The organism is Shewanella sp. 433, assembly GCF_059338565.1.
In genome coordinates, this window is sequence record NZ_CM181703.1 from 57,672 (window position 1) to 115,342 (window position 57,671).

A 57,671-nucleotide genomic window follows, 5' to 3' on the forward strand; every position below is an offset into this window, starting at 1 on the left:
GTGCCATTTAACGCCTCGTTAAGCGGATAAAAATGGTTGGCTAAAATCGCGAAGCGATGGCCAACTGTTTTTATTCCGTTTAAACGACTTGTTATACATATGTTTAACTACCAAGATTGAATCATAATTAATGATAGAGTTACGCCTAGGTTCTCATAGTAATCACCCTCATCAATTCGCCAATCAGGCGACAGGCTTTTTATAGCGATGTTACAAAGTAAATCATTGCCTTCATAACCTTGTGCGTTCTTACTTATAATAACTTTATAATCTTCAATATTAGGTATCGATGTGAACTTGGAGTCAGCGCGCTCAATATACTTATTTTCAAATACTGGGTCATAAACAATGCTATCTAGAATCTCTCCGAATTTATCGCTTATACATCTTATTTGTTCAAAGTAATGGTGGAAGTTACTATTTGAAGCAGACATAAGTAAGGCCCATGACATATGGTGAGCGAATGAATATTCTTTATCTTTAGGTATTTTCCCAAGAATTTCGATTTCTAGCTCCAATATATATTTCTGAGCATTTTGATTACCATTAAAAAGCATGAATGCGAGAGCTAAATAATAAGGCAAATGATCATCGATAAATGTTTCATAATCTTGGTCTAAGCCTGGCAAATAATCAATGGCCTTAAAAGTATCAAATTGGTTTTGATACTTATCCAATAACGAGACAAAACACTTGTCAGAGTGTTTTTCATTAGATTCGTGGTATAGCATGCCTAGATTAATTAACCCTGAAAGTATGCTTGTCCTATACCCATCATAATTTAAATTCTCCAAATAATTCTGAACGAATGCTCTATCAATAAATTTTAAATAGCTTCCCAGAAATTCAGCAGTTCTGCATGCAACATTAGAATATATTTGACCTAAAGTAGCTTTTTGATTGTCATGCAAAATACTTTCTATCTTTGGGAACAATTTATCAAAATCAACCTTTTTTTTAATTTCTGTGCTGGTGAGTAATAATTTAATCATACTCTCCAAGTCAAAACTTTCTCTAATTCGCCTATGCTGTGAAATTATTTTGATAATCAGATCTTCTAACTCATTATTGTTAGTTCGAAAGATAGCGTAATTATGCTTGCCAAACATTCCCATTAAATCGTTATATTTTTCTGAATTTCGCGCACCTTCAATAATAATATGGAAAAAGAAAAGAGGTTTTTCAAATATAGAACTATCTTTTCCAAAGACTTTTGTTGGGTTATTTGCTATTGCATTATTTGAGGTGCTCTCTATCTCAAAAATAAACAATGGAAAAGTAGAAGACTCTTCATTAAACCATGCTATATCAATATCTTGGCTACCAAATTTATGGCTCATTGGATGTTCATCAATCACATAGTAACCTAAGCAGACTCCAAGCTTTTTAATGAAATCAATTAATTCAAGACTTGATGTAGTCGAATGTATTCCCATATAGATTCTCTCGGTAGAAATTAGAATATGTATAACAGCTTATTGAATAGCAGCTCAATAAACTGCCTAAAATTTAACTTACAGCAACTATGCCACGCTAATACATTGAAATAAAGCGACAAAGTTAACATCAGTTTCAATAAATTTGAATGAGTCGCACGCATAACTTAACAAGTTGATGTAGAGGTCTCTACAACAAATTATTAAATCACAACAATTCAACTAATTATAAAATTGCAGGCAGTTTATCGAGCATAAAAAACAGGTTTTTTGCTCTGTTTTCTAGCGCGCATCGAACGTGGCGAACGTTTGTTAGCTTTTGAACTAGCGGCTCACACCAAGTGAAGCTAAATCGAAGAGACAGAATAACCCGGTGTAGATACGGCTGAGGGTATCGAAAACAGGGACGTTTTCGTTAAGCGGCCAAGGACGGCGAAAAGCGCCCCGAAGCAGTATCTGCACATTAGCCTGCTGCAAGCAATTAACTCACATTGAAGGTTCAACCTTCACCACTTCCAATAAATAAAAATGCAGCCAGCCGCTACTCAAGCAAATGTCATTGTTCTTCATGCCAAGGCCAACAAACTTTGGGGCAAAAACACGTTAGTTTTTGATTTGCTATTCGCTCCAATTGAAGCCAAATCGAAGAGGCGTTAGAGATCGGTGTAAGCGCGGTTTTGGCCTTCGAAATCATGGCCGAAAATGTTCCAGACATTTTTCGGCATTCCCTCCGTCCTTGGAGGTCAGATGATTTCGCAGAGCCCACACGGACGTGTTCACAACGATATCCCTATCTAAAAGCCAGTTCGACAATCCCTGTCTCTCATTCGTTAGCATGAAGCGACGCTTCACTCACCGAGCCAAAAGAGCGCTTGCACATTCCCCGCCGGACAGGCGATTAATAACAGTGAAGGTACACCTTCAAACACACCCAACAAATAAGATTCAGCCCAACGCTACTCAGCTAAATAAAAAATGCCAAACCTTCATTCCAAGGCCACGGCTATTCATGCCCCCAAGGCGCTGGCGGCAACGCTACCGGCTTGCTCAAATCAAACTCCACCTTAAAATCGCGATTTGCTCGAGTTAAGCGATACATAAAACGGGTATCGGTGATCCCCATGTGCCACACATTGGTGACCGACTGGCTAAGGCCATTTTGCTTGAAATTATCGATAGAAAATTGATCAACCGGAAATGATTGCAGCTGGGCACTGCCACTGTCGATGGTGTCGCCACCATACATAGTGACCTTATCTTCACTGCCGTCTTGATGGCGGTGATCGTGCTTTAATCTAAGCCCGGTGTCGGTTTTGGTGATGACCCAAGTGCGTGAATGATCCTCGCCGACATGAAACGGCACTTTTAACTCATTATCACTACACTCACGCACATGCATGACTAAGGTTTTGCCGCTAAACGCCGAATCGGCGCTATTACCTGCAGTGACAACGCCCTCAAAGGCCTTGCCACAATGTGCGGCGATACGGTCAAAAAACGCAGCTTGCTCAGTGCTTACAGCGATAGCGGGGATCGCGAACATGGCCGTCATAATAAATAGAGGTAACTGTTTTTTCATTGTATTTCTGCTCTCCATTAAAGTAACAAAAAACAGTACCACATTCATATAAATTAAAACTGAATAAAAACTGCCCCGATATATCTGAGATCCTTATTCGGCAATCACGTATAATCTTGGGTCCAACATCATTTCTTAATCAATAAACCCCATCCTATTATGAGTAAATACACCGCGCCGACATTTTCGATTTCACTGCTGCACCCAAAATATTGGGGAGTACTGACACTCGTGGGCACTAGTTACCTTTGCAGTCTGCTGCCCTATTTCATCCAAATCCGTATGGGCAAAATGCTCGGACGTCTGGCTATTCGTTTTATGAAAAGTCGCCGCAAAACGATGGAGCGCAACTTAGCCCTTTGTTTTCCAGACATGAGTCCGGATAAGCGTGAACAGCTGGTTAAAGAGAATATCGACAACACGGGGTTAGCCCTGTTTGAAACGGGGATGGCGTGGTTTTGGTCTGATGCCAGAGTGGCAAAGCATGTGACTATTAAGGGAATGGAGCACATAGATAAACTGGCCGCCGAAGGTCGCGGTGTGCTGTTAGTCGCGGTGCACTCACTTAATCTTGAGCTCGGTGGCCGCGCATTCGGTCTACACATACCGGGCATGGGCGTATATCGACCGAATAACAATCCCTGTTTTGACTATTTTCAATATAAAGGCCGCTCTCGTGGCGGGCATGCGTTAATCCATAGAAAAAATATCAAGTGTATGCTGGAGTCATTAAAAAATGGCGAGCGTCTCTGGTATGCACCGGATCATGATTATGGCCGCCGCCGCTCAACCTTTGCCCCGCTGTTTGCCGTTGAAAAGGCCTGCACCACAACCGGCACCAGTATATTAGTCGATGGCTCCGACTGCGCCATTGTGCCGCTAGTAATGGTGCGCAATAACGACAAAGGGGATTACACCCTAACGGTAAAAGCGCCACTGATTAATCAGTTTCCCAAAAATGATCCCGAGGCCGGCGCTCATTTTATTAATAAAATTGTCGAAGCTTCGATCATGGAAGCCCCAGGGCAATATATGTGGCTTCACCGCCGCTTCAAGACTCGTCCAGAGGGTGAAGCCTCGCTATATTAATCCTTGTAGGTTAATCAAACCAAGCGGCGGTTTTTTCTGCCGCTTGGCTTTTGACATGGTCATCGACATACAGACTCACCATGGTCAGCGCGGCGGCAAGCGCACCTAAATCATCGGTAAAACCGACCAGAGGTGTTAGGTCGGGTATCGCATCTATGGGGGCGATAAAATAGGCTAGCGCACCAAAAATAATGGTCTTGGCCCATTTAGGGGTATCGGGACGCTGCGCGGCGTAGTAAAGCCATAGGGCTTTTTCTATCACGTCTCGACCCGCTTGCTTGGCAAACAGCTTCACCTTATGCCAAAAGCCTGCATCACTATAGGTGTCGCTGCCATCATTGGACCCGTGTTGACTCATGGAAAGCTCCTTAAAAAAATAGGGCAATATCGATGATATTCCCCTATTTTGATGCATTTGACTAGGTCTGTGACCTAACTAACGTTGATGCTTTGGCGTAGTACCCCAACCATTTTTAACCGGCCGCTTAGCCCCTTTGCCTGCGCCTTGCCCTGCAGGGGCCGATTGGCCTGAACCGCTTTTATGGGCCGAGGGTTTCCCCTTGGCTTTAGGTTTACCTGCGTTAGGCTTGCCCGCTTTATCCATACTCTTACGCTCATCAAACTGATCGGCCGAGAAGCGAGTCACGGCTTTTTTACCTGCTGGCGTCTTGCCCTTAGCAGGCTTAGCCCTAAAGCCTTGACGCTCTTGGCGGGTTTCTGCCGGCACTAAGCAATGGGCGCCGCTACCGATCAACTTCTCTTTGCCCATGGCAATTAAGGCTTCCCGGATCATCGGCCAGCCAGCAGGATCATGGTAACGCAGCAAGGCTTTATGCAGCTTACGCTGACGACCGCCCTTGGGTACTTGCACTGTTTCGCTGGTATGTTTCACATTTTTAAGCGAATTGAGCTCAGTATGATAAATGGTGGTGGCGTTCGCCATCGGCGACGGATAGAAGTTTTGCACTTGATCGAGCTTAAATTTTTGCCCTTTAAGCCACAACGCCAAGTTCACCATATCTTCATCTGTGGTGCCTGGATGCGCCGAAATAAAATAGGGGATCAAATACTGCTTCTTGCCCGCCTCGGCCGAATACTTATCAAACAACTCTTTAAACTTGTCGTAAGTGCCCATGCCGGGTTTCATCATCTTATTGAGCGGTCCCTCTTCGGTGTGCTCGGGGGCAATTTTGAGATAACCGCCCACATGATGACTGGCCAACTCTTTAACGTAGCGTGGATCTTCGGTGGCTAAGTCGTAACGCACACCCGAAGCAATAAGCACTTTTTTAATGCCCGGCACGTCACGTGCCGCGCGATACAGATCGATCGTCGCCTGATGGTCGGTGTCCAGATGACCACAGATGGCCGGGAACACACAGGACAAACGACGACAGGTCTTTTCGGCTTTTTCGCTCTTACAGCCTAAGCGATACATGTTCGCCGTCGGGCCACCCAAGTCAGAGATCACTCCAGTAAAACCGGGCACTTTCTGCTGGATATCTTTGATCTCTTTAATAATAGAATCTTGCGAGCGGCTCTGAATAATCCGCCCTTCATGCTCGGTAATCGAGCAGAACGAGCAGCCACCAAAGCAACCACGCATAATGTTAATCGAGGTCTTGATCATGTCATAGGCGGGGATCTTGGCATCGCCATAGACAGGATGCGGCACCCGTTGGTAGGGCAGATCAAATACGCCATCCATCTCGTCGGTGTTTAATGGCCATGCTGGCGGATTGACCCAAACAGCCCGTTCGGCGTGAGTCTGAAATAGCGCACGGGCACAACCGGGGTTTTGCTCTTGATGCAAGATGCGCGATGCATGGGCATAGAGAAACTTATCTTCGGCGACTTTTTCATAGCTGGGCAGCAACACATAGGTATTTTCCCATGGCTTAGGGCGCGGCGGTTGTACCGTAATAGGCTTAGGCGCATCGTTGTCGAACACCTTAACATCGCTCGGGCCAGAGAGGTTTTGACAGCCCACATCGTCGGCGCCGTAAGGATTGGGGATCGGGTCGATTTTATGCAGTTGATCCAGCTTACGCGAGTCCATGCCTTTCCAGCCCGGCAGCGGCTCCTTACGAATCACCGTGGTGCCGCGCACATCATGGATCTCACTGATAGACTCACCCGCTGCGAGGCGGTGCGACAGTTCAACCAGCGGACGTTCGGCGTTACCGTAGACTAAGATATCGGCCTTGGCATCGAGGATCACAGAGCGACGCACTTTATCTGACCAATAGTCATAATGGGCGATACGGCGTAAACTCGCTTCGATGCCACCAATCACCACAGGCACTTGCTTAAAGGCTTCTTTGCAGCGCTGGGTATAAACAGTGACGGCGCGATCGGGGCGCTTACCGCCAATATTACCCGCGGTATAGGCATCATCGTGACGCAGGCGACGCTCGGCAGTGTAACGGTTGATCATCGAGTCCATGTTGCCAGCGGTCACACCAAAATAGAGGTTAGGCTTGCCTAACTTCATGAAGTCATTTTTATTCGACCAATCTGGCTGCGAGATAATGCCAACGCGAAACCCTTGCGCCTCAAGCATACGGCCAATCACCGCCATACCAAAACTGGGGTGATCCACATAGGCATCGCCTGTGACAATAATAATGTCACATGAATCCCAGCCCAGTTTAGCCATCTCTTTGCGCGACATAGGCAAAAAAGGCGCCGCTGGTTCAGTACGGCCCAGATACTTGGGATGAGTAAATAACGTGGATTCAACCTGCATGAATAATACTGCCTAACTATCAAACCAATAAATAAGTGTAGTCACTCAGGGAGATGCCCCAATAGACCAAGCCATGTGCGCCAATTACCGCAGCGAGGTAACACTCGCGGCGCAACCTTAAAAAAGACGCGGAGTATAACAGCTACCCCCTCATTATTGCGACCAAAAAAGCAGCAATCCGGTAATATTACGCGCCAATAATAAAATAGCCAATATTAACCACAGACAGCGTAAGGATAAGGATCCAGGTTAATAATACCCCCCAAAATCGCCCCCAATGATAACCCCCTTGCCCCAAGGTTAATCCCAGCGCGTGCAACACTCTGGCTAGCAGCCAAATCAGCCCCAAAAGATGCACATATGCTTGCGGTAAACCGTTAAGCTCGGCCACCAGCAGCAACATCAGCGCCATAGGTGCATGCTCAATCAGGTTACCGTGCACTCGGTTGGCAAGGCGCAATGTGGGCTGACCGCCTGTGCCTAAGCCAACCTTTAAACGACGCCTTAGTTTTACGACTCGCAATGCAAAATAAACCGCCATTATGGCGGTTAACCCGATATATAAACTGGATACTATGACCGACATTGTCTCTCCTCGTGGTGAATCTTCACGCCAATCGTACAGCGCAGAGTAGTTAGCTTACGTCAGCAGGCCGCTTAATTGTAACTTTAAGGTTAATTCCCGCGGCGGCATCGACAGCGATAGGCAGTAAAAACTTACCAAGCCGTTAACCTTTTTAACCTAAGATGGGGTAAGATGCGCTCGATCTAGGGTCACCCATCGGTTTTATCATCATGGAACAAACAAGTGGATAGCGAAGAATTTATAGAAAAGCGCAAATTTATCATCAAGTTAGGTAAGTACCTGCATAAATTTGGCACCCCAGCTTATCGCTTAGAATCTCACCTTCAGAGCATCTCAAAGTTATTGGGTATTGAAGGCTATTTTCTCATCTCGCCCACCTCGATGACCTTTGTATTACAACATGATGCCGACCAAGAATATAACCATGTGGCTCGTGTCAGGCCCGGCGATCTCGATTTAGGCTCACTGGCACGAACCGACGAGTTGGTGGGTGAGCTGGTATCTGGCAAACGCACCTTACAAGAGGCCACCGACCGACTGGAAGAGATTGCTAACAAACCTAGCCCTTACGGCACCCTATTAACCTTATTGGCGTTTGGCTGTTCGGCGGGCGCCTTTGCTATGTTAATGGGCACCAGTTGGCATGACGTATTTTGGTCGGCGGCCCTGGGGCTCATGGTGTATGGCCTCGTTTACCGCGCCGAACGCTCGACACGTATTGCCGAAGCCCTAGAACCTCTGGCAGCCATTTTATGTGCCATCGTCGCCTGTGGCATCGCCTATTTTGACCCTTTTATTAATATCCCGGTGGTGATTCTGTCGGGCATCATTATCTTTGTCCCCGGGCTGGCGTTAACCCTGGGCTTGGCCGAATTGGCCGCGCGAGATTTAATCTCCGGCACCGCGCGTATCATGGACGCGTGCATGCTGCTGTTTAAGCTCTATTTTGGCGCCATATTTGGCATGGTGATTGGCTCGGCAATCTTTGGTGAAACCATCTATTTTGAACCCGATCCCTTGCCTCGCTGGGCCATTTGGTCAGCGGTACCCATCTTGTCGATGGCGCTGGTTATCATCTTTAAGGCGCGTTTAAAGGATGCCGCTTGGGGGGTGTTTGCCGGTATTATCGCCTTCTTTTCCGCCATGCTCGCGGGCATCTACTTGGGCGAGTCTATCGGCATCTTTTTTGGCGCCTTGGCGGTCGGGATCTATTCCAACTTATATGCCCGCTGGATGAAGGCTCCCGCTTCCATTGCACTACTGCAGGGGATCGTTATCTTGGTTCCCGGCAGTAAAACCTATATTGGTCTCAATACCCTCATATTGGGTGAAACCATGCTCAACCAATCCCATATTGGCTCACAAATTTTCTTAATTTTTATGTCGCTAATCGCCGGGCTGATATTTGCCAACGTGGCCGTACCACCGCGCGGAACCCTATAGCCTATGCACTATGCTGATACATTGCGCCGCATGTATCAGCATTTGCGTAAATAAAATCATTACCTTATTTCAATTCCCAGCTTGACTAATACTGACACTGGGTGTGTTATTAAAATGTATCTTTTTTGTGGTCACGAGATGCTTTAATCATCACATAACAATAAGGTGGGTCGCTCCATGCCATATGTCGCTCGCTGTATTGCGCTATTAAGTTACCTGCTGCTAGCCCCGCTGCATGCAGCTATCTCCCCTGAGCCGACATCTGCGCCATCGAATACTCAAGCAGGGTTAGCCAACACAGCACAAACCGGTCCCCAAACGGTAAAAACCCCCATCAACAATATTGTCGTGGTTAGCCACGCCATATTCGATGAGTCCGATCCAGATGCTTTTTTTATTCACCGTTGGGCCAATTATCTGCACATCAATACCCGCGAGTCGACCCTACTGAGTAAACTCAGCTTCAATGTGAATGACGAGGTGTCACAACAAGATATTGAAGAAGCACAGCGAATTTTAAGGTACGAGCCTTACATTCGCGACGCCAAGATAACGTTTGCGCAGCCCGACCCTGATGCGGCGCCAAGTGACCCAGGAAAAACCGTATTAGTGGAAACCTGGGATAACTGGTCACTGCTGCCCACATTTAGCGCCAGTAGAAGTGGTGGTGAAAGTAAATTTTCTATCGGTATTAAAGAAGATAACTTACTCGGTTACGGCATCCGCACTCGTTTGAAATACAAATCCAGCGCCGATCGCAGCGGCTACCAGCTGGCCTTTCAAGCCCCCATGGATGACTGGATAAGACGCGCCACTCTCTCGGCAAACTTTTACGATAACAGTGACGGTGAAGCGGCCATGGTTGACTTCACCAAGCCGTTTTATACTCTTGACGATACCGATATGTACTCAGGGCGTTATATCAATGATTTACGAACCGATACTCTGCGCCAAAATGGGGTTGATGTGGATCAGTTTGAGCATCAAATCAATTTCTATAATGCGCAATACGGTTGGCGCCTCAACAAGGTCAATGACTGGCGTTCACGTGTATTAGTGGGGATCACTCAAGATCAACACACCTTTAAGCATATCGATACCTTTGTTGACGGCCCGCTGCCACAAGACCGAGATTATCACTACCCTTGGATAGGCTATCACTATCTGCAAGATGATTTTAAAGTGCTCAACAATGTCTACCTGATTAACTATAACGAAGACATTAACCTTGGTTGGCAACACTATGTCAGCCTGGGTATCGAAACCCAAGACACTAATGACAGCTCCCCTGTGGGTTATCACATCAACTGGCGATCATCGAGGGGATATCAAAGCCAAGCACAATTGCTACTGATGAGTATCGATGGCGAAGGCGTGTTTGCCACCAGCCAACCCGACTACTTTAAGGTGAATACGACAGCGGAATACTTTTATAAGCTGTCACCTAAGTGGACCGCTTATGCCAAGATGCGCTTGAGCGCCTCACAAAACAACTACCTCGACCAAACTTTTGCTCTGGGTGACAACACAGGCGTACGGGGTTACCCCAATGATTACCAACACGGTGATAACCAGTGGTTAGTCACTGCCGAAATTCGTAACTACCCTAATATTAATCTGTATCAACTGGCCGAACTTGGTTGGGCGGTATTTAGTGATTATGGCCATGCCACAGGCGGAACCGACCAAGATAATGAAGAGTCCGGCCCCATAGGTAGCTTTGGCATTGGGGCACGCATTTACTCGTCGCGGTCCAGTTATGGCAGTGTGGCCCATATCGATTTATCAGTGCCCTTTACCAGTGGCGCCGAAGTCAACAGTTGGGAATGGCGCTTTCAAGTAAAACAGCATTTTTAACGGCTATGCAGCCCGAGGCGATAGACTTAGTAACGTCCTACAGTGGCCATACGATAAGCAGTAACGGTAAGCTTACCGCCACGACCAATAGCTCAAGCGGCAACCCCATCTTCCAATAATCACCGAAGCGAAATCCGCCAGGACCTAAGATTAAGGTATTATTTTGATGCCCTATCGGAGTCAAAAACGCGCACGAGGCGCCGATGGCCACCGACATTAAAAAGGTGTCTGGATTCACCCCGAGCTGAGTGGCGGTACTGATGGCAATGGGGCACATCACTGCAGCGGTGGCGGCGTTGTTCATAAAATCTGACAGACTCATGGTCACCACAAGGATCAACCCCAAGGCGACGATGGGATTTCCCTGCGCCACGTTATCGAGCAACGCCTTAGCCAGCAGATCGGCCGCACCTGTCGAGGCGGTAATGCTGGCAACAGGGATCAGCGCCCCAAGCAAGACAATAACCGACCAATCGACAGCATCATAGGCACTTTGCAGTGGCACTATGCTTAGTGCCATATACGCAAGCATCCCCATGGCAAATGAGATCGCAGTAGGGACAAGCCCGGTTGCGGCGCCAGTGACAGCCAACCCCATGATGATCAACGCCAGCATCACCCGCTTGGTTACTGGGATCCCAATCTCACGCTGTGCTAAGGGCATACAGCCTAAGTTGGCGGCAAAATCACTTATGGCCTCGAGATCGCCCTGCATCAGCAACACGTCTCCCGCTTCGATGCGCGTTAAGCGTAACCGTTTAATCGAACGCCGCCCCCGCCGCGAGATAGCCAATAAATTCACGCCATATCGCCCCCTGATCTGTAGTCCCTTTGCGGTGCGACCATTGATGGCAGAACGCGGCATCACGACCAACTCCTGCAACACAATATCATCAGATTCAGATTCTTTTTTTTTCTCACTTGGCGCGTCGTCATTGCTGTCAACATCGGCCGGATCAGACTGCTGCTCCTTATCGACCTTAGCTGGTATGCGATCTTCGACTAATTTAAATTCAAACTTAGACAACACCTGTGATAGTGACTCGGGCTCAGCCTCGATAATAAGAATATCGCCAGCACGTAAGATTCTCGACTGGCTCGGGGCCGAGACCCTAAACGCGTTGCGAACTAAGCCCACCACCTGCGCATCGGTCTCATCCATCTCTTGATCAATTTGACGTAAAGACTTGCCCAGTGACCGACTGCCCTCATCGACCCGCACCTCGACCAGATACGTCCCGGTATCGAAACTGCTGCCGGCCGCCTGTTTGCGTGATGGCACTAAACGCCAACCGAGCAGTGCCACAAACACTACCCCCACCAAAGCCACAGTCAAGCCGACTGGCGTAAAGTCAAACATGGCAAAACCTTGGGATCCCGTTTCGGCGCGAAACCCAGACACTATGATGTTAGGTGGCGTACCGACAAGGGTCGTCATTCCCCCCAAAATGGTGCCAAATGCCAGCGGCATTAACACCCGTCCCGGTGGTAGCGATAACTTATTTGCCACCTGTATGGCCACCGGCATCAGTAGCGCCATGGCGCCGACATTATTCATAAAGGCACTGAATAACCCCCCGATACTCATTAATACGGTGATCATCACAGTGGGGCTGTCGCTGGAGGGCAACATTTTTTGCATCATGGCATCCACCGCACCAGAAAGTTGCAGCCCTTTACTTAATACCAGCACACAAGCCACAGTGATCACCGCCGGATGACCAAAACCTAAAAATGCCTCGTCGGCCGGGAGCAACCCCAGTAAAACAGATCCGAGTAATGCCGCCATCGCCACCAGATCATGCCGCCAACGCCCCCAAATAAATAGGGTCACTGTGGCGGCAAGCACAATAAAAATCAGCATCTGAGCCTGGGTCATATACAGGGCCTGGATAATTCTTGAGGTAGCTCAATAACAGTTGATAATCCAGCTTTTAGCAAGATTTTTAATCGCTTAATCCACGCTTAACTGTGTGAACTCAGCATCCCCCCCTTTGGATATCGGTTAGCCTACGCATTTTTGGGTACCATGGCTCACACCCACTTCCTACTCGCGGGGTCGGCCAGCCAGATGATGTTCTACACATGAAAATCAACTCAATCTTTACTGGCAAGTGTTAAGAAAACCTTAAGATTTGCACACTAGATTGATAAGCATCACCTCATCTGGAATCGACTTTATGAAGCAATTGCTGCTACTGCTTAGCTTGGCCTGTTCAAGTTTATTCTCGCTGCCAACCTATGCTGCGCCTTCGTTGTCGCACCCGGTATTAACCTCACAAGGCGAGCAAACCACACTTAACCAATTTAAAGGCCAAGTCGTTTATGTCGACTTTTGGGCTTCTTGGTGCGGTCCGTGCCGCAAATCTTTTCCTTGGATGAACGCCATGCAAGCTAAATATCAGCAACAAGGACTCGCCATCGTCGCCATTAATTTGGATACCGAAAAAGCGTTAGCGGATAAATTTCTCAGTAAGTTACCGGCGCAATTTCATGTGCGTTTCGACCCCGAAGGCACCACAGCGCAAGCATTTAATCTTCAAGGTATGCCAAGCAGCTTTATCTTTAACAAACAAGGCGAGCTCGTTCAGAGCCACATGGGCTTTTTCGAAGAATATGCATCGCAGTATGAGCAAGAGCTCGTGACGCTATTAAAGGAGTAAGCAATGAAAAAAACAATTCTGACCTTAACCATTATCACCAGTCTATCGGCCTGTTCGAACCTAGGTGTAGAGCCGTGGGAAAAAGATCAACTGGCCCGCGCCGACATGGCGTTAGATGCTGAAAAGCTCGATTATGCCCTTGATGATCATATCTATTTCAGTAAAGAAGGTACCAGTGGTGGCCGCGCATTTGCGGGTGGAGGTTGCGGATGCAATTAACTAAACATCGCAATATTGCCAGTGCACTGGCGATGGCGAGCTGCTCCTTAGTTGGCCAGCAAGCGCAAGCAACTGAAACGAGCCTTGATGATTGGAAGGTCGATGCCGCCGTAATGTATTACGGCGAACAAGACAGAGTGCAAGCGGTCGAGGCGATAGGTAACGTACAAAAAGCCTTTGGCGACACCTCGCTACTCGACATGAAATTAGTCGTCGACAGCCTAACTGGCGCATCGGCCTCGGGGGCAGTGGCGCAAGACACCAGCCAAACATTCACTCGCCCCTCGGGCAATGGTGAATATGTGGTTGCCCCTGGCGAAACGCCCCTTGATGACACCTTTCATGACACTCGCGTACAGGCTAGCGTCAACTGGAGTGAAACCTTAACCCCCCAATGGAAGGTTAACGGCGGTATTTATGGCTCCAAAGAGTTCGATTATATGTCGATGGGTCTCAATGGCGGCGTAGAGCGCAGCTTCAATAAAGATAACACTACCTTAGCGTTATCTGGCTCCTATACCTATGATGTTATCGATCCCGTTGGCGGCAAACCGGTGGCATTTTCGGCAATGGTGCATCGTGGCGACTTTCAAAATGAAGATGATTATCGCGCGGCGTTCAATCGCACCCGTATCGAGGGCACCGAAGACAAGAGTACCGCCGATGTATTGCTAGGGGTGACTCAAGTGCTTAACCGTCGCTGGTTGCTCCAAGCCAACTACGGCTTATCAAGCGTCTCTGGCTACATGAATGATCCGTACAAAATATTAAGCCAAGTCGATAGCACAGGTACCACCCAAGACTACCTGTATGAAAACAGACCCGATTCACGCCTAAAGCATAGCTTTTACATGATGACGAAAGGCGCACTGGACTCAGGCGTGGTGGATTTCTCTTATCGTTACAGCACTGACGATTGGGACATTCAATCACACACCTTAGAAACCCACTATCGCTACTATTTCAGTGGTAATTTCTATGGTCAAATTCATTTGCGCTACTATCAACAACAGGCGGCTAACTTTTATCAACCGTTTCTGCTCACCTCAGACCCACTGCCTGAATATGCCAGCGCCGATTACCGTATTGGTGACATGACGGCTTATACCGTTGGCATTAAATTTGGTCAACGCTTAGCGGGCGGCCATGAAATAAGCTATCGATTGGAGTATTATCAACAAAACCCTGAAAATAATGGCACCGAGTTGATAGGCCAATTGAAAAACTATGATCAATTCCCTCAGGTAAAGGCGATCATGGCGCAATTTAGCTACTCATTTTAGCCAATCTCGTGCCCGCAGATGCGGGCCTTTAAGGACAGCTATGGCGCTCAGTAACTCACATGCCCCAATGACGCACACCGAAATGACGCTGCCCCCTTTAGCCCAAGGTGCAGAGCTGCATCCCCGCCCGTGGGGATTTTTGGGACAATTTCGCGCCATGGCCAGTCCTTGCGAATTACTTATCGCCACGTCAGATGTGACCACGGCCAGCCACATCCTTAACCTCGCTGCCCATGAAGCTAAGCGAATAGAAACCAAATACAGCCGATTTATCAGCCATAATCCTCTTTGGCAGCTTAATCATGGCGATGGCAACCCCATGCCCATCGACGCTGAAACCCATCGTTTGCTCAGCTTTGCGCAGCAGTGCTATAGCCTCAGTGATGGCCGTTTCGACATCAGCGCGGGCCCATTAATGCAGCTATGGCGCTTTGAAGACCTCCAACATGGGCGCATCCCCTCAGCCCAAGAGATCAACCACGCTAAATCCTTGGTCGACTTTTCGGCGCTGCACATCACCCCGACCAGCCTACAGATGCCCAAGGCCATGAGTTTAGATTTTGGCGGCATCGCCAAAGAGTATGCGGTCGATAATACCGCCAGGTTAATAGCCGAGCGCTGGCCAGCGCTTTCGGTACTGGTGAACTTTGGCGGTGATATCGCCTGCCCTGTGGCACGCACATCCCCCGAAAGTGCTTGGCAAGTGGGCATCGAAAACCCCAATGCGTTAGATAGCGCGAGCGCGTTATTACAGATCCGCCAAGGCGCTCTCGCCACCAGCGGCACAACAAGGCGTTACCTTGAAAAGGACCATAAGCGTTACGGCCACATTGTCGACCCGAGTAGTGGTTTTCCCGTAGAAAACGCACCGCTATCGGTCACCGTATTAGCACAAAATTGTGTGATGGCTGGCATGCTGTCGACCATGGCCATGTTAGAAGGCGCTAACGCCGAGGCCTTTTTGACGGCGCAAGGCGTCTATTTTCAAGTATATCGATAATTGACCCACAACTTGATATAAATAAACCGACCGCATCCATGTTGGGTCATCGCAATAGGATCAATATGCGTATACTGCTTGTGGAAGATAATGAGTTACTCGCCCAAGGGATCTGCCTTAGCCTCGGCAAAGTTGGCATGCAGATCGATCACCTTAGTAGCTATCAACAGGCGCTCAACTCGGTACACAACGAGACCTTCAGCGCCATAGTGCTCGACCTTGGCTTGCCCGATGGCAGCGGCAAAGACCTATTAAAACATTGGCGTAAGCAAGGGTTGTCCACCCCCACCATAGTGCTAACCGCCAATACCGATTTCGACACCAAATTGGCCTGTTTAGACATGGGCGCCGACGATTACCTTAGCAAACCCTTCGATGTGCGCGAGCTCGCCGCGCGGATCCGCGCCATTGTACGCCGTCATCATGGGCAAAATAACAACAGCTTAAGCGTTGGCGCCTTGCACATGAACTTAGATACCCGCGAGGTGCAGTTTCGTGAGCGCTTAATCTCACTCTCTCGGCGCGAGTACCAGCTGTTACATGAGTTGGCGCAATCGGCTGGCAGAGTGCTAACTCGCCACCAGCTTGAGCAGCTCACCTATGGCTGGGATGAGGTCGGTAGTAACTCTATCGAAGTGCACATTCATCACTTACGCAAAAAAACCACCAATGAATTGATCAAAACCGTACGCGGCATAGGCTATACCTTGGTTGAGACCGAATAATGTATTCACTACGTTTGATGCTAACCACGCTGATGCTGACAGGCATCGCCCTGTCGGTTGGCTTATCGAGCTGGATGAGCACCCGTGATGCTTCAGAGCAGATTGAAGAACTTTTCGATGCGCAAATGATGCAAACGGCTAAAATGTTGGAGCTGTTTTATCAACATGGCATCACAGCAAGTGATGCCCAAGCACTAACCGAGCAGGCGCAGCTATTTCACATTGAAAATAGTGATGTAGATACTTTTGCTGAACAGGCTGACGCCCTACAACTCTCCTATGAACACAAATTAGCGTTTCAAATATGGTCAGATAACGGTGAGCCATTAATTCTGTCTGACAACATTACCGCCCAGCCGATAACTGAGTTTGTCGCCGGTTATCATCAAAAAATCTTAACCGATGAACTGTGGCATGTGTTTAGCTATTATTCAAAAGATAACCACATCTGGATTGTCACCGCCCAGCAAGATGACGTGCGCCAAGAGCTGGTATCACAAATTATGCATAATGCCGTCAGCGCCCCCTTAATGATCGCACCCATTGTGCTGCTGGCTATGTTACTGCTCTCTTATTGGCTATTTAAACCGCTCAAGGCGTTCGAGCAACGGCTCAACCAACGTAGCCCTCATGATGTCACGCCTATCTCTATGCCCCTGCCGAGCGAACTTCTTCCGGTGCAGAAAGCGCTCAACTTATACATCAACCGCTTTGCCAACGCCTTAGCGCGAGAACGACGCTTCAGCGCTGATGCGGCGCATGAATTAAAAACGCCACTGTCGGTCATTAAGCTGCATCAAGATGGACTAGCAGAGCTTATCCCCCCGTCACAACAAGCTAAATTACATTTAGCCGCCATTAACAGCGGCGTCACCCGTCTCAGTCATACTGTAGAACAACTGTTATTACTCGCACGGGTCGATTCGATAGAGGAACTAACGTTAGGCCCTAGCCATGTACAAACTATGGTGGAGGAGGCATTAAATCAGCTTATGCCAGGGATCACCGATTTCGAATGGGAGATGGCGATCCCCAGTGATCTGTATGTGGCCGCCGACCATTTTTATATCGAATTAGTGCTTAAAAACCTACTAGAAAACGCCTGTAAATACAGCCCAAAAGAATCACTTATCCGCATTAGCGCGACAAGAAACGCCAACTACATCGATATTGATATTACAGATAACGGCCAAGGGATGACGCCAGAGCAAATTGCTAATGCCGTAGAGCGCTTCTATCGAGTCAATGAAAATGAAGGTTCGGGGGCGGGCTTAGGATTATCGATTTGCCATCATATTGTTGAGCTGCATCGCGGTAAACTCACCCTAACATCACGCCCCCAAGCGGGGCTCACGGTTACCGTCAGCTTACCTATCGCCTAGCGACTAAGGTTTAAGTTACAGGGTAAGGTTAAAGATTCAGGGTTGTACCCCATGATCACGCGCCACCGCTGACGACTACGAAGGTAATGTCGCGAACGCGTAATTATTTTTACCTTGCCTTTTAACCTGATACATCGCCTTATCGGCCATTTTCACCAAGGCATCGGCATTATCGCTATGTTGAGGATATAAGGCGATGCCAATACTGGCCGTGATCTTGACCTCGACATCATCATAAGTAAAAGACTGGGCTAATACATTGACAATGCGCTCGGCGACCAACTTAACCGAAACCTGACTCTCAACTTCTGTACATAAAATCAAAAACTCATCGCCGCCAATACGCGCAACGGTATCGATATCGCGAACGCTGCAGCTAAGACGCTGAGTCGCTTCGATTAATAACTGATCACCCGCATCATGGCCAAGCGAATCATTGATCGCCTTAAACCCATCTAAATCAACAAAAAGCACCGCTCCATTCTTGCTGTGCGCCGTGAGCAAGGCATCATTCAGGCTCTGCATAAAAAACGCTCTGGTGGGCAAGCCAGTTAAGGCATCATGATTGGCTAAGTGGTGGATACGTTTTTTAGCCTCTTTTAAATCGGTGATATCTTCCTTAACCGCGACAAAATGACTAATGTTACCGTTACGCTGCTTCACTGGCGCGATAGACGCTATCTCCCAAAAAAGCTCACCGTTTTTCTTACGATTATGAAATTCACCACGCCACGTATGTCCAGAAGAGATCGCCCGCCACAATCTTGAATATTCATTGGGATTCATTTCACCCGATTGTAAGACACGCGGATTTTGCCCTATCAGCTCATCTGGGCAATACCCAGTTTTCTCAATAAAGGCCGGATTAACATAGTTAATCGCCCCCGCATTATCAGTAATAATAATGGATGATGCCGACTGCTCAATCGCCAAGGACAAAATGCGTAATTTAGACTCTAATACCGAATAACTCAGTAAAACCAGCGAAATAGCAATACCACCAATAATAAACACACCACTTAATAACACACTGGAGGAAGTCAAACTCGGATCTAAAAATTCACTATAGGAGGTAGAAAAAAGCGCAATGACACCACGAATACCATGGGATAACCCAAATAAGCCAAACATAAACGCAACTGCATAACCTGCGGTGCGCCACGGTGCGTCCTTCTCAGCCAATAATGTCTTTACTATCATGGCGCATATCATAAAAAAGGCCGCGCTAAGCACTACGATTCTCATATTGAGATTGTTATCGATATAGTAGAAGTAACTAAACAGCAGCAATGTCAGCAGTGGAAAACCAACATCCAATAACTCTATGGAAGCACGACCCGTAAAAATACGCACACCACGATAAATAAGCAAAAAACCAATCACATAAAAAGTGTTAGCGATAACAATGGAGAGAAAATCTGGCAGGTTACCCCGCCCAAAAAGCAGCACACAACCTAAAGCAATACAAGACATGCCCGATGCCCAAAAGCCTGAACCATTACGCTGATGTTGCGCTCGCCACAACGAAATTAACGCCACGGCAGAGCCAAATGAAATAAGTGCAGTGACGACGAGTAAAGTACGATTATCTAATATTTGCATATAAACCGCGTAAGACCATTTGCATCGGTGAACTCCATTTCAACCCTTTCGAGCGTCGCATTAATGGCAAAATGAACGGTGACCTTATTTGTATTTTTACAATGTTTATATTTAGTAAGATTTAGCGGTGAGATGTTAACACAAAAAGGTCATTTGAACTGTGATATAAAACATATTCGGCTTTATTCTGCTGCGTTGAAAGAATGCAGTATTAATCGCCGCCTATGGATGAGAAAAATTCGCTTCGGATGTTTGGGCTTGAATAAGGGGGAGTTGAGATAATAGCCGGTGAAAAAACAATGAGTACTGGTGTTTTATCCTAATGAGACTGTATAAGCACAAAAGGCCTCACATTGCTGTGAGGCCTTTCGTATAAAGAGGGTGAGTTGGCCGATAAGCCGGGTCCTGTCGTGGACAGTTATTCATCTAGGCCTGCAATCGCTCACAGGCTCAAGCGACCTACCCGGTTCCAACGCGAGCCACGCCATACGGAACCCTATTTGGTCTTGCTTCGGGTAGAGTTTACCTTGCTACGGACTATTGCTAGCCGCACGGTGCGCTCTTACCGCACCCTTTCACCCTTACCAACTTGATAAATCAAGCTGGCGGTCTCCTCTCTGCTGCACTTGTCGTCGGTTCACACCGCCCAGGCGTTCCCTGGTACCCTGCTCTTTGAAGCCCGGACTTTCCTCCCCGTTCTTGCGAACGCAGCAACTGTCTGGCCAACTCGGCGCGGATTATAGCTTAATGACTCTTGGCATTCCACCTAATCTTCGTCACAGACAAGCTACACTGGATAATCGATTACAATCCGATCTCTAAGCCATATTTATATAGGGCATTTTTCTTCAATCCGTGGATCTGTGCAGCGATGGCAGCAGCCTTTTTTAACGGTAACTCTTCAATTAACAGTTTAAGCGTGTTGATAGCCACCGTTGGGATGCCTTCATCATCATTAATTCGATGACCATGGCACATCAGCACAATTTCACCTTTTTGCTGATTAGGATCTTGCTTTACCGTCTGCAAGATTTCAGCGGCCGAGCCTGAGAGGAAGGTTTCGAAGGTCTTAGTCACTTCTCGCGCCATCACCACATGGCGATCTTCGCCTAGCGCGGCCACGATAGATTCGAGACTGTGGACGATGCGGTGAGGCGATTCATAAAAAATCAGCGTACGTGGATCTTCAGCCAGTTCGGTTAACTTATCGAGGCGGCCCTTCTCTTTGGCCGGCAAGAAGCCTTCAAAAGAAAAGCGATCCGATGGTAACCCTGACGCACTCAGTGCGGTAATGGCAGCACAAGGCCCAGGTAGCGGAATAACGTTGTAACCTGCCTCTCGCACCTGAGAAACCAAGTGATATCCGGGGTCTGAAATCAAAGGCGTGCCCGCATCAGAGATTAACGCGACCGCTTCGCCATTGGACAGTTTTTGAATGATCCACTGGGCACGATCCCTTTCATTATGATCATGTAGCGCCGTTTTACGGGTTTCGATACCAAAATGGCTAAGTAATTTACCACTGTGACGCGTGTCTTCGCAGGCGATAAGTGACACCTGATTCAGCACCTCGATTGCACGAGTACTGATGTCTCCAAGGTTGCCTATGGGGGTTGGAACTATGTAAAGCGCGACCGACAGGTCCATATCTACCTCTGTAATGATTGTCACAAGACTTTCGTCAAGCTGAAGAGCAGGTTAAACTACAGCCAGCATCTTACCAGAGTGAAGTCCTGTGTTAAAAAGACTGAATACAACTAAATTTATCTTTATCGCGGTTTTATCAACGGTGTTATTTGGTTGTGCCACTTCGACACCGCCAGTTAAGGAGACCCAAAGCCAGGTCTCTTTGAGCAGCGCGCCACTCAATGCCTCACAGTATTTAGCCGATGCTGCAAAGGCATCATCTGCAGAGCAACGCGATAGACTCATGTTGCAAGCGGCCCACGCCTTTATTAATCAGGGCGATACCACTAATGCGGCGCAAACATTGGCGTCAATCAAAGCTAACTTAGTGCAAAAGCCAGAACTGTTAGCGCAACATAAATATTTAACCGCACGCGTGCTAGAGCTTACCTCGACTTATGATGATGCACTCGCCCAGCTCAATTATCCAAGCCAGTGGCGCTTAGCCGAATGGCAAATGGCTAACTATTACCAGCTTAAGGCGCGCCTCTACCAATTGATTAAACAGCCTATCGAACAAGCAAGACAATTGAGCCTGCTGAGCCTTTATCTTCCTAAGCCAGACTCATATCGGGTTAATGACGAGATTTGGCGGATTTTACAGCCGCTGCATGAACAAACCTTGTTGTCATTTAGCCAAGATACCAGCACCCCGGTTTTTACCGGTTGGTTACAGCTGGCGTATATTGCTAAGCATTATGCCATAGATCCGCAAGTGCTCGTGCAGCAATTATCGGCTTGGCAACATGATAATCCGCGCCACCCAGCAGCCATGAAGCTGCCAACGGATCTTGAGCGTGCGGTTAACGCTAAGCCATACAGACCCAAAAATATCGCGGTGTTATTACCGCTTAGCGGCTCAAGAGCCGCTATCGCTAACCCAATTAAGCAAGGTATTGTCTCGAGTTATCTGGCAAATCCTGACGATTCGGTTTCGGTGAACTTTTTCGACTCAGCTAAGGGGGCCGATATCGCCTACCAGCAGGCGGTGAATGCTGGCGCCGAATTTATTATAGGCCCACTACTACAATCGGAAGTTGCCACCATTCTTGAGGCGCAAAATGCGGCGCCACAGAACACACCATTGCCGCAACTGTTTCTGAATAAAGCCGACAACATAACCCCTAATGCCGATCAGTTTTTCTTCGCCTTGTCGCCAACCGACGAGGCTATCGATGCCGCGCAAAAGCTGTTTAAAGACGGGGTTGAAAGGCCGCTCCTATTAGCCAGCAATGATAATATCGGCCGCCGCATGGCCGATGCCTTTAACGAAAAGTGGCAAGCCCTGACTGAGGAAACTGCTGAGGTACACTTTTATAATAGTGGCGATGAAATGAAGGTGACAGTGCAAAAGTCACTGGGCGTGATTGACAGTAAAGAGCGCATTGCGCGCATTAAAGCCTTACTGGGTAATCAAATTGAGGCAGACTTTCGCTCTCGTCGCGATATTGATGCTATTTACATGATCTCCAGCAGCCAAGACCTGCCCTTACTTAAACCCTTTATCGACGTTAATTTCAGTGTGTTTGCTCAGCCAGTACCACTTTACAGCACTAGTCGAAGCCGCATCGAAGGAAACTCTCGTAGCGTCGCACAGGAGCTCAATAACCTCACCATTAGTGATATCCCTTGGCTATTAAAAGCCAATGCCGAAACGGCAGAGGTGGCTAAGCTGTGGCCCAACTGGAGCAACAGTCAAAAACGCCTCTATATTATGGGTTATGATGCGCTGCAATTGGTGAGTAAATTAGCCCAGATGCGAGCCTTACCGGGTTATCAATATTCTGGTGGCAGTGGACTGCTTTCGGCCGCGCCGGATGGTACTATTAACCGCCAGCTAAGCTGGGGACGTTATCAACGCGGAAATCTGCGACCACTATGACGCTGCCAGCCCATTTAAGCCGAGGCCGCTCAGCAGAAGATGCGGCGTTAGCTTATTTGCAGGCTCAAGGGCTGACATTCGTCGAACGCAATGTGCGGTACCCGTTTGGTGAAATTGACCTCATCATGAATGAGGGCCAAAAATGGATTTTTATTGAGGTAAAATACCGCCAATCTAAACAGTTTGGTGGTGCAATACACGCGATTAGCCGAGGCCAAATCGAGCGACTACGTCGAGCAGCAAATCATTATATGCAGCGCAATCATATTGATGCACAATGCCGCTTTGATGTCGTCGCCATAGATGCCAATGATATAAATTGGATCACCAATGCATTTTAGTGATCACTAAGCCTCATGCACACAAGTAAAGGCTTGTTGACAGAGTTATTGTTTTTTAAGGACCTACCCATGTTAGAACGTATTAAAGATAGTTTTACTCACTCAATCCAAACCAAAATCGATGCTGCTGAAGCATTGCCTGAGTCGATTGAGAAAGCAGCTGAAATGATGGTGCAATGCCTATTAGGTGGCAACAAAATTCTAGCTTGTGGTAATGGTGGTAGCGCTGGTGATGCACAGCATTTCTCGGCCGAGCTGCTTAACCGTTATGAGATTGAGCGTCCACCGTTACCGGCTATCGCGTTAACCACTGACACCTCAACCATTACGGCTATCGGTAACGATTACAGCTATGACGAGATCTTTTCTAAGCAAATCTTAGCCCTAGGTCAACCTGGCGATATTCTACTGGCGATTTCAACCAGTGGTAATTCGGGTAACGTCATCAAGGCGATGGAAGCGGCGCTGAGCCGTGATATGACTATCGTGGCCCTAACAGGTAAAGATGGCGGCGCGATGGCAGGCCTGATGGGCACTAACGATGTTGAAGTACGTGTGCCCTCGAATGTGACCGCGCGTATCCAAGAGGTGCATTTATTGGTGATCCATTGCCTCTGCGACAATATCGATCGCACGCTATTCCCGCAGGACGAGCAAGCATGAGAGCTTGGCTCCCATTAATTGCTATTGCTTTACTGCTTCAAGGCTGCGCCGGTGCTGTAATGGTCGGTGCGGTTGGTGGTGCCATGATGGTCAACGATGAGCGGAGTTTTTCGACGCAAATCGATGACACCAATGCGGACTTCCAAATATCGAGCGCCCTAGGCGCCCACGATGATATTAAAAACCAAACTAATATTACCGGTATCGCCATGAATGGTAATGTGCTGGTTATCGGCCAAGCACCTAACTCTATGTTGCGTGACAAGGCGATTAATATCATCCAAGGGCTCAACCTAGGGGGTAAGATCCATAATCAGATCCGCATAGGTAACCCCACCTCTTTTACCACGCGCAGTAATGACACTTGGATCACCACCAAAGTCAAAACGCGTATGCTCAATGACAACGCACTCGATATTACCCGTATTAAGGTGATCACCGAAAACGGCGAGGTGTTTTTGCTTGGCGTCGTCAGTCGCGAGCAAGCCGATCTCGCGGTAGACATAGCCCGCAATACTGCTGGCGTGCGTAAAGTGATCAAAGTGCTCGAGACGCCTAGTACCTAATTGGCGCCAGGCATAATGGCTACAGTGAAGACAACGCCAGCTTTCGCTTAGCCAGTGCCAACTTAATTTGTGGAAAAATCAGCGATGGCAATACAATTAATGCCGCGCCAAACCAGCTGAGCCCATCGAGCCATTCATCAAACCACAGCCAGCCAAAAAAGATAGCAAATAACAAGCCACTGTATTCGGCCACCGCAATATCGCCCGCCTGTGCTCGGCGATACGCCAATACACAAAACAGCTGATACGCCAGCAAAAAGCCGTTACTTAATATTGCCACCCCTAACATTTGCCAGCTAAAACCAATAAACCCTGTTAACGCGGCAATTAAGGCCACCAGCGGTAGGCTGAGTAAGTTATATAGCATCACGGTAAGGCTTGCCGCTTCGGTGCTAGGCAGTTTACGCAGCGCTAATTGATTACCTGCAAACATCATGGCAGAAAACAGCACAGCTAATCCTGCCATGTTGAGCTCACTCGGACGTAATATGATCACTATGCCAATAAAGCCCAGCACAGCCACCATCACTTGCGTGCGCGTTAATTGCTCATTAAGAAACAGCATCCCCATGACAATGATCATTAACGGCGCCGAGTAAAACAGCGAGCCTACTGTGGCTAATGGCAACGACAATAATCCAACAATTAGACACAAACCACCAAGTGCACCACTGTTAGCACGTAAAATATGTAACTTAATAAACCGTGATTTTGGCCGGCCGGCATAGCACCATAACGGCAACATCATCACAATAGCCGTCATTTGTCGCAGCAGCAAAAACATCACCGCATTACTCTCTTCGGGCAACCACTTAACCGAAACATCGTATAACGCACTAAATACATTGCCTAAAACCAGCAGTCCAAGCCCAATCAAAATGTTTCGCTGCATTGGCGCCATCTCAACGTCATCTAATAATCGCTGCATCATAAGCAGCAAAAAACTAAAGCAGAAGTGATGATTTCTTTTAATAGATGAATTAAATTCATACATTGACCCAATGAGATCGCAAGAGGCACTTCAATGAGGAAAATTCCGCCGCTAAGGGCATTGCAGGTTTTTGAAGCCGCCGCGCGTCAGCAACATTTCTCCCGTGCGGCCGATGAGCTGTGCATTACCCAAAGCGCGGTGTCACATCAAATTCGGCTACTTGAAGAACATTTTGCGCAACCCTTGTTTAAGCGCGAAGGGCGCGCATTAAAACTCACCGACAAAGGGCAACGGCTCTACCAAGAAGCGGCGCGAATTTTTAATGAATTGAGTGTGCTTAATCAACAGATGATTGGTGAGCAGCAACAGGCATTACGGTTAGCGGTATACAGCTCATTTGCGGTGAAATGGTTGATCCCACGCCTAAGTGAATTTAGGCGTCATCAACCCGAAATTCAGATCCGCCTCGACATGGTCACCGACGATCCTGTGCTGTCCCATAGTGAAGCCGATATGTTTATTACCGGGCAAAAACAGCAAAAAGGCTACTGGCAACAACTGCTTCATCGAGAGCGCCTTATCCCGGTTTGCAGCCCCGACTTTGTCAATCAAGGGCAGACGCTGGATCTACCTTGGTTGGCCCAGCAACCTTTACTGACCGTTGATGAGGGACCGCTGGGGCTCGATTGGCAGCGTTGGTTAGCCCATCATCAGCTTGCCGTTACTCGCCATACTAAGCAGCACCTTTTTAGCCATGTGTTACTCGCCATTGAAGCGGCGATTGCAGGCCAAGGCGTGGCCTTAGCATCGGATTTTATGGTGGCCGACGATATTGCTCGCCACCGTCTCATCGCGCTGCCCTTTCCCAGCATAGATACTGGATTTGAGTTCAACTTTTTATGCAAACAACGCCGCGTCAAAGAACCTGCCATCGCCAGTTTTATTAATTGGCTCCTGCTGCAGCAATAGAACGTTTTCATTGGTGGCAATGCAAAAAGCCAGCTTAGCTGGCTTTTTAACACAAAATATTGGCTATCGATTAGACGATAAGGCCAATCTTTTCGTATACCTGCTTCAGCGTAACCTCGGCACGCGCTCGTGCTTTTTCAGCCCCTTCTTGCATCACTTGATTAAGGAAGGTTTGATCGGCTCTAAATTCGTGAAAACGCGCTTGTAGTGGCTCCAACATATTCACTACAGCTTCACCTGTGGCCACTTTTAAATGACCATACATCTTACCTTCAAACTCGGCTTCCAGACTGGCAATCGACTGGCCAGTACAGCCCGACATTAAACTCAGCAAGTTAGACACGCCTGGCTTAGCATCGACATCAAAACGCACCACTGGTGGCTCTTCACTATCGGTCATCGCTTTTTTGACTTTCTTCATGATCGCTTTAGGATCTTCAAGTAAGCCGATAACATTATTACGATTATCGTCAGACTTAGACATCTTCTTCAACGGATCTTGCAGCGACATCACCTTAGCCCCCGTTGCCGGAATAAAGGGCTCTGGTACCACAAAAGTATCGCCATAGGCATTATTAAAGCGAGTCGCAATATCACGCGTTAACTCTAAGTGCTGTTTCTGATCTTGGCCAACAGGCACTTCGTTGGCTTGATACAGCAAAATGTCGGCCGCCATCAATACGGGATAATCGAACAAACCTACGTTGATATTATTGGCATGTTTTTGTGACTTATCTTTGAACTGGGTCATTCGATTTAGCTCACCCATTTGGGTGTAGCAGTTTAACGCCCAGCTTAATTGCGTATGCTGAGGAACCTGAGACTGTAAAAAGACGGTGCTCTTTTTAGGATCGATACCGCAGGCCAAATAGATGGCTAGCGTGTCTAGACAGGCTTCACGTAATTTAATCGGATCTTGTCTAACGGTGATCGCATGGAGATCGACAACGCAATAAATACAGTCATGACTGTCTTGCATACCCACCCACTGACGCAGAGCACCCATGTAGTTACCAATACTCAGCTCACCAGATGGTTGAGCACCACTAAACACGATAGGTTTTGCAGTCATTCGTTTATTGCTCCGTTGATTCAGCAGTTAAGTTAATTAATGCTGTTATTTCACTAAATTGTTCACATACGGCGCTTGGACCGCTGAGCCCGATATCTTCACCGTAGTTATACCCATAGGTCAAGCCGATTGAGGCAATACCCGCCGCTTTGGCCGCTAAAATGTCGTTTTTAGAGTCGCCCACCATTAAAAGCTGCTCTGGTGTTAACTGCCACTGGGTTAATAGGTGAGTTAACGGCATAGGATCGGGTTTCATTTTGGCTAACGAGTCACCGCCCAGCACTAGGCTAAAGAACTCGGCAATGTCGAAGGCCTCGAGTAAGGGCATGGTAAAACGATAAGGCTTATTCGTGACCACAGCCAAGCGATATCCGGCGGCATGCAGCTGCTGTAATACCGGCTTAACACCGTCATACAATTTACTGTGTTGCTGTAAATTGGCTTGATAATGGCGCATAAACAGCGGCATAGCATCGGCTAATTCGGCCGCATCTATCACCCTATCATGGGCAAAGCTGAGTGCTCGCTCGGCTAACTTTTCGGCACCATTGCCCACCCACGAACGTACCTGTGGCTCACTACAGCTAGGCAGATTTAGCTCTGCCAGCATGGCATTGGTGGCGGCTGCAAGATCAGGCACACTGTCGATGAGCGTACCGTCTAGATCAAAGGCTATTGCCTTAATTTGCTTTGCATGGATCATGACTTAACCTCTGTTTTCGCCAGTTCTACGCGCATCTCATCAATGACCGCTTTATAATCTGGTTGGCTAAAAATCGCCGAGCCCGCCACAAACATATCGGCGCCAGCGGCAGCAATTTCGGCAATGTTGTCGACCTTAACGCCGCCATCGACTTCGAGACGAATATCAAAGCCACTGGCGTCGATGCGCTGACGCACTTGACGTAATTTGTCCAGTGTTGATGGAATAAACGACTGACCGCCAAATCCAGGGTTAACTGACATCAATAAAATCACATCCAGCTTATCCATCACATGATCAAGATAATGCAGTGGCGTACCAGGATTAAACACCAGCCCAGCCTTACAGCCCGCCTCTTTAATTAACTGTAAGCTTCTATCGATATGCTCTGAGGCTTCTGGGTGAAAGGTGATGATCGACGCACCAGCGTCAGCAAAGTCCGGAATAATACGATCCACAGGCTTAACCATTAGGTGCACATCTATATCGGCCGTGACACCATAGTCACGCAGCGCCTTACACACCATAGGACCTATGGTTAGGTTAGGTACGTAATGATTGTCCATCACATCAAAGTGAACGACATCGGCACCCGCACTGAGCACGGCATCAACATCTTCCCCAAGGCGGGCAAAATCGGCAGAAAGAATCGAGGGAGCAATTAAAAATGGACGCATGGTTAACTCACTAGTGTGGATAATAAATACGCTATTCTACCTCAATGCCTTACTGCCTCTCTAGGGCTTTAGTGGCATTAAATGTGCTCAAACTCAGAAATGAGTGCTTTTATTCAGGCCGCTTGAACGCCTGTGGAAATAGATGTTCAAAATATAAACGGCTTTGCTATAATGTTGCCAATTGTTATATTTACGTGCGATACAGGATGTAGACATGAATAATAAGCTAAAACTGTCGGGCAACCTTAAGTCAGCAGGACTGCTGGCGTTTACAGCATTTGCTGTCGGGGTTGTAACCGTAAACGTTAAGGGGAATATCCAGAGCACTAACTCATCGACCTGTGAACATGATAGCAATACCGCTTATAACTCGGCATTACCTGCAAGTCACCCGGCTAATCGCTGTCCGCAACCATCGGATAATGTTAGCTGGATAAATTGGTTAACAGGTAACAGCCGCTCGAGTCAGTTCCATTTTGTCGACCTACTAGAATTACTCCATGGCCATAAAAGCAGCCCGATGGATGACATTAATCCCACGAGCCCAAAAAATCGCTACTAAAAGGCGCTCCCTCATCCAACTACTATTTAGCACTTTAGCTGCTTTTTTTGGCGTGCAAACCGAGCATAACCGCCAGCGAGACTTTCAATCTCACTCTGCTATCCCCTATCTTATCATGGGGATAATTTTAGCCATTGGCTTGGTGATAGGCTTAATCGTTATTGTTAATCTGGTACTGACTTAATCGTTTTCGCTATGATATCTATCATCATATAGCGCCATCAACTCATCCACTTTTTTACGCCCACTGCCATTTTGGCTAATGTTACGTTGCACCTGAATGGTATCGAAACGGGCACCGTGATAGAGCTCGCGGGTTAATGGAATGTCATGATTACTAATTAACACGGGAATACCACGATCAATCGCGGTGTGCCGCGCCTTTCGGGCCAGTAATGCCTGATCATCTAAGCTAAAACCTGAGCCCACATAGGTGGTAAAACTGGCTGTCGTCGATAATGGCGCATACGGCGGATCGCAATAAACAACGTCACCACTTTGGGTAAAGCTGAACGCCTCTTCGTATCCGATACAGCGAAACTCCGCCTGCTGAGCTTTTTCGGCAAACGCCATGATCTCATCGTGAGGGAAGTAGGGTCTTTTATATGAGCCAAAAGGCACATTAAAGCCGCCTTTCTTATTGTAGCGGCACAAACCATTAAAGCCGTGACGATTCATATAGAGAAAATAGACCGAACGTAAAAATGGATCGCTTACCTGATTAAATTCGCTGCGAACTTGGTAATAGACTTGTTTGTCATTCTTAGCATCGACAAACATTGCCTTAGCCGCCCGAATGTACTTTTCAGGGGTGGCTTGCACGATTTTGTACAGGTTAATCAAGTCATGATTAATATCGCATAGCAGGTACTGCTGGTAATCAGTATTGAGAAATACTGAACCAGCACCGACAAAAGGTTCGACTAATCGGTCGCCTTGGGGAAGGTGTTGCGTGAGAGCATCAACCAGCTTAAATTTTCCACCAGCCCACTTAAGAAAGGCCCTTTGCTTTTTAATCATCTAAATCGATTGAATGCGCCATGAAAACAAGGTGCCGATTGTACTCTGTTTATTATTGAATTTCACGAGTCGGGAGCCGTTGTTGTAACTCATATTGAGATAAATCACTCCACACTCGCAACCAAGGTGGTGCAACTCCTAATTCATTTTGTAAACGCAGGGCTGCTGCCATTGCCTGTTCACGAGAGTTATAACGCCCGTATAGCACGACCCAGCGCTGCTTATAGCGTGCTACTTTGATATTATCTGAGCCATCAAGCTGTGCAATCACTTCATTGAGTGACTTGAGCTTTTTAACACTGGCTAGTTGTAATGTGTAGCCCACCTGTGGCATTTGGTTGTTTAATGCACCGCTATTATTCTGGCTCGACTCAACCTCTGGCTGTGGCTGTAGCGCTGGTGTTGCCACTGCAGCAGCATCATTTTTGACAGCAAAAACCTCCACCTTATCATTATGCAGCTGCATCTCCGCCCTATCGCTACTGATGGTTTCAAACTGCCCCACTTCACTATATTCGGCCTCTACGACATCACTTAACGGATTTTCCACGCTCTGCTCAGCAGCTATCACGGCATCATGCCGCAAGGGCACGACCACTATCGACCCTTCAACAATCACCTCAGCATGAGGCACTTGCGAGCCTGAAAAATAGCGGGCTAACAACGCCTCACCATAAGCGATATTAGCGCTTCTTGCACGAACGGAGGCGACAGTATCTTGTTGAGGTAAGACTGGTGGCTCAACATCCGGTAGCATGTAAACATACCCAGCAACGACAATGATACCAGCCAACAGTATCAGTAGCGCCGGCTTAAGCCAGCCTCTTTTAACTTGGGGGTCAGGCTCGCCATCAAGCGCAAGTGACAGTAACGTCACCACCTCACTCGGTAAACCTCGCTGCTGTTGCAGTTGGTCTTTAACAATATCTCTGGGGGTAAACGTGGTTTGCTCACTGCGCTGCAACAAGGTGTAATAGAGTGCCTCGCGCTCGGCATAGGTTAACGGCTCGATCACCATGGGAAGTAACAGTTGATGTTGACTCTCTGGCAGTTGTGCTAATAATTGGCCTAAAAATACATTGGGGGCGGTAAGTGTTACCGAAAGGCTTTTACCCACCAACTGCATTTGGCTTAACACTATGCATTCGGCCCAAATATCCAGCGGGAGATGGTGAGCATCATCGAGCACTATATGGCTCTGAGTCGGTAAAGCTTGTGCTAAATCTAGCAGGGTTTCTGGCAGTGGCAACTCATCATCGAAAACAGGTTCTGACAATAACTGCACCAAGATTTTACGACGAATTTCAGCGCAATCGGCGTGCTGCGGGCACGTAACCAAGGCGGAACTAACCCCATCGAGTGCATCGACAAGCGCTGTGACTATGGTGGTTTTACCTGCACCATCATCACCTGTTAATACGGTCAACTGCTGACCATATAAGATCACGTGCTGCAAACGATGCAGCAAGGATTCTTGGCTAGGTAATAATATCGAAGCTTGAAATGTCACAAGATCACCACACAAGTTAAGCGCGGCAAAGGATCTCTTCTAACAGAGGCTCAGGAACGTTAGCATAAATCCCCGCTTGGCCTAGGCCTTCGGGTAACACTAACCTAAGCTTGCCTTGAAGCACTTTTTTATCACGACGCATATGCTTAATAAACTGTTCAAAACCCATGCAATTAGGCGCCTGAGTCGGTAGATCGAAAGCAGTAAAGAGTGTTGTAATTCTCTCAACAACACTTTGTTCGATCAGATCCATTTTACAAGCCGTTTGAGCAGCAAGCACAGTACCGGCAGCAACCGCTTCACCATGCAGCCAAACACCGTAACCCATTTCAGCCTCAATGGCATGGCCGAAGGTGTGGCCGAGATTGAGCAAGGCTCGCACCCCTTGTTCGGTTTCATCTTGTGCGACAACATCTGCTTTTATCTGGCAGCAACGGGCAATCGCATATTGTAAGGCCGATTCATCTAACCGCTGCAGCGCCGCGACATTATCTTCAAGCCAACAGAAAAAAGCCTGATCCCAAATGATACCGTACTTAATCACCTCCGCCATACCTGCAGCAAATTCTCTCGCCGGTAGCGTGTGTAAACATTGTGTATCTATGACCACTAATTGCGGTTGATAAAACGCGCCAATCATATTTTTCCCTAAGGGATGATTAACTGCCGTTTTGCCGCCAACAGAAGAGTCAACTTGAGATAATAATGTCGTCGGTATTTGAATGAAGTCGACTCCGCGTTGATAACAAGCCGCTGCAAAACCGGTCATATCACCGATAACGCCGCCACCCAGCGCGATAAGCACAGTATCTCGCCCCATGTTCTGCGACAGCAGTGAGGTCAAGATATCATCCATTCTTGTTAATGTTTTGTACTGTTCACCGTCAGGTAAGATGACCGGCGTAGCACATTGAAAAGGAGTCAATAGCGCCTGTACCCTTTCAAGGTACAGGGGCGCTACTGTATCATTGCTGACGATAAGCACTTTTTTGTTCTGGAGGTGCGGCTCAAATAATTCGAGCTTCTCCAGCAGATTCGGGCCAATATAAATCGGGTAACTACGTACACCAAGTTCAACCTGAATCCGTTCCATGCTACCGCCTAATGATTAAAAACCTAACTGTTCAATAATTTGATTGGCAACCACTTTTGCACTTTGTTCATCGGTTTTGACGATGATATCAGCAATCTCTTCGTAAAGAGGGTTGCGCGTTTCAGCAAGTTTTTCTAACACTTCACGAGGGTCATCTACTTGTAGTAACGGACGACGCTTATCTCGTTGCGTACGCGCAACTTGCTTGTCGATAGTGGTCTCTAAATAGACCACTATGCCACGAGCAGAAAGATTGTTGCGAATATCTTTACTCTCGATTGATCCGCCGCCAGTTGCTAAAACAATACCTTGTTTTTCAGTTAAGTCAGCGACAACTTGTGTTTCGCGACGACGAAAACCCTCTTCGCCCTCAACGTCAAATACCCACGCAATATCCGCACCAGTGCGGTTTTCAATTTCTTGATCTGAATCGTGGAATTCTAAATGGAGCATCTGCGCCAGATGACGACCTATAGTGCTTTTACCAGCCCCCATAGGACCTACTAGGAAAATATTACGTTTTTCAGCCATTGCTTTACGTCTGAATCTTATATGAAGTTTGCCTACGCCAACCAGAAAATCAGGTCGACCTTAAATGTTACCTTGCTCTAATGAGACTTGACCATGGATTATCTCAGTTATCCCACCTCAAAGGCAAGTGATGCGAGTAAATTCTATGAAATTATACCCACCTATAAAAAAACCAGCGTCTACACGCTGGCTTTTTTGCCATAAGCATCAAAGCTTAAAGTTCTTCTGAAATGATTTTTGGCGTTACGAAAATGAGCAACTCTTGACGTTCATTTTTATCAGAAGTATTCCTAAACAGATAGCCCACGAAAGGAATATCACCCAATACTGGTACCTTACTGACGCGATTGATCAGTTGTTGCTGGTAAATGCCGCCGAGCACAATCGTCTCGCCATGATCCACTAGCACTTGAGTACCAATACGTTGAGTATCAATAGAAACAGCCTGCCCAAGCGGAGTATCCACCACTTTACCCTGTGAATCCTGTGTAATTTCAAGATCCAAAATAACTCGGTTGTCCGGGGTAATTTGCGGTGTTACTCGTAGCGATAACACTGCCTTCTTAAACTGCACCGTTGCTGCACCGCTAGAAGCCGACTCCACATAAGGGATCTCAACACCTTGCTCAATATAAGCCGCCTTTTGATTAGAGGTCATAATGCGCGGACTGGCGATGATCTCACCTTTGCTTTCCTGCTCAAGTGCGCTTAACTCCAGATCCAGTAAGGTTCCATCGGCTAACTTAGCCACATGAAATGCAATACTAGCGGGGTTGGATGCGGCAGCAGGTAGGTTAACATTAAGACGATCACCAATATCAGGCACAATACCGTTAGCGATATCATTGGCGCCACCTAAACTACCTGAAGTGCCTTTGCTGCCCTGTTGATCGGTAATACCCCAACGAATTCCTAAGTCTTCCGATACATCATCTTTCACCGTAACCATACGCGATTCAATCAAAACCTGACGAATGGGAATGTCTAATACCTCAATTAAACGGTGAATATTTTCTAAACTTTCTTCGGTGTCTTTAACCAATAAGGTATTGGTTCGTTCATCGACTGCAACCGTACCGCGTGCAGACAATAAGCTCGACGTTTCTCCTTTCAACAAGGCGGCAATGTCGAGCGCTTTAGCATAATTAACCTGTAAATATTCAGAGTAAAGCGGAGCAAGCTCCTTCACTTCCTGCATATTCTTAAGCTCTTGGCTTTCGCGTATTGCCATCTCCTCGGCTGGTGCAACCATCAAAATATTGCCTTCGATGCGCTTATCTAGCCCTTTAGTTTGTAGAATTAAATCTAAAGCTTGGTCCCATGGCACATCATCGAGTCTAAGGGTAATGTCCCCCTCAACGGTATCGCTAGTGACTAGGTTAAAGTTGTTATAGTCGGCAATGATTTGCAGCACGGTACGTACCGAAATACTCTGAAAGTTAAGTGACAGCGAGCGTCCCTCATACTTCTTTTCTTCTTTTACGACATTCGCCCTTACTGCCTTATTTACACTTAAGCGAAATAGCTCGCCCTCCTGCTTATAATCAAAATCATATTGACCTTCAATATTGATGAGTAAGCGGGTGGTAAGTTCTTCTTTAAAAGTTTCAAAACTTCTAACTGGAGTGGCAAAGTCTTGTACATCCATGACATATAACAGGTCTGAGCCAATATCCGTGTTATATAATTTGAGTTCTAATTTGGCTCCAATCTGTTCAACATTGGCGGCAACTGAGGCGTTATTCAGTTTGATCAATAACTCGCCACCGCCTTCAGTCGTGCGACGAAAATCAATGTTTTTTACACCATTAACAAATGGATTAACCGAGCTTTCACTGCGATCGACAACTTCATCATTAATCGTTAATCTATAGATATTGCCAAGCACTTTACCTTGGTACGCCTTTACCTTAGTTAAGTCCACCAGCACATTCAGCCTGTCGCTATTTTGAGATGTTGACACTGCTTTGACGCCGACATTATCGACGGGTAATCGCGATTTTTCTAAACCAGATAAACTGTCATCAAATCCCAAAATAATTTGGGCGGGTGACGCATTGAGATTAATCTCTGGCTCTGCGACATTCTCTTCAAATATCAACTGTAGCTCTAGCTGGTGATCAACGACCGAGTGGTATTTAACATCCACTAAGCGGTTTGCAGCTGAAGAATACGGTGCCACACCTAATATTAACGCTAGCCCTAAGGCCGCCTTAATTAAAGGTGACATTGTTAGTAATGCATGTTTCGCGGCAGAAGACTCCATCATTCCCCTCATCCTTCGCTTGTTATTCACCAGTCAGCTCCATGTTGCTTAATCTTTCAGCCCAGCAACCTGAACCATCTGGAATTAGTTCTATTATTTCGACTGTTTGCGGTGTTACTTTAGCAATTCGTCCGTGATACAACCCTAAATACTCACCGAGACCTAATCGATAAACACTACCATCGTTTGTTTCTATTAATGCCCAAATCGTTTCCTTTTCACTTAACGTACCACGCATTTTTAAATTATCTAACGCATAAGTTTCTAATCGCCCTTTACGACGCTTTAAATCGGGTTGAAGGCAATCTTTTGTCGTATCGATCACCTCTTCAGTTAATTCACGTGATGGTGGCACAAAAGGACTGCGCATCAAATGAGCTTGATATACGAAATGTTCAAATGTCGGCGGTTGTTTTAATGGTGGAACATAAGCAACATGCTGCGCCTTAGTGGTAGTAACAAACTCCTCTAAATCGCTGCGATCTCCCATACAACCTGTTAAAGCAATAATTAATACTAACCAGGGTAGCAGTTTCATTACTTAGCCCCCTTGGCATTTTTATCTTTGGGTAACTGAGCGCCTTCTTTAAAGCGATAGGTCTTGGCTAATATCTCCATAGCTAGCAGACCCTGATCACTCCGCTTAATCACAAAGTCATGCAAGCTCACGATGCGAGGTAGTTTGGCGACATCACTCACTAGCTGTCCCATCTCATGATAATCACCAGTGACCGACATGCTGATAGGAAATTCAATATAGAAATCACGCTGGATCTCTTCTTGCCATTCGAGGCTTTCTATCCCCAGACCTGAATCGGTAGCAACAAACGTCAGATCGTCTAACAGTCCTGGCATTTCATTTTGCGAGGGTAACATTTTAAGTAATTCTGCAAACTGAATTTCCATTTCGGTAAGTTGATCACGATATAACTTGAGGTTAGCCGCTAGTTGATATTTCGCTTTGAAATCATCACGCAGTGTGATCTCTTTATCTTGTTCCCGGTTTAACGTATCAATGGCATCTGAAATAAATAAGAAGTAACTGGCAATAAAAATCAGAATCGCCAATAACGTTGCAAAAACCACCTTAACCTGAGTTGGCCAACCCCCAATATTTTCAAAGTCGAGATCGTTAAATTCACTCAGATCGAGTTTCATTTGCTGGCTCCTTGGGCAGTACTATTTTCTGCACTCTCGTCACTAATAGAAACACGTAAACTGAATCGTTGTAACTGACGCATCGCTTCATTTTGAGCAACAATAGACTGCATATTGGGATCATGTAGCCACAGTGATGTTTTAACTTTACGCATCATATTAGCCACATTGTTATTAGATTCACTCCGCCCCTCTATCCATAGCAAGCTGCCTTTCTTTTCGATACTTGATAGGTATATTCCGGGGGGAACAATGCGCACGAGTTCATCTAACACGTGAGTGGGTAGATTTCGAGCCTGTTGCAAATTAAGAATAATCTCGGTGCGACGTTCGATATCTTTTTTGCGCTCGCGAATTTTCTTGATTTCAGCAATCTGCTTTTCTAATAACTGAATTTCAGATTGCAAATAGGCATTCCTGCCACGCTGCTCTTCGGTCATCATATCCACGACCATTAATGCGGCATAAACCAATAGCGAGGCTGCAATAAACACCGCTACTAATATGCCCAAATAATCACGCTTTTGTTTTTCTCGCGCTTCTTCTCGCCATGGAAGTAAGTTTATGTTCGCCATTCAGAATAACTCCTAAGCGCTAAACCACACGCAACCATATATTTATTAATTGTTGGCTGCAGGCGAGCTTTTATTTCTTCATCGGCATGTAAACATCCAGAAAAGGGATCGGCAATAATGCTTTGCACACCCAATTCATTGGTCAGCAAGCTTGCCATTCCTTCAAGTTTCGAAGTGCCACCACATAAAACAATATAATCGACTTTATCTTTACCACTGGAGGTACAATATATTTGCAGCGTACGTTTAATCTGTTGCAGCAACTGGTTCTGAAAGGGCGATAACACTTCAAACATATAATTGCGCGGCAGGGAACCAGCTACTTTCGCGGTTTCAGCCTGCTCATGAGACATGCCATAAAAAGATAGAATCGATTGGGTAAAGTGCTCGCCACCAAATGCTTGTTCGCGAATAAAGGTAGTTTCTCCACCTTCAACCACTGAAAAAGTCGTCATGTTGGCACCAATATCGACGAGTGCAACGACTTTATCTTTACCACCGTCAGGAAGTTGTGCCGCAACTAATTCAAAAGCGCGCCCCAATGCATAACCTTCAATATCGACGACTTTAGCTTCGAGATTAATGTCATCCAAACTATCGACTCTAGCATCAATATTTTCAGTGCGACATGCGCTGAGTAGCACATCGACTTTTGAAGGATCGGTGCTATTCACATTGAGTGTTTCAAAATCGATGCTGACCTCATCGAGTGAATAAGGAATTAAGTTATCGGCTTCAATTTCAATTTGAGTTTCCATCTCCTCTTCGCTCAGCGAAGCGTCCATGTAAATAACTTTGGTCATAACAGCCGAACCCGACACGGCAACTGCCGCATATTTAACCGATTTAGGCAATGCGCGCTTGATTAATTTAAGCGACTCTAAAACGGCGTCGGTATCACGTACTTCATGATCGGTTACCGCTCCCTTTTTGACAGGTACCGCCACATGACTCAAAATTTTATAACCATCAGCAGTCTTACTCAGCAGGATTGCTTTTATTTCGTGAGAACCAATATCGATACCCACCATCTGCGGAGCCTGACGCTTCCATAAATTTGAAAGCATATCCATCATCACTTTTTTGTTATAATTTCAGCAATTAGATTAGCACAAAATCAACTCGTTATAGCTATTTGTACAAAATGTTTGTCACTTTTACAATTGCCATTTTTTTGACAACCATTTTTGCTTCACCAATAGCCGCTCGCCTTATATACTGTTGTGCCTGCTCTATTTATTGGAATAATCTGGTGAAGTGGTTTAAACGAATTATTATCGCGCTATTTAGCCTCACTCTTTTAGGAGTAGGTGCTATTGCCGCCGCCTACTTTTATGTACTTCCCGATCTTCCCGATGTCACCACCCTTAAGACGGTAAAATTACAAACTCCGCTGCGCATTTACAGTGCCGATGGCAAGCTAATTTCACAGTTCGGTGAAAAGCGCCGCATTCCGGTGGAATACTCACAGGTCCCCCAGCAACTGATCAACGCGGTGCTCGATACCGAAGATGCTCGTTTCTTTGAACACAAAGGGATCGATCCTATCGGTATCATTCGCGCTGCCTTTATTTTGGCCACTACTGGTAAAAAGAGTCAAGGGGCAAGTACTATTACTCAGCAGGTTGCCCGGGGGTTTTTCTTATCCAGAGAAAAAACCTATATTCGTAAAATTAAAGAGATTTTTTTAGCCCTTAAAATTGAGAAAGCACTCAACAAAGAAGAGATCCTCACCCTCTATCTGAATCGCTCATTTTTAGGTAATCGCGCCTATGGCGTAGGTGCAGCGGCTCAAGTCTATTACGGCAAAGATCTCACGCAACTCACCTTACCAGAAATTGCCATGATTGCAGGTCTGCCACAGGCGCCATCCGCAGCTAACCCCATTCGCAATCCCGTTCGCGCCATCAATCGTCGTAACTGGGTACTTAGCCGTATGCTCGAAAAAAATAATATTACCGAACAGGAATACTTAGCGGCGATAGCGGCTCCTATTACTGCTGAATATCACGGCGCAGAAGTTGAGTTATACGCACCCTATATTTCTGAAATGGCACGCGATTATCTAGCTGATAAATATGGTGAAGAAGAAGCATATACTGGTGGCTATAACGTTTACACCACGATCGACTCAAGGCTACAACAGCTGGCGCAGCAAGCCTTAAGAAATAATGTTTACGCCTACGATGAACGCCACGGTTACCGCGGTGCGACCAAGGTACTGTGGCAGCCGAGCGCTGCTACACCAGCAAACGAAAGCATTATCGAGCAGCTCAAACAGACACAGGGCTTCCAAGGATTAGAACCCGCTGCCGTGCTCGAAGTGGCCGAACAACATGCCCAAGTACTTACCGCAGAGGGACAGACTATCACCCTCGAGTGGCAGGGATTAAAATGGGCGCGTAAGTTCATTAGCAACACTCGTCAAAGTCGCGCTCCTAAAGTGGCCAGCGAGATATTAAATGTCGGTGAGCAAATTTGGATCCGCCATGCCGATATCTGGCAGTTGTCTCAAATCCCCGAGGTGGCAAGCGCCATTGTCTCTCTTGATCCCCATAATGGTGCCATCAAAACATTAGTCGGTGGCTACAGTTTCCACACCAGCCAATACAATCGCGTGACCCAAGCTAAACGTCAACTGGGGTCTAACATTAAGCCGTTTATTTATACTGCCGCGCTAGAAAAAGGCTATACCCTCGCAACTTTGATTAATAACGCGCCCATTAATAACGCCGACATCCGTCAAGGCACCGCATGGCGACCTAAGAATTCCCCCGACAGATACACAGGCCCAACCCGTTTACGGGTAGGTCTAGCGCAATCCATTAACGTCATGTCTGTCAGAGCCATGCGTTATGCCGGCTTAGAGGAGACTATTGATACCTTAGTCCGTTTTGGTTTCGATAGAGAAGATATGCCCAAAAATGAATCGTTAGCATTGGGCTCGCCCTCGGTAACGCCATTGCAGGTGGTCACCGCATTTTCGGCCTTCGCTAATGGGGGGTATCGCGTCGAGCCCTATTATATCGACCATATTGATAACGCGTACGAACAAACTATTGAGCAGTCGAATCCGACTCTTGCCTGTACTCCCGAAATTGAGGAGGCGCCTAATGAAACGCAGCCAGCATTGATCACAGGTATAGATCTGGCCACCAATGCAGAGACGGCTAATGAATTATCACAAGCGGTAAGCGTAAATGGTTGCCCTATTGAAGCGCGTCATGCCGAGCGCATTATTTCAGAGCAAACCGCTTTCTTAATTACCGATGCACTCAAAAGTGTTATTTGGGGTGGGGGCGATTGGAGCAAAGGCACGGGTTGGAACGGCACCGCCTGGCGCGCCGCTCGCGTGGTTAATCGACGTGATATTGCCGGTAAAACTGGTACCACCAACGAATCTCGCGACACCTGGTTTAGTGGATTTAATCCAAAACTTGTCACCACGGTGTGGGTTGGTTTCGATGACCACAGCAAAGAACTGGGGCGCACCGCTTGGAATGCTAATGGCGCGAAAGATCAGATATCGGGCGCCGAAGCCGGCGCAAAAACCGCAGGGCCGGCCTGGAACGAGTTTATGAAAAATGCCCTCGCCAATACCCCAGAAGAGCCATCGCAACCACCCAAGGGGATTGTTTCGGCGCGCATTGATTTAGCCACAGGTAAACTCAGCCGTAAAACTGACTATACCAGTGCATTTGAATACTTTATCAGCGGCACCGAGCCGACTGAAACGGCTACAGAGCCCCAGCAGCAAGATGACATCTTTATCGATGATGCCGTAGAAGAACTGTTCCAATAAGCGACATGAGTGAGCGACTACACCTCATTGAAGTCAGAATATTGACCATAAAAAAACCTGCCGCGGCAGGTTTTTTTTCACATAAATGTGATAACGATAACACTTATGCCTGCTTGGCACTCAGCGCCGCTTTGACTTGCGGTAATGCAGTGCCCCCTAAGGCTTCACGCTTAGCCAAGCATGAATCGATAGTCAGGCATTGATAAACATCTTGCTCTATCACGCTGGCAAAGGTCTGTAAGCTAGATAATGCAAAATCTTCAATCGGTTTTTGCTCAGCAATAGCGGCCACAACCACTTCACCGACGACATGGTGCGCCTCTCTAAAAGGCATCCCTTTAGCAACAAGATAGTCCGCTAGTTCAGTCGAGTTCGCATACCCTTGCTGCGCTGCTCTTAGGGTATTTTCACGATTCACCTTTAAACCAGACAACACCAACGCCGCCATCTCCAGACAAATAGACCAGCTATCCATCACATCAAATAGCCCTTCTTTGTCCTCTTGCATATCTTTATTGTAAGCCAGAGGAAGAGCCTTCATGGTGGTTAGAATCCCCATTAAGCTACCGTAAACTCGGCCAGTTTTGCCCCGTATTAACTCTAACGCGTCGGGGTTTTTCTTTTGCGGCATTAATGATGAGCCAGAAGTGACTTGATCATCTAACTCGATAAAACCCGCTTCTCCGCTATTGAAGAAGATTAAGTCTTCGGCCATACGGCTTAAGTGCATCATGCTGATCGACGCATCGCTACATAATTCAATTACATGGTCTCTATCAGAGACGGTGTCTAAACTGTTCAGGGTCGGTGATGCGAACCCTAATGATTTCGCCAGCGCGTAACGATCCATAGGATAAGCCGTACCCGCAAGTGCACCAGTGCCCAGTGGGCAAGTATCGGCGCGTGTTAACGCATCCTCTAAGCGGCTAATATCACGCTCGAACATCTCAACATAGGCTAAACACCAATGACCAAATGCCACGGGCTGAGCACGTTGAAGATGGGTGTAGCCCGGCATAACAGCATCGAGCTCACGTTCGGCTAAATCCAGTAAGGCGCTTCTAAGTTTACCCAGCAAAACTAATAGGCTTTGCCCCTCTTTTTTACACCATAACTTAAGATCGGTGGCCACCTGATCATTCCGAGAACGACCCGTATGCAATTTTTTACCTAAGTCGCCGACCTTGGCAATCAGTGATTGCTCGACGAAACTGTGAATATCTTCCGCTCCTGAGGCCAAAATTAATTCAGGCTTGTCGCTAACTTCATCGAGAAGCTGATTAAGCGCACTTTTTAGTTCAATACATTCAACATCAGTTAGAATACCAACCGAGGCGATAGCATCGGCCCATGCTATTGAGCCAACAATGTCTTCTTCGATCAAGCGATAGTCAACGGGCAACGAATCGTTAAAAAGTTTAAACAGTGCACTGCTCTCTTGGCTAAATCTTCCACCCCATAACGCCATCTCGATATCCTCTTAATACGGTAAAAATACAGGGGCGATAACTCGCCCCTTGCAAGCGGTAAACTCATTAAATTACTTAGCGTTTAATGCTCTAATGCGGCTAGCTAATGAATATAAACGAATGAAACCTTCAGCATCTTTCTGGTTATAAACGTCATCTTCACCAAAGGTGGCAAAGGCTTCTGAATATAGGCTATTGGGAGAACGCTTCTTCACTGCCTGTGCTTGCCCTTTATAGAGCTTAATCACCACTTCACCGTTAACCAGATTTGCCAGCGGCTGCGATGCCCCCAGCAGTGATTCACACAGCGGCGTAAACCAACGACCGTCATAAACCAAATGAGCCATTTGCGCGCCCACTTGCTCACGCCATTCACGGCTACTCTTATCTAGCACTAACTCTTCAATCGCCCGCAGCGCGGCAAACATCACAGTGCCACCAGGAGTTTCATAACAACCACGTGACTTCATTCCTACCAAACGGTTTTCGGTAATATCGATACGGCCTACACCGTGTGCCGCGGCAATGGTGTTAAGTGTCATGAGCGCCGCATACGGTGATAATGCTTCACCGTTAACCTTGGTGACTCGGCCAGCTTCCACTTCAATTGACACATATTCGGCTTCATTTGGGGCATCTTCTGGCGCCACTGTCATGGTCCAAACACCTTTACTTGGCTCGTTCCATGGGTCCTCTAGTTCACCACCTTCGTGAGAAATATGCCAAGCATTAGCGTCGCGGCTATAAATCTTAGTCGCCGACGCTGTGGTTTTAATATTTCGCTCGGCAAGGTAGTCGAGCAGATCTTCCCGGCTCACCATCTCCCACTCACGCCATGGTGCAATCACTTTCAGATCGGGAGCCAGTGCCGCGAAACAGCCTTCGAAACGCACTTGATCATTGCCCTTGCCCGTACAGCCATGGCATAAAGCATCGGCGCCAACTTTACGTGCCACTTCCACTTGAGCCTTGGCAATAATCGGTCTAGCCATAGAAGTACCCAGTAGATACGTCCCTTCATAAATGGCACCCGTGGCGATAGTAGGATAGATATAATCGGCCACCAGCTCTTCTTTTAAATCGACAATATGGCACTCTGATGCACCCGAAGCGATAGCCTTCTCATGCAATCCCTCAAGTTCTGCTTCACCCTGGCCGACATCGGCACAGAAAGCGATGATTTCGCAGTTATCGTAGGTCTCTTTTAACCAAGGGATAATTGCCGAGGTATCCAGGCCACCTGAGTAGGCCAATACCACTTTTTTTACTGCTGTTGTTTCGTTACCCATGACTCTTTCCTAATGATGTATTCATGAACGCTAAGGCATTCAACGGTGTTGTAGGGGAAATTAATTAACTTAATAGTGTCACTAATACGGCATTTTGTGCATGCATACGATTTTCGGCCTGCTGTAAAATCAATGATCCTTCGCCATCGACCACATCGGCAGTTACCTCTACGCCGCGGTAAGCTGGCAGGCAATGCATAAAATATTTTGCTCCTGCCTTTTGCATCATGGTGCTATTAACCTGATAAGGGCCAAATTTATCGTTAATGTCATCGAGGCTGGTGTTGTCGCCCATGGAGATCCAAGTATCGGTATAAATCGCATCGTGACCGGCAATCTTGTCAACATCGGTGGTTAACATTAACTCACCACCGTGAGCGGCTGCAATTTTTTGCGCTTCGAGTACAACCTTACCATCGGGAAAATGTCCCTGAGGACAGATAACCGTCATGGTGGCACCCAATAATGCCGCGCCGTACATCAAGGAGTGAGTCACATTGTTACCATCGCCAACATAAGCCAATTTAAGCTGACTCAAATCGTCAAATTGTTCTGCCAAGGTGAGGAAATCGGCTAAGCCCTGACAAGGGTGATACATATCCGATAAGGCATTAATTACAGGTACTGTACCGTGCTCGGCAAGCGCCTCAACGGTTGAATGTAAAAAGGTTCTCGCAACAATCGCATCGGCCCAGCAAGAGATGTTAGCGGCAAAATCTGACACGGGTTCGCGCTGGCCTAAGGCACCATTTTGTTGATCTAAGTAGACACTATGACCACCGAGTTTATTGATACCGATATCGAAGCTAACACGAGTGCGTAGTGAAGGCTTTTCAAATAACATCACCACACTCTTACCGTCTAATGCGGTGCGGTAGTCACCAGGATTCGCTTTGATCGTTTTAGCCAATGACAGTAATTCCACCAACTCTTGTTGGCTCAGCTCTTTAATCGATAATAGGTGGTTCATAACTCTACTCCTGAAAATAAAAATCCTTGGCGAATATTCAATTAAGGTTATTGCGGCAGTACTTGAGTACCGATGGCTTCACCTTGCACCAATGCCGCTAACTGAGCACTATCGCGCCATGAAGCAACCTGCACGGGTTGCCCCAACCACTGCGCCACTTCTAAAGCCGCTTCCACTTTAACTTTCATGCCTTTGTCGATAACACCTTGACGAGTCAACTCAGCAGCTTCGGCCTTATTCAAAGAGGTAATAAGCTGCCCTTTACCATCAAGTACGCCGCTCACATCAGACAGTAAAACTAATTTGCCATTAACCAATTTAGCTAAGACAGTTGCTGCCTGATCGGCATTGACATTTAATAGCTGACCTAAGTCATCCACAGCGATGGAGCTGACGATGGGCATCCAGCCTTGTGCCAAAATAAAATTCAGATAGGTCGCATCTTTTGGGCTAACTTCGCCGACAAATCCCAGCTGCTCATCCTTTATCTGCGCCGAGACAATACCGCCATCGGCTAGGCTCATGCCTACGCAGGTCACACCGGCTTTAACTGCCGCCGCCTGTAATATCTTGTTAGATGTCCCTGCTAACGCCCCCACGACTATCGGTACCTGCTCAGCTGGCGTAACCCGTAAACCGTCAAGCTTAACGGTTTGCATGCCATTGGCGGCCAATTGCTCATCCACCAAACAACCACCACCGTGCACCATAATGACAGCTTGTCCTGTCTTGATAATATTGGCTGCTGTGGTCATTAAGCGAGCCATTCCCATTTCGCACTGTAATAGCGCGCCACCGACTTTAAGTACTAAAGGTTGCTGTGAAGATATCATGGCTATTCTCTCGTGAATTTGATTATGAATAATTAAAGTGAATCTTTATGCATTGATGAGCTTGGCTAGCTGCCCCTTTCATCAAATTATCGATTGCACTCGCCACTACGAGGTACCCCGTTTGGGCATCGAATTTCCAGCCTAATAAACAGTTGGGCGTCAGCACGACATCATCGACCTTAGGAAATTGATGTTGATATACATGAACCAGTGGGCATTCATTGTAGACGCTATACGCGTTAGCTATATCGGCTTCAGTCACCCCGGCTTTAAGCTGCACAGTAATCGTGGCTAAAATCCCACGCTTAAAGTTACCAAGATGCGGCGTGAAGATAACCTCTTTGCCTAACTGAATGGCAATTTCTGGTTGATGTCTATGCCCTAACACACCATAAGGGGTGAGGCTTACTTCGCAAAAGCTGGTGTGCAGCTGCGCCTTTCTCCCGGCGCCGGTTACTCCGCTAACCGCATTGATCACCGGCAGGCTTTCACCTAGTAATGAGGCTAATGGCTTTAGGGCTGTCAACGATGCGGTAGGGTAACAGCCTGGTACAGCAATCATTTTACTGTTTGCAATTGCTGCATGATTCCATTCAGCCAACCCATAAACCGCGTTAGCAAGCACCTCTGGATATTCATGTTCAAAGCCATACCATTTAGGGTATTGCTGCATATCGGCAAACCGATAAGCACCACTTAAGTCAAACACCGTTAATCCTTGAGCATAAAAGTAAGCAGCAAGATGCAAACTGACACCATGATCAGTCGCCAACACAACGGCATCGGCCTCAGTAATTATTGTCTGCTTAGCAGCTTCAGAAAGCGGCAATAGCGGTAAGGTGATATGGCAATATACAGGATACAAATCGGCCAGGGCTTTGCCCTTATCGAGACTGTTTTCAGACACATACAGACCTTGTATCTGTAACTCTTTATCGGCCTGAATTAATGCAGTTATTTGTGCACCTGTGTATCCACTGGCGCCAATTATAGCGATGTTTTTCATACTTATAGACTTCTTATTAATTAACCATAAAGGAAAAAGAGGGGCACAACTTAAGCCCTGGTAGAGATACCAACATGACAAGTTTATCGTCGCAGGAAGTTTGTGTAGCTAACCTTATAATCTGTTTTTATGTATGAAATCTTCATTTATCGTCTCAATAATACGCTGTAAATAAAGGCTCTTGCCTTAGCTGTTGGATAGATTATCACGAGAAATTATTTATGCAATACTTGTGAATATATATTTGTGATGGTTTTTGCGAAAAAACGTCATAACTGATGCTTTTTTGGCTACTTGATACTCAGCCCAGCCCTAGGATAGTAGCCGATAACTAGGCTGCCGCCATAAAGCCCGCAGCAATCCCAAAACAGAAGTGATAATGCAATAACAATGCAATTTAAGAGTCGTTAAGCAGTGATGTGCAGCACATAAGTTTGTAATATCCAGATGTGCTATCTTGACCGCAGCCTAATTGGCTGGGTATTGTGAATGATTAACTTAGAGGTATGGAGCATTTATGGCTGATATGTACGCATCATTACGATCCAATGTAGGGACTTTAGGTCAGATCTTAGGCGATACCATTCGCACCCACTTGGATGAGCCATTTTTAGATAAAATTGAACAGATTAGGCACTTGGCTAAAAGTTCACGCCAAGGAGATGATGCGGCAAGAGAGCAGATGCTGACGCTATTAGCCGCCCTTCCCGATGATGAGTTAGTGCCATTTGCCAAAGCCTTTAATCAATTTTTAAACCTTGCCAATATTGCCGAGCAGTTTCACACCATCAGTAGAAATTGCGACGAATTAGTCTGCGTGCCCGATCCTGTAGAGCAGTTGCTGGGGCGGATGCTTAATGGACGAGTTGATCAAGACAAAATGCTCGAGTGCTTACAAACACTCGATATCGATTTGGTACTGACAGCCCATCCAACTGAAATTTCTCGACGCACGCTGATCCAAAAATACTCGGCAGTCGTCGATATTCTCGCAGCCTTAGAAAACCCACAGCTCACCGACCGCGAAAAAAAGCAGAACCACCTTAGATTACGCCAACTGATCGCGCAAATCTGGCATACCAATGAGATCCGCCATGAACGCCCAACACCCGTCGATGAGGCGCGCTGGGGATTGAGCACTATTGAAGCGTCATTGTGGCAGGCCATTCCAGACTTTTTACGTCAACTCAATGAACAAGTTGAAGAGCGCACCGGCAAACAGCTGCCCACCAATATCGCCCCAGTGCGCTTCTCTAGTTGGATGGGAGGTGACCGTGATGGCAACCCCTTTGTTACCGCCAAAATTACCCAAGAAGTCTTAGATCGTAACCGTCATACGGCGGCAAGACTCTACCTTAAAGATGTGGTGCTTCTGGTCAATGAACTGTCAATGGAAGAGGCGAACGCAGAGCTGTCAGCACTCACTAACCATAGTCATGAGCCTTACCGTGATGTGCTGCGAGACTTAAGACAAAAATTACGCGATACCATAGATTACCTAAACTTGCGACTCGAGGGTCACTCTCCCGAAGTGGACTTAAGCACCCTCATTTGGCATGAAGATGATCTAAAGCAGCCGCTTACTTTGCTGTACAACAGCCTCACAGAGTCAGGCATGAGCCTGATTGCTAACGGCTTATTGCTCGACATGCTGCGCCGTATCGCTTGTTTTGGCATCCACATGCTAAGACTCGATATTCGCCAAGATGCCCAGCGCCATAGCGATGCCATTGCCGAACTTACCCGCTACTTAGGCTTAGGGGATTACCACCACTGGGATGAACACGAAAAACAAGCCTTCTTGCTTAGAGAACTTACGGGTAAGCGCCCACTCATCCCGCATAATTGGCAACCCAGTGATGATGTGGCAGAGGTCTTAAGCACCGTTAGATTGGTCGCCAATCAGTCAGCTAAAGCGCTTGGTTCCTATGTGATCTCCATGGCCAGTCAACCCTCGGACGTGCTAGCCGTACTGTTATTGCTAAAAGAAGCCGGCTGTCCGCATCCCATGCGTGTGGTGCCATTGTTTGAAACCTTAGATGATCTCAACAATGCCTCAAGCTGCATGTCAGCGCTATTTAATATCGACTGGTATCGTGGCTACTGTAAAGGTAGCCAAGAGGTGATGATAGGTTACTCAGATTCAGCCAAAGATGCCGGGGTTATGGCAGCAGCTTGGGCACAATACCGCGCTCAAGAGCAGCTAGTACAAATATGTAAACGAGCCGATATTAAACTCACTTTGTTCCATGGTCGTGGCGGCACCATTGGCCGTGGGGGCGGACCGGCACACAAAGCGATCTTATCCCAACCGCCTGGCTCAGTAGATGGACGCATCCGCGTAACAGAACAAGGTGAGATGATCCGCTTTAAATTTGGCCTCCCAAAATTAGCGGTACAAAGCTTGGCACTCTACACCTCGGCCGTTATGGAAGCGACGCTCTTACCACCGCCAGAGCCTAAGCCTGAGTGGCGTGATGCTATGGAGCGGCTAGCAGCCGATTCGGTTAAAGCCTATCGTAGGATAGTCAGAGACGAACCTGACTTTGTCGCCTACTTCCGTGCAGCAACCCCCGAGGTAGAACTGGGTAAGCTACCCTTAGGAAGTCGTCCGGCCAAACGCCGGGTCGATGGTGGAATTGAGAGCCTTAGGGCGATCCCATGGATCTTTGCTTGGTCACAGAACCGCCTTATGCTGCCAGCGTGGTTAGGCGCAGGTGAAGCCTTACAAGCGGCAGCCGATCGCGGCGAGCTAGCACTACTGCAAGAGATGGAGCAGCAATGGCCATTTTTTGAAACTCGTATTTCTATGTTAGAGATGGTGTATGCCAAGGCCGAACCTAATCTAGCTAAATATTACGAAACCTGCTTAGTACCCAAAGAGTTGCACCATCTTGGTGAGGAGTTACGCAGCAGAATGGCCACGGGTATAAAGGCGGTGTTAGCGCTGACTCAAGCAGAAACCTTGATGTCACATACCCCATGGAATCGAGAATCGGTTGAGCTTCGTAACCCTTATATCGATCCCCTAAACTTTTTACAGGCAGAGCTACTGGCCCGAACTCGCAAAGATGAGGCCGCATCAAGCAATGTCGAATTAGCCCTAATGCTCACCATTGCAGGCGTTGCAGCAGGCATGAGAAATACCGGTTGATGAACCTTTTACGCATAGCGATGCTGAGTATTTTGCTGCTATTGACTGGGTGCGCCAGTCAATACAGCATCAGCGAAAAACAACTCAGCAACTATCTTAATGATGCTATACATTTCGACACCAAGCAGGGTAATACCCTGTTTGGCATTGAAATGCGCGTTAATGATGTGGCTGTGAAGTTAGGGCATAAACCTGACATCATGGCCATTACTGCCAGTAGTACAGTTAAGGTACGTAACCCCTTGATGCCACTCATGGCAAAGTTAACTACACAATTTGAAGCCAAGCCTTGGTATGACGCCAACACCCACAGTGTGTATCTACGCCAACTGCGTTTGGTTGAAGTCGCCTCAACGCCTAAAGATATCGAAACAGCTATCGCACCAATAGCGCCGCAACTGATGGGGTTTTTAACCCACTTTCTTGAGACTCAACCCGTTTATGTACTCGATACCCAACAAAGCAATCAGGCATTAATTGCCGAAATGACCAAACGAATTGAGGTCACTCCGGGTAAATTAAAACTGATTTTTAAAGATTAAAAATATACCTTAATCACTATTCGACTCTGTGGTAATAACCATAATCCACGATCACCGCTTGCTGTAACAGTGCGCGTCGTAACATATCGAAAGCTACCGCAGTACTTAGGGCGCGTACTAGCTCCCTAGATCGTCCCGGAAACTTGAGCATTTGACTATAGGTGCCACTTTCCGTGGCCAGTGCGATAGCGACAGTACCAACTGGCTTTTGCTCTGTCCCCCCATCAGGGCCAGCAATGCCGCTAGTTGCCAAAGCATAATCACTGTTTAAAAGACCTCGCACACCTTGCGCCATCTCAGTGACTGTTGCGATTGAGACGGCCCCATGCTCATCGAGTGTGGTCGATTTGACCCCGAGCACCTTTATCTTAGACTCGTTACTGTAAGTGACTAATCCTTGATGTAAATAACCAGAACTCCCAGCAAAAGCCACAAGATTACTGGCCATCATGCCCCCAGTACAAGACTCAGCTACGCTCAAACTGCTTGCTTGCTCAAGGAGCAACTGATGCACGACCTTAGCTAATGAATCACTATTATCCGCCACCACACACTCACCGAGTTGCTGCTTTATAACAGCAACCACCTCAGGTAATTGTGCAATCGCCTCGGCCCCACGAGCAAATAATTTAATTTCGATATACGGCATAAACGAGCGATAACCTAAAGTCAGCCCTTCAGGTAAGCTTAACTCCTCAAGCTGATTGGCCAACACGGATTCACCACTACCAATAGTTAATAATTTATAAACTTCAACTTCGGCATGGACGTCGCTCTGTTGCTTAACAAATGGAATAAATTGCTCTTCAACCATACGTTTAAATTCAAATGGCACGCCCGGAGTAAAGAATAACCAAGCTCGATTGAGCTTTACCCTAAAACCACAAGCCGTGCCCACTGGGTTATCAACCATGATTGCCGACTCAGGTAGCAGCGCCTGCTTAAGGTTACTTGGCGGCATTTGACGACCATTTCGAGTGAACCACTCTTCAAGGCGAGCACGCCACTCTGCACACTCAACCAATGGTTCACCTTTAGCATTGGCCATCGCTAACGAAGATAGATCGTCACTGGTCGGCCCTAAGCCACCATTAACCAAAATAATATCAGCGTGTTGGCTTCTTTCTTGAAAGACCTGTACCAAATCATCCAATCTATCGCCAACGGTGACACGTTGTTGCATCTCTATGCCGTGATCCATCAATGCATTGGCTGCCCACGCGGCATTGGTATCTACAATCTGTCCTGAAAGCACCTCTTCACCAGTGCAAATCATCTCTATTTTCATATCTATCCCTTGAGACCACGTACTTATCTTGCCATAAGGTAGGCAACACAAGATTCAATAGCAATAGTATTTTCGACCAATAGACAGTTCCTCTAGGTAGTATCGACATTAATGCGTTGACTCTTCGGCGTCAAAAATCCCAGGGCGCAGTTATCCCACTTCACACACGGTGTTGGCAGCCTTGGGCTGTATTGTGCTTTTCACGCTTCTATATGAATATAACAAGCAACATAGTTACTAGAAACAGACAAGGTAAGCCCAAATACAAAAAAGCCCGCTGCGTTAGCAACGGGCTTTATAGACTATCTTTCCTTTCGAGCTTTCGAGAACTCTTTTTGTCTTCACTTTTTTAAAGTGGCATCAAAAATGGGTCTATGATGATCTGCTTCGAGCTAGATCTCGGCGCTGACCTACATAGATGTGGAATTTTACTACCCAGCCAGTATTAAGCTTCACTTGATAAATGCAGGTGTCTCGCTCTATTCCCCATGTTCGAGTGGTCATTTCAACAGCGGTTAAACGAAAAAATCCCCAACACAAAATGCTGGGGATTTATCGACTCTCTTTCGAGAAGTATTATACCAATCTAAGTAAAAATATGATCTAATTGTATTTATCATATTCTCTTCATTTGTTGTTATGGATAACTTTAAGAATACCGACTTTAATTCACTAGCTCGTAAGCAAACATCTATTCAAATGAAGATGCGGCTACTTGCACTTGCTCATTTTCAAGATGGAAAGTCCCGAACACAAATTGCACGTTTTTTGAAAGTGAGTAGAACGAGTGTTAATAAGTGGGTACATGTCTTTTTAGAGGAAGGCTTAGCTGGGTTGCAAGAGAAGCCACGTACAGGTAGGCCACCATTTCTTAGCAAGAAACAACAAGCCCAACTCGCTGACTATATAGAAAAAAGAGCAAATAGCGATCAAGGTGGTAGATTGACGGGGGCACATATTCATAGCTACATTTTATCTGAGTTTGGTAAAAGCTATCATCCTGACTCAATCTATTATTTGTTGAATCATATGGGGTTTTCGTGGATAACCTCACGCTCTAAGCACCCAAAACAATCAATTGAAGCCCAGGAGGAGTTTAAAAAAATTCCAAATTAAAACGATCCTTAAGATCCCCGGGCACCTTTCTTTAGATCGCATTGATATTTGGTTTCAAGATGAAGCAAGATTTGGCCAACAAAATACGACAACGAAGATTTGGGCCAGAACGGGTACCAGACCACGGGTTGTACGGCAGCAGCAATTCGAATATGCATACCTATTTGGTTCTGTATGTCCTAATAGGGGCATAGGTCAGGCAATAGTCGTTCCATGGACGAGCAAGGAAGCGATGCACCTCCACTTAAAACAGATCTCGGACGTCACTGATATAGATCGACATGCTGTCGTGATAATGGATGGAGCCGGTTGGCATACCGAAGGTATCGCAGATGAATTCAAAAATGTCAGCATCATCAAATTACCGCCTTATTCACCAGAGCTAAATTCAATCGAACAAGTATGGAGCTGGATGCGCCAGCATTGTCTCGCCAATAGAGTTTTTAGAAATTATGAAGACATTGTCGATAGCGTTTGTGATGCCTGGAATACCTTTACCGATAGTTCAGAACGAGTGACACAAATGTGTTCTAGGGACTGGGCAAATATGACCAGTTAGTTTTCCAGTTTGGTATTAGGCGTCTGTTATGGTCAGCTTCGAGCTAGCTCTCCGCGTTCAGCTCCAGCATCAAGCTACGCTTGATAAGCGCAGCCGCTTCACCCTACTCTACATGGGGTTGAGCCTCACTACGTTCGGACTATTTACTTCCCCATGTTCGAGTGGTTATCTCCAGGCTAAAACGAAAAAAGCCCGTTGCATTAGCAACGGGCTTTATCGTATTAGGCGCCTGGAAATGACCTACTCTCACATGGGGAGACCCCACACTACCATCGGCGCGATTGCGTTTCACTTCTGAGTTCGGGATGGGATCAGGTGGTACCACAATGCTATGGTTTCCAGACAAATTTGGAAATTTAGAAAGCTGTTTTAAATTTGAGTACACTAAATCAAGTGTCGGTATTCTTTCGCTAAAGTTAACCATTAACTGGAAACCCTTTTGGGTTGTATGGTTAAGCCTCACGGGTCATTAGTACAAGTTAGCTCAACGCCTCACAACGCTTACACACCTTGCCTATCAACGTAGTAGTCTCCTACGGCCCTTTAGAGGACTTAAAGTCCTAGGGATGACTCATCTTAGGGCTCGCTTCCCGCTTAGATGCTTTCAGCGGTTATCGATTCCGAACGTAGCTACCGGGCAATGCCATTGGCATGACAACCCGAACACCAGCGGTTCGTCCACTCCGGTCCTCTCGTACTAGGAGCAGCTCCCTTCAATCATCCAACGCCCACGGCAGATAGGGACCGAACTGTCTCACGACGTTCTGAACCCAGCTCGCGTACCACTTTAAATGGCGAACAGCCATACCCTTGGGACCGACTTCAGCCCCAGGATGTGATGAGCCGACATCGAGGTGCCAAACACCGCCGTCGATATGAACTCTTGGGCGGTATCAGCCTGTTATCCCCGGAGTACCTTTTATCCGTTGAGCGATGGCCCTTCCATTCAGAACCACCGGATCACTATGACCTGCTTTCGCACCTGCTCGACGTGTATGTCTCGCAGTTAAGCTGGCTTATGCCATTGCACTAACCGTACGATGTCCGACCGTACTTAGCCAACCTTCGTGCTCCTCCGTTACTCTTTGGGAGGAGACCGCCCCAGTCAAACTACCCACCAGGCACTGTCCTCAACCCCGATTCAGGGGCCAGAGTTAGAACATCAACACTACAAGGGTGGTATTTCAAGGTTGACTCCACAAGAACTGGCGTTCCTGCTTCAAAGTCTCCCACCTATCCTACACATGTAGGGTCAATGTTCAGTGCCAAGCTATAGTAAAGGTTCACGGGGTCTTTCCGTCTAGCCGCGGGTATACGGCATCTTCACCGCAATTTCAACTTCACTGAGTCTCGGCTGGAGACAGCGTGGCCATCATTACGCCATTCGTGCAGGTCGGAACTTACCCGACAAGGAATTTCGCTACCTTAGGACCGTTATAGTTACGGCCGCCGTTTACCGGGGCTTCGATCATGAGCTTCTCCGAAGATAACCCAATCAATTAACCTTCCGGCACCGGGCAGGCGTCACACCGTATACTTCCTCTTGCGAGTTTGCACAGTGCTGTGTTTTTGATAAACAGTTGCAGCCACCTGGTATCTGCGACTCCCGTCAGCTTAGAGAGCAAGTCTCATCACCAACAGGAGCGTACCTTCTCCCGAAGTTACGGTACCATTTTGCCTAGTTCCTTCAGCCGAGTTCTCTCAAGCGCCTTGGTATTCTCTACCCAACCACCTGTGTCGGTTTGGGGTACGATTCCTGCTAACCTGAAGCTTAGAAGATTTTCCTGGAAGCATGGCATCAACTACTTCAGTTCCGTAGAACCTCGTCATCAACTCTCAGTGTATGTGCACCCGGATTTGCCTAAGTGCACCACCTACAGCCTTAAACGCGGACAACCAACGCCGCGCTAGCCTAGCCTTCTCCGTCTCTCCATCGCAGTTAGCAGAAGTACAGGAATATTAACCTGTTTCCCATCGACTACGCCTTTCGGCCTCGCCTTAGGGGTCGACTCACCCTGCCCTGATTAACATTGGACAGGAACCCTTGGTCTTTCGGCGAGGGGGTTTTTCACCCCCTTTATCGTTACTCATGTCAGCATTCGCACTTCTGATACCTCCAGCGTGGGTTACCCCTTCACCTTCAACGGCTTACAGAACGCTCCTCTACCGCACTAGCGCAAGCGCTAGTACCCATAGCTTCGGTGTATTGCTTAGCCCCGTTAAATCTTCCGCGCAGGCCGACTCGACTAGTGAGCTATTACGCTTTCTTTAAATGATGGCTGCTTCTAAGCCAACATCCTAGCTGTCTAAGCCTTCCCACATCGTTTCCCACTTAGCAATAACTTTGGGACCTTAGCTGATGGTCTGGGTTGTTTCCCTTTTCACGACGGACGTTAGCACCCGCCGTGTGTCTCCCGAGTAGTACTCATTGGTATTCGGAGTTTGCAAAGGGTTGGTAAGTCGGGATGACCCCCTAGCCTTAACAGTGCTCTACCCCCAATGGTATTCGCTCGAGGCGCTACCTAAATAGCTTTCGAGGAGAACCAGATATCTCCCGGTTTGATTGGCCTTTCACCCCCAGCCACAAGTCATCACCGCATTTTTCAACATACGTGTGTTCGGTCCTCCAGTTGATGTTACTCAACCTTCAACCTGCCCATGGCTAGATCACCGGGTTTCGGGTCTACACCTTGCAACTAAACGCGCAGTTAACACTCGGTTTCCCTACGGCTCCGCTATTCGCTTAACCTCGCTACAAAATGTAAGTCGCTGACCCATTATACAAAAGGTACGCAGTCACGGTCTCAAGAACCGCTCCCACTGCTTGTACGTATACGGTTTCAGGTTCTATTTCACTCCCCTCACAGGGGTTCTTTTCGCCTTTCCCTCACGGTACTGGTTCACTATCGGTCAGTCAGGAGTATTTAGCCTTGGAGGATGGTCCCCCCATGTTCAGACAAGATGTCACGTGTCCCGTCCTACTCGTTTTCACGTAAAGTTAGTTTTCATGTACGGGGCTATCACCCTGTGCCGCTGTGCTTTCCAACACATTCCACTAACACCCTCTACGCTTAAGGGCTAATCCCCGTTCGCTCGCCGCTACTAGGGGAATCTCGGTTGATTTCTTTTCCTCCGGGTACTTAGATGTTTCAGTTCCCCGGGTTCGCCTCACAACACTATGTATTCATGTTGTGATACATGCTTATGCATGTGGGTTTCCCCATTCGGACATCGTTAGCTCAAATGCTTGTTACTAGCTCGCCAACGCTTTTCGCAAGTTACTACGTCCTTCATCGCCTCTGACTGCCAAGGCATCCACCGTATACGCTTAGTCACTTAACCATACAACCCAAATGAGTTTCACAAGGAAACAAACTTTATCAAGCGGGTAAGCTTGATGTTGTATCGCAACTAATGGTGTTTACTTTCGCCAAAAGAATACTCATGAATCATCATTACAATGACTCGGCACTTGATTTAAGTGTTTGAGAACTCAATTTTAATTTTCGCGTCAATGCTACAAATAATCACGTACAAGTACGTCACTATCCCTTTCACATTAACACTATCAGCTTTCCAAATTTTTAAAGAACAAGCATCGCCGTTAAGACGTGCCACCTGCTCTAACAAGAACAAGTTATCTGTGTGAACACTCAGCAAATATTGAGTTAGTCGTATAGGTAAGGAGGTGATCCAGCCCCAGGTTCCCCTAGGGCTACCTTGTTACGACTTCACCCCAGTCATGAACCACACCGTGGTAAACGCCCTCCCCGAAAGGTTAAGCTATCTACTTCTGGTGCAGCCCACTCCCATGGTGTGACGGGC

47 protein-coding genes, 3 rRNA genes and 1 other RNA gene (1 of these 51 only partly in view) are annotated in these 57,671 nt (G+C 47.1%); 20 read left to right on the plus strand and 31 right to left on the minus strand.

The window, feature by feature from the left end; all coding sequences use genetic code 11:
• Positions 1–107: 107 nt before the first annotated feature.
• Together AC5YB1_RS00260 and AC5YB1_RS00265 are read right to left on the minus strand one after the other, a co-directional pair.
• Positions 108–1,436: a hypothetical protein gene (locus AC5YB1_RS00260; protein ID WP_494520316.1), complete on the minus strand. Its 1,329-nt coding sequence runs from the start codon at positions 1,434–1,436 to the stop codon at positions 108–110.
• A 1,003-nt stretch (positions 1,437–2,439) separates the two neighbouring features.
• Complete coding sequence (locus AC5YB1_RS00265) at positions 2,440–2,988, minus strand: hypothetical protein (protein WP_494521676.1); 549 nt, start codon at positions 2,986–2,988, stop codon at positions 2,440–2,442.
• 186 nt (positions 2,989–3,174) lie between these two features.
• Here AC5YB1_RS00265 and lpxL point away from each other — a divergent pair, with 186 nt between their 5' ends.
• Positions 3,175–4,104, plus strand: coding sequence for an LpxL/LpxP family Kdo(2)-lipid IV(A) lauroyl/palmitoleoyl acyltransferase (gene lpxL / locus AC5YB1_RS00270; protein ID WP_494520317.1), 930 nt, complete (start codon positions 3,175–3,177; stop codon positions 4,102–4,104).
• 10 nt (positions 4,105–4,114) lie between these two features.
• Here the strand turns inward: lpxL and AC5YB1_RS00275 are convergent, their stop codons facing one another.
• From AC5YB1_RS00275 to AC5YB1_RS00285, 3 genes are all read right to left on the minus strand, one after another.
• The gene (locus tag AC5YB1_RS00275; protein WP_475515554.1) at positions 4,115–4,462 is read right to left on the minus strand and encodes a YkvA family protein; all 348 of its coding nucleotides are present in this window, start codon (positions 4,460–4,462) and stop codon (positions 4,115–4,117) included.
• A 78-nt stretch (positions 4,463–4,540) separates the two neighbouring features.
• Complete coding sequence (locus AC5YB1_RS00280) at positions 4,541–6,853, minus strand: YgiQ family radical SAM protein (RefSeq protein WP_494520318.1); 2,313 nt, start codon at positions 6,851–6,853, stop codon at positions 4,541–4,543.
• A gap of 187 nt (positions 6,854–7,040) precedes the next feature.
• Positions 7,041–7,439 (minus strand): MAPEG family protein, encoded by a 399-nt coding sequence (locus tag AC5YB1_RS00285; protein WP_494520319.1) that lies wholly within the window; start codon positions 7,437–7,439, stop codon positions 7,041–7,043.
• 222 nt (positions 7,440–7,661) lie between these two features.
• Here AC5YB1_RS00285 and AC5YB1_RS00290 point away from each other — a divergent pair, with 222 nt between their 5' ends.
• Positions 7,662–8,882 (plus strand): threonine/serine exporter family protein, encoded by a 1,221-nt coding sequence (locus AC5YB1_RS00290; protein WP_475515551.1) that lies wholly within the window; start codon positions 7,662–7,664, stop codon positions 8,880–8,882.
• Between the two features lie 177 nt (positions 8,883–9,059).
• Positions 9,060–10,739 carry a BamA/TamA family outer membrane protein gene (locus AC5YB1_RS00295; RefSeq protein ID WP_494520320.1) on the plus strand — a complete coding sequence of 560 codons (1,680 nt, stop codon included), beginning with the start codon at positions 9,060–9,062 and terminating at the stop codon, positions 10,737–10,739.
• 37 nt (positions 10,740–10,776) lie between these two features.
• Here the strand turns inward: AC5YB1_RS00295 and AC5YB1_RS00300 are convergent, their stop codons facing one another.
• Complete coding sequence (locus AC5YB1_RS00300) at positions 10,777–12,618, minus strand: SLC13 family permease (RefSeq protein WP_494520321.1); 1,842 nt, start codon at positions 12,616–12,618, stop codon at positions 10,777–10,779.
• A gap of 301 nt (positions 12,619–12,919) precedes the next feature.
• Between AC5YB1_RS00300 and AC5YB1_RS00305 the strand changes: the two genes are divergently transcribed.
• The 6 genes from AC5YB1_RS00305 to AC5YB1_RS00330 all read left to right on the plus strand — a co-directional run bounded on the left by AC5YB1_RS00305 (position 12,920) and on the right by AC5YB1_RS00330 (position 18,011).
• Complete coding sequence (locus AC5YB1_RS00305; RefSeq protein WP_475515549.1) at positions 12,920–13,402, plus strand: TlpA family protein disulfide reductase; 483 nt, start codon at positions 12,920–12,922, stop codon at positions 13,400–13,402.
• Between the two features lie 3 nt (positions 13,403–13,405).
• Positions 13,406–13,621, plus strand: a complete 216-nt coding sequence (locus AC5YB1_RS00310; protein ID WP_494520322.1) for a DUF4266 domain-containing protein — start codon at positions 13,406–13,408, stop codon at positions 13,619–13,621.
• Positions 13,612–14,904: a DUF3570 domain-containing protein gene (locus tag AC5YB1_RS00315; protein ID WP_494520323.1), complete on the plus strand. Its 1,293-nt coding sequence runs from the start codon at positions 13,612–13,614 to the stop codon at positions 14,902–14,904. The genes AC5YB1_RS00310 and AC5YB1_RS00315 overlap by 10 nt, the downstream gene beginning before the upstream one ends.
• Before the next feature lie 82 nt (positions 14,905–14,986).
• Entirely contained in the window at positions 14,987–15,904 is a 918-nt protein-coding gene (locus AC5YB1_RS00320) for an FAD:protein FMN transferase (RefSeq protein WP_494521677.1), read from the plus strand.
• A gap of 65 nt (positions 15,905–15,969) precedes the next feature.
• Complete coding sequence (locus AC5YB1_RS00325; protein ID WP_494520324.1) at positions 15,970–16,629, plus strand: response regulator; 660 nt, start codon at positions 15,970–15,972, stop codon at positions 16,627–16,629.
• Positions 16,629–18,011: an ATP-binding protein gene (locus AC5YB1_RS00330; protein WP_494520325.1), complete on the plus strand. Its 1,383-nt coding sequence runs from the start codon at positions 16,629–16,631 to the stop codon at positions 18,009–18,011. The genes AC5YB1_RS00325 and AC5YB1_RS00330 overlap by 1 nt, the downstream gene beginning before the upstream one ends.
• Positions 18,012–18,086: 75 nt before the next feature.
• On the opposite strand, the gene AC5YB1_RS00335 is transcribed toward AC5YB1_RS00330, so the two are convergent.
• From AC5YB1_RS00335 to rsmI, 3 genes are all read right to left on the minus strand, one after another.
• A complete protein-coding gene (locus tag AC5YB1_RS00335) occupies positions 18,087–19,613 on the minus strand; it encodes a diguanylate cyclase domain-containing protein (RefSeq protein ID WP_494520326.1) in 1,527 nt (508 codons plus the stop codon).
• Between the two features lie 378 nt (positions 19,614–19,991).
• Positions 19,992–20,343, minus strand: an RNA gene (rnpB, locus tag AC5YB1_RS00340) — RNase P RNA component class A.
• A 74-nt stretch (positions 20,344–20,417) separates the two neighbouring features.
• The gene (gene rsmI / locus AC5YB1_RS00345) at positions 20,418–21,260 is read right to left on the minus strand and encodes a 16S rRNA (cytidine(1402)-2'-O)-methyltransferase (RefSeq protein ID WP_110459018.1); all 843 of its coding nucleotides are present in this window, start codon (positions 21,258–21,260) and stop codon (positions 20,418–20,420) included.
• Between the two features lie 88 nt (positions 21,261–21,348).
• Between rsmI and AC5YB1_RS00350 the strand changes: the two genes are divergently transcribed.
• From AC5YB1_RS00350 to dolP, 4 genes are all read left to right on the plus strand, one after another.
• The gene (locus AC5YB1_RS00350) at positions 21,349–23,181 is read left to right on the plus strand and encodes a penicillin-binding protein activator (protein WP_494520327.1); all 1,833 of its coding nucleotides are present in this window, start codon (positions 21,349–21,351) and stop codon (positions 23,179–23,181) included.
• Entirely contained in the window at positions 23,178–23,522 is a 345-nt protein-coding gene (locus AC5YB1_RS00355) for a YraN family protein (RefSeq protein WP_475515542.1), read from the plus strand. The genes AC5YB1_RS00350 and AC5YB1_RS00355 overlap by 4 nt, the downstream gene beginning before the upstream one ends.
• 69 nt (positions 23,523–23,591) lie before the next feature.
• Positions 23,592–24,185 carry a phosphoheptose isomerase gene (locus tag AC5YB1_RS00360; RefSeq protein ID WP_110459085.1) on the plus strand — a complete coding sequence of 198 codons (594 nt, stop codon included), beginning with the start codon at positions 23,592–23,594 and terminating at the stop codon, positions 24,183–24,185.
• The gene (gene dolP / locus AC5YB1_RS00365; RefSeq protein WP_475515541.1) at positions 24,182–24,751 is read left to right on the plus strand and encodes a division/outer membrane stress-associated lipid-binding lipoprotein; all 570 of its coding nucleotides are present in this window, start codon (positions 24,182–24,184) and stop codon (positions 24,749–24,751) included. The genes AC5YB1_RS00360 and dolP overlap by 4 nt, the downstream gene beginning before the upstream one ends.
• A 19-nt stretch (positions 24,752–24,770) precedes the next feature.
• On the opposite strand, the gene AC5YB1_RS00370 is transcribed toward dolP, so the two are convergent.
• Positions 24,771–25,643, minus strand: a complete 873-nt coding sequence (locus AC5YB1_RS00370) for a DMT family transporter (RefSeq protein WP_475516897.1) — start codon at positions 25,641–25,643, stop codon at positions 24,771–24,773.
• A 132-nt stretch (positions 25,644–25,775) separates the two neighbouring features.
• On the opposite strand from AC5YB1_RS00370, the gene AC5YB1_RS00375 reads away from it, so the two are divergent.
• Complete coding sequence (locus AC5YB1_RS00375; RefSeq protein ID WP_494520328.1) at positions 25,776–26,651, plus strand: LysR substrate-binding domain-containing protein; 876 nt, start codon at positions 25,776–25,778, stop codon at positions 26,649–26,651.
• Between the two features lie 70 nt (positions 26,652–26,721).
• Here the strand turns inward: AC5YB1_RS00375 and trpS are convergent, their stop codons facing one another.
• Genes trpS through rpe form a run of 3 tightly spaced genes read right to left on the minus strand, consistent with a single transcriptional unit; the run spans position 26,722 to position 29,103 of the window.
• Positions 26,722–27,723 (minus strand): tryptophan--tRNA ligase, encoded by a 1,002-nt coding sequence (trpS, locus tag AC5YB1_RS00380; RefSeq protein WP_475515539.1) that lies wholly within the window; start codon positions 27,721–27,723, stop codon positions 26,722–26,724.
• A 4-nt stretch (positions 27,724–27,727) separates the two neighbouring features.
• The gene (locus AC5YB1_RS00385; RefSeq protein ID WP_475515538.1) at positions 27,728–28,426 is read right to left on the minus strand and encodes a phosphoglycolate phosphatase; all 699 of its coding nucleotides are present in this window, start codon (positions 28,424–28,426) and stop codon (positions 27,728–27,730) included.
• Positions 28,423–29,103 carry a ribulose-phosphate 3-epimerase gene (rpe, locus tag AC5YB1_RS00390; protein WP_475515537.1) on the minus strand — a complete coding sequence of 227 codons (681 nt, stop codon included), beginning with the start codon at positions 29,101–29,103 and terminating at the stop codon, positions 28,423–28,425. The genes AC5YB1_RS00385 and rpe overlap by 4 nt, the downstream gene beginning before the upstream one ends.
• 214 nt (positions 29,104–29,317) lie before the next feature.
• On the opposite strand from rpe, the gene AC5YB1_RS00395 reads away from it, so the two are divergent.
• Together AC5YB1_RS00395 and AC5YB1_RS00400 are read left to right on the plus strand one after the other, a co-directional pair.
• Positions 29,318–29,665, plus strand: coding sequence for a hypothetical protein (locus tag AC5YB1_RS00395; RefSeq protein WP_475515536.1), 348 nt, complete (start codon positions 29,318–29,320; stop codon positions 29,663–29,665).
• Positions 29,628–29,849 carry a DUF2970 domain-containing protein gene (locus AC5YB1_RS00400; protein ID WP_475515535.1) on the plus strand — a complete coding sequence of 74 codons (222 nt, stop codon included), beginning with the start codon at positions 29,628–29,630 and terminating at the stop codon, positions 29,847–29,849. The genes AC5YB1_RS00395 and AC5YB1_RS00400 overlap by 38 nt, the downstream gene beginning before the upstream one ends.
• Here the strand turns inward: AC5YB1_RS00400 and AC5YB1_RS00405 are convergent.
• The 9 genes from AC5YB1_RS00405 to AC5YB1_RS00445 form a co-directional block, all read right to left on the minus strand.
• A complete protein-coding gene (locus AC5YB1_RS00405) occupies positions 29,846–30,685 on the minus strand; it encodes a Dam family site-specific DNA-(adenine-N6)-methyltransferase (RefSeq protein ID WP_475515534.1) in 840 nt (279 codons plus the stop codon). The two genes, AC5YB1_RS00400 and AC5YB1_RS00405, sit on opposite strands and share 4 nt — an antisense overlap.
• Before the next feature lie 52 nt (positions 30,686–30,737).
• Positions 30,738–32,195 (minus strand): AAA family ATPase, encoded by a 1,458-nt coding sequence (locus AC5YB1_RS00410; protein WP_494520329.1) that lies wholly within the window; start codon positions 32,193–32,195, stop codon positions 30,738–30,740.
• A 16-nt stretch (positions 32,196–32,211) separates the two neighbouring features.
• Entirely contained in the window at positions 32,212–33,288 is a 1,077-nt protein-coding gene (gene aroB / locus AC5YB1_RS00415; RefSeq protein ID WP_475515532.1) for a 3-dehydroquinate synthase, read from the minus strand.
• Between the two features lie 15 nt (positions 33,289–33,303).
• Complete coding sequence (gene aroK / locus AC5YB1_RS00420; protein WP_475515531.1) at positions 33,304–33,819, minus strand: shikimate kinase AroK; 516 nt, start codon at positions 33,817–33,819, stop codon at positions 33,304–33,306.
• A 214-nt stretch (positions 33,820–34,033) separates the two neighbouring features.
• Entirely contained in the window at positions 34,034–36,085 is a 2,052-nt protein-coding gene (locus AC5YB1_RS00425; RefSeq protein ID WP_494521553.1) for a type IV pilus secretin PilQ, read from the minus strand.
• A 22-nt stretch (positions 36,086–36,107) separates the two neighbouring features.
• Positions 36,108–36,623 (minus strand): pilus assembly protein PilP, encoded by a 516-nt coding sequence (locus AC5YB1_RS00430; RefSeq protein ID WP_494520330.1) that lies wholly within the window; start codon positions 36,621–36,623, stop codon positions 36,108–36,110.
• On the minus strand, positions 36,623–37,243 hold the full coding sequence (locus AC5YB1_RS00435; RefSeq protein WP_494520331.1) for a type IV pilus inner membrane component PilO: 621 nt from the start codon (positions 37,241–37,243) through the stop codon (positions 36,623–36,625). The genes AC5YB1_RS00430 and AC5YB1_RS00435 overlap by 1 nt, the downstream gene beginning before the upstream one ends.
• Positions 37,240–37,818 carry a PilN domain-containing protein gene (locus tag AC5YB1_RS00440; RefSeq protein WP_494520332.1) on the minus strand — a complete coding sequence of 193 codons (579 nt, stop codon included), beginning with the start codon at positions 37,816–37,818 and terminating at the stop codon, positions 37,240–37,242. Before AC5YB1_RS00440 ends, AC5YB1_RS00435 begins: the two co-directional genes overlap by 4 nt.
• Positions 37,806–38,885, minus strand: coding sequence for a pilus assembly protein PilM (locus tag AC5YB1_RS00445; RefSeq protein WP_494520333.1), 1,080 nt, complete (start codon positions 38,883–38,885; stop codon positions 37,806–37,808). The genes AC5YB1_RS00440 and AC5YB1_RS00445 overlap by 13 nt, the downstream gene beginning before the upstream one ends.
• A gap of 185 nt (positions 38,886–39,070) precedes the next feature.
• On the opposite strand from AC5YB1_RS00445, the gene AC5YB1_RS00450 reads away from it, so the two are divergent.
• Positions 39,071–41,620 carry a penicillin-binding protein 1A gene (locus AC5YB1_RS00450; RefSeq protein ID WP_494520334.1) on the plus strand — a complete coding sequence of 850 codons (2,550 nt, stop codon included), beginning with the start codon at positions 39,071–39,073 and terminating at the stop codon, positions 41,618–41,620.
• Between the two features lie 103 nt (positions 41,621–41,723).
• Here the strand turns inward: AC5YB1_RS00450 and argH are convergent, their stop codons facing one another.
• The 5 genes from argH to argC form a co-directional block, all read right to left on the minus strand.
• Entirely contained in the window at positions 41,724–43,088 is a 1,365-nt protein-coding gene (argH, locus tag AC5YB1_RS00455; RefSeq protein WP_494520335.1) for an argininosuccinate lyase, read from the minus strand.
• Positions 43,089–43,160: 72 nt separating this feature from the next.
• Positions 43,161–44,378, minus strand: coding sequence for an argininosuccinate synthase (locus tag AC5YB1_RS00460; RefSeq protein ID WP_494520336.1), 1,218 nt, complete (start codon positions 44,376–44,378; stop codon positions 43,161–43,163).
• 64 nt (positions 44,379–44,442) lie between these two features.
• Positions 44,443–45,348 (minus strand): ornithine carbamoyltransferase, encoded by a 906-nt coding sequence (locus AC5YB1_RS00465; RefSeq protein ID WP_494520337.1) that lies wholly within the window; start codon positions 45,346–45,348, stop codon positions 44,443–44,445.
• Positions 45,349–45,395: 47 nt separating this feature from the next.
• Positions 45,396–46,181: an acetylglutamate kinase gene (gene argB, locus AC5YB1_RS00470; RefSeq protein WP_110458996.1), complete on the minus strand. Its 786-nt coding sequence runs from the start codon at positions 46,179–46,181 to the stop codon at positions 45,396–45,398.
• A gap of 22 nt (positions 46,182–46,203) precedes the next feature.
• A complete protein-coding gene (argC, locus tag AC5YB1_RS00475; RefSeq protein WP_494520338.1) occupies positions 46,204–47,187 on the minus strand; it encodes an N-acetyl-gamma-glutamyl-phosphate reductase in 984 nt (327 codons plus the stop codon).
• Between the two features lie 517 nt (positions 47,188–47,704).
• Between argC and ppc the strand changes: the two genes are divergently transcribed.
• Together ppc and AC5YB1_RS00485 are read left to right on the plus strand one after the other, a co-directional pair.
• Entirely contained in the window at positions 47,705–50,341 is a 2,637-nt protein-coding gene (gene ppc, locus AC5YB1_RS00480) for a phosphoenolpyruvate carboxylase (protein ID WP_494520339.1), read from the plus strand.
• Positions 50,341–50,883, plus strand: coding sequence for a YceB family lipoprotein (locus AC5YB1_RS00485; protein WP_494520340.1), 543 nt, complete (start codon positions 50,341–50,343; stop codon positions 50,881–50,883). The genes ppc and AC5YB1_RS00485 overlap by 1 nt, the downstream gene beginning before the upstream one ends.
• A 16-nt stretch (positions 50,884–50,899) precedes the next feature.
• Here AC5YB1_RS00485 and AC5YB1_RS00490 read toward each other — a convergent pair whose 3' ends face one another.
• Positions 50,900–52,171, minus strand: a complete 1,272-nt coding sequence (locus AC5YB1_RS00490) for a CinA family nicotinamide mononucleotide deamidase-related protein (protein ID WP_494520341.1) — start codon at positions 52,169–52,171, stop codon at positions 50,900–50,902.
• 639 nt (positions 52,172–52,810) lie between these two features.
• Here AC5YB1_RS00490 and AC5YB1_RS00495 point away from each other — a divergent pair.
• Positions 52,811–53,846, plus strand: a protein-coding gene (locus AC5YB1_RS00495) for an IS630 family transposase (protein WP_494518896.1) whose coding sequence is annotated in 2 segments (ribosomal slippage) — positions 52,811–53,269 and positions 53,271–53,846 — 1,035 coding nt in all. Because the reading frame shifts where the segments join, the coding sequence is not laid out codon by codon here.
• Positions 53,847–54,073: 227 nt separating this feature from the next.
• On the opposite strand, the gene rrf is transcribed toward AC5YB1_RS00495, so the two are convergent.
• The 3 genes from rrf to AC5YB1_RS00510 form a co-directional block, all read right to left on the minus strand.
• Positions 54,074–54,189, minus strand: a 5S ribosomal RNA gene (rrf, locus tag AC5YB1_RS00500).
• A gap of 105 nt (positions 54,190–54,294) precedes the next feature.
• A 23S ribosomal RNA gene (locus AC5YB1_RS00505) occupies positions 54,295–57,188 on the minus strand.
• A 339-nt stretch (positions 57,189–57,527) separates the two neighbouring features.
• A 16S ribosomal RNA gene (locus AC5YB1_RS00510) occupies positions 57,528–57,671 on the minus strand (it continues 1,403 nt past the right edge of the window).
• The 16S, 23S and 5S rRNA genes sit together here, the layout of an rRNA operon.

Bases quoted from the DNA above. Each gene is read 5' to 3' on its own strand.
- AC5YB1_RS00400 (WP_475515535.1), top strand. From the start codon at position 29,628: ATGACATTAATCCCACGAGCCCAAAAAATCGCTACTAAAAGGCGCTCC.
- AC5YB1_RS00435 (WP_494520331.1), bottom strand. From the start codon at position 37,243: ATGAAACTCGATCTGAGTGAATTTAACGATCTCGACTTTGAAAATATT.
- AC5YB1_RS00425 (WP_494521553.1), bottom strand. From the start codon at position 36,085: ATGGAGTCTTCTGCCGCGAAACATGCATTACTAACAATGTCACCTTTA.
- AC5YB1_RS00315 (WP_494520323.1), top strand. From the start codon at position 13,612: ATGCAATTAACTAAACATCGCAATATTGCCAGTGCACTGGCGATGGCG.
- AC5YB1_RS00280 (WP_494520318.1), bottom strand. From the start codon at position 6,853: ATGCAGGTTGAATCCACGTTATTTACTCATCCCAAGTATCTGGGCCGT.
- AC5YB1_RS00335 (WP_494520326.1), bottom strand. From the start codon at position 19,613: ATGCAAATATTAGATAATCGTACTTTACTCGTCGTCACTGCACTTATT.
- AC5YB1_RS00485 (WP_494520340.1), top strand. From the start codon at position 50,341: ATGAACCTTTTACGCATAGCGATGCTGAGTATTTTGCTGCTATTGACT.
- aroK (WP_475515531.1), bottom strand. From the start codon at position 33,819: ATGGCTGAAAAACGTAATATTTTCCTAGTAGGTCCTATGGGGGCTGGT.
- AC5YB1_RS00375 (WP_494520328.1), top strand. From the start codon at position 25,776: ATGAGGAAAATTCCGCCGCTAAGGGCATTGCAGGTTTTTGAAGCCGCC.
- AC5YB1_RS00465 (WP_494520337.1), bottom strand. From the start codon at position 45,348: ATGAACCACCTATTATCGATTAAAGAGCTGAGCCAACAAGAGTTGGTG.
- aroB (WP_475515532.1), bottom strand. From the start codon at position 33,288: ATGGAACGGATTCAGGTTGAACTTGGTGTACGTAGTTACCCGATTTAT.
- AC5YB1_RS00440 (WP_494520332.1), bottom strand. From the start codon at position 37,818: ATGGCGAACATAAACTTACTTCCATGGCGAGAAGAAGCGCGAGAAAAA.
- argC (WP_494520338.1), bottom strand. From the start codon at position 47,187: ATGAAAAACATCGCTATAATTGGCGCCAGTGGATACACAGGTGCACAA.
- rpe (WP_475515537.1), bottom strand. From the start codon at position 29,103: ATGCGTCCATTTTTAATTGCTCCCTCGATTCTTTCTGCCGATTTTGCC.
- AC5YB1_RS00260 (WP_494520316.1), bottom strand. From the start codon at position 1,436: ATGGGAATACATTCGACTACATCAAGTCTTGAATTAATTGATTTCATT.
- dolP (WP_475515541.1), top strand. From the start codon at position 24,182: ATGAGAGCTTGGCTCCCATTAATTGCTATTGCTTTACTGCTTCAAGGC.
- AC5YB1_RS00325 (WP_494520324.1), top strand. From the start codon at position 15,970: ATGCGTATACTGCTTGTGGAAGATAATGAGTTACTCGCCCAAGGGATC.
- AC5YB1_RS00355 (WP_475515542.1), top strand. From the start codon at position 23,178: ATGACGCTGCCAGCCCATTTAAGCCGAGGCCGCTCAGCAGAAGATGCG.
- lpxL (WP_494520317.1), top strand. From the start codon at position 3,175: ATGAGTAAATACACCGCGCCGACATTTTCGATTTCACTGCTGCACCCA.
- ppc (WP_494520339.1), top strand. From the start codon at position 47,705: ATGGCTGATATGTACGCATCATTACGATCCAATGTAGGGACTTTAGGT.
- AC5YB1_RS00300 (WP_494520321.1), bottom strand. From the start codon at position 12,618: ATGACCCAGGCTCAGATGCTGATTTTTATTGTGCTTGCCGCCACAGTG.
- AC5YB1_RS00305 (WP_475515549.1), top strand. From the start codon at position 12,920: ATGAAGCAATTGCTGCTACTGCTTAGCTTGGCCTGTTCAAGTTTATTC.
- AC5YB1_RS00490 (WP_494520341.1), bottom strand. From the start codon at position 52,171: ATGAAAATAGAGATGATTTGCACTGGTGAAGAGGTGCTTTCAGGACAG.
- AC5YB1_RS00395 (WP_475515536.1), top strand. From the start codon at position 29,318: ATGAATAATAAGCTAAAACTGTCGGGCAACCTTAAGTCAGCAGGACTG.
- argH (WP_494520335.1), bottom strand. From the start codon at position 43,088: ATGGCGTTATGGGGTGGAAGATTTAGCCAAGAGAGCAGTGCACTGTTT.
- argB (WP_110458996.1), bottom strand. From the start codon at position 46,181: ATGATATCTTCACAGCAACCTTTAGTACTTAAAGTCGGTGGCGCGCTA.
- AC5YB1_RS00445 (WP_494520333.1), bottom strand. From the start codon at position 38,885: ATGCTTTCAAATTTATGGAAGCGTCAGGCTCCGCAGATGGTGGGTATC.
- AC5YB1_RS00370 (WP_475516897.1), bottom strand. From the start codon at position 25,643: ATGCAGCGAAACATTTTGATTGGGCTTGGACTGCTGGTTTTAGGCAAT.
- AC5YB1_RS00430 (WP_494520330.1), bottom strand. From the start codon at position 36,623: ATGAAACTGCTACCCTGGTTAGTATTAATTATTGCTTTAACAGGTTGT.
- AC5YB1_RS00310 (WP_494520322.1), top strand. From the start codon at position 13,406: ATGAAAAAAACAATTCTGACCTTAACCATTATCACCAGTCTATCGGCC.
- AC5YB1_RS00360 (WP_110459085.1), top strand. From the start codon at position 23,592: ATGTTAGAACGTATTAAAGATAGTTTTACTCACTCAATCCAAACCAAA.
- AC5YB1_RS00460 (WP_494520336.1), bottom strand. From the start codon at position 44,378: ATGGGTAACGAAACAACAGCAGTAAAAAAAGTGGTATTGGCCTACTCA.
- AC5YB1_RS00330 (WP_494520325.1), top strand. From the start codon at position 16,629: ATGTATTCACTACGTTTGATGCTAACCACGCTGATGCTGACAGGCATC.
- AC5YB1_RS00385 (WP_475515538.1), bottom strand. From the start codon at position 28,426: ATGATCCATGCAAAGCAAATTAAGGCAATAGCCTTTGATCTAGACGGT.
- AC5YB1_RS00295 (WP_494520320.1), top strand. From the start codon at position 9,060: ATGCCATATGTCGCTCGCTGTATTGCGCTATTAAGTTACCTGCTGCTA.
- AC5YB1_RS00320 (WP_494521677.1), top strand. From the start codon at position 14,987: ATGACGCTGCCCCCTTTAGCCCAAGGTGCAGAGCTGCATCCCCGCCCG.
- AC5YB1_RS00405 (WP_475515534.1), bottom strand. From the start codon at position 30,685: ATGATTAAAAAGCAAAGGGCCTTTCTTAAGTGGGCTGGTGGAAAATTT.
- AC5YB1_RS00265 (WP_494521676.1), bottom strand. From the start codon at position 2,988: ATGACGGCCATGTTCGCGATCCCCGCTATCGCTGTAAGCACTGAGCAA.
- AC5YB1_RS00275 (WP_475515554.1), bottom strand. From the start codon at position 4,462: ATGAGTCAACACGGGTCCAATGATGGCAGCGACACCTATAGTGATGCA.
- rsmI (WP_110459018.1), bottom strand. From the start codon at position 21,260: ATGGACCTGTCGGTCGCGCTTTACATAGTTCCAACCCCCATAGGCAAC.
- trpS (WP_475515539.1), bottom strand. From the start codon at position 27,723: ATGACTGCAAAACCTATCGTGTTTAGTGGTGCTCAACCATCTGGTGAG.
- AC5YB1_RS00285 (WP_494520319.1), bottom strand. From the start codon at position 7,439: ATGTCGGTCATAGTATCCAGTTTATATATCGGGTTAACCGCCATAATG.